General features: G+C 40.9%; 34 protein-coding genes, 1 tRNA gene and 1 riboswitch (2 of these 36 cut by a window edge). Of the genes, 30 read left to right on the top strand and 5 right to left on the bottom strand.

Annotated elements, in window-relative coordinates:
* Together DFR58_RS00825 and DFR58_RS00815 are read left to right on the top strand one after the other, a co-directional pair.
* Positions 1-4,772 carry the 3' portion of a glycoside hydrolase family 94 protein gene (locus tag DFR58_RS00825; RefSeq protein ID WP_114295912.1) on the top strand. 4,030 nt of this gene lie to the left of the window's left edge, so only the last 4,772 of its 8,802 coding nucleotides appear in the window; its start codon lies off the left edge, out of view; the stop codon is at positions 4,770-4,772.
* Between the two features lie 806 nt (positions 4,773-5,578).
* A riboswitch (cyclic di-AMP (ydaO/yuaA leader) is annotated at positions 5,579-5,714 on the top strand.
* A gap of 1 nt (position 5,715) precedes the next feature.
* Positions 5,716-6,522 carry a cell wall hydrolase gene (locus tag DFR58_RS00815; RefSeq protein WP_114295910.1) on the top strand — a complete coding sequence of 269 codons (807 nt, stop codon included), beginning with the start codon at positions 5,716-5,718 and terminating at the stop codon, positions 6,520-6,522.
* A 58-nt stretch (positions 6,523-6,580) separates the two neighbouring features.
* Here the strand turns inward: DFR58_RS00815 and DFR58_RS00810 are convergent, their stop codons facing one another.
* On the bottom strand, positions 6,581-8,641 hold the full coding sequence (locus tag DFR58_RS00810) for a methyl-accepting chemotaxis protein (protein ID WP_114295909.1): 2,061 nt from the start codon (positions 8,639-8,641) through the stop codon (positions 6,581-6,583).
* A gap of 865 nt (positions 8,642-9,506) precedes the next feature.
* On the opposite strand from DFR58_RS00810, the gene DFR58_RS00805 reads away from it, so the two are divergent.
* The 9 genes from DFR58_RS00805 to DFR58_RS00765 all read left to right on the top strand — a co-directional run bounded on the left by DFR58_RS00805 (position 9,507) and on the right by DFR58_RS00765 (position 19,383).
* Entirely contained in the window at positions 9,507-9,938 is a 432-nt protein-coding gene (locus tag DFR58_RS00805) for a YaiI/YqxD family protein (protein WP_114295908.1), read from the top strand.
* Between the two features lie 510 nt (positions 9,939-10,448).
* A complete protein-coding gene (locus DFR58_RS00800) occupies positions 10,449-11,678 on the top strand; it encodes a phenylacetate--CoA ligase family protein (protein WP_114295907.1) in 1,230 nt (409 codons plus the stop codon).
* A gap of 71 nt (positions 11,679-11,749) precedes the next feature.
* Positions 11,750-13,090 (top strand): phenylacetate--CoA ligase family protein, encoded by a 1,341-nt coding sequence (locus DFR58_RS00795; protein WP_170137978.1) that lies wholly within the window; start codon positions 11,750-11,752, stop codon positions 13,088-13,090.
* A gap of 12 nt (positions 13,091-13,102) precedes the next feature.
* On the top strand, positions 13,103-13,870 hold the full coding sequence (locus tag DFR58_RS00790) for an amidohydrolase family protein (RefSeq protein WP_114295905.1): 768 nt from the start codon (positions 13,103-13,105) through the stop codon (positions 13,868-13,870).
* Positions 13,871-13,900: 30 nt separating this feature from the next.
* Positions 13,901-14,725 carry a 2-amino-3,7-dideoxy-D-threo-hept-6-ulosonate synthase gene (locus DFR58_RS00785; RefSeq protein ID WP_114295904.1) on the top strand — a complete coding sequence of 275 codons (825 nt, stop codon included), beginning with the start codon at positions 13,901-13,903 and terminating at the stop codon, positions 14,723-14,725.
* Positions 14,726-14,815: 90 nt separating this feature from the next.
* The gene (modD, locus tag DFR58_RS00780; protein WP_114295903.1) at positions 14,816-15,661 is read left to right on the top strand and encodes a ModD protein; all 846 of its coding nucleotides are present in this window, start codon (positions 14,816-14,818) and stop codon (positions 15,659-15,661) included.
* Positions 15,662-15,996: 335 nt separating this feature from the next.
* The gene (locus DFR58_RS00775) at positions 15,997-18,351 is read left to right on the top strand and encodes a heavy metal translocating P-type ATPase (protein WP_114295902.1); all 2,355 of its coding nucleotides are present in this window, start codon (positions 15,997-15,999) and stop codon (positions 18,349-18,351) included.
* Positions 18,352-18,515: 164 nt separating this feature from the next.
* Positions 18,516-19,172 carry a 4Fe-4S binding protein gene (locus DFR58_RS00770; protein WP_114295901.1) on the top strand — a complete coding sequence of 219 codons (657 nt, stop codon included), beginning with the start codon at positions 18,516-18,518 and terminating at the stop codon, positions 19,170-19,172.
* Between the two features lie 28 nt (positions 19,173-19,200).
* The gene (locus DFR58_RS00765) at positions 19,201-19,383 is read left to right on the top strand and encodes a 4Fe-4S binding protein (RefSeq protein ID WP_114295900.1); all 183 of its coding nucleotides are present in this window, start codon (positions 19,201-19,203) and stop codon (positions 19,381-19,383) included.
* Positions 19,384-19,417: 34 nt separating this feature from the next.
* Here DFR58_RS00765 and DFR58_RS00760 read toward each other — a convergent pair whose 3' ends face one another.
* Entirely contained in the window at positions 19,418-20,425 is a 1,008-nt protein-coding gene (locus DFR58_RS00760) for a YeiH family protein (protein WP_114295899.1), read from the bottom strand.
* A gap of 122 nt (positions 20,426-20,547) precedes the next feature.
* Here DFR58_RS00760 and DFR58_RS00755 point away from each other — a divergent pair, with 122 nt between their 5' ends.
* From DFR58_RS00755 to DFR58_RS00725, 6 genes are all read left to right on the top strand, one after another.
* Positions 20,548-21,432, top strand: coding sequence for a LysR family transcriptional regulator (locus DFR58_RS00755; protein WP_114295898.1), 885 nt, complete (start codon positions 20,548-20,550; stop codon positions 21,430-21,432).
* 168 nt (positions 21,433-21,600) lie between these two features.
* Positions 21,601-21,873: an RHS repeat domain-containing protein gene (locus tag DFR58_RS00750; protein WP_147273129.1), complete on the top strand. Its 273-nt coding sequence runs from the start codon at positions 21,601-21,603 to the stop codon at positions 21,871-21,873.
* A gap of 45 nt (positions 21,874-21,918) precedes the next feature.
* Positions 21,919-23,526: a spore germination protein gene (locus DFR58_RS00745; RefSeq protein WP_114295896.1), complete on the top strand. Its 1,608-nt coding sequence runs from the start codon at positions 21,919-21,921 to the stop codon at positions 23,524-23,526.
* A gap of 12 nt (positions 23,527-23,538) precedes the next feature.
* Positions 23,539-24,726, top strand: coding sequence for a Ger(x)C family spore germination protein (locus DFR58_RS00740; protein WP_114295895.1), 1,188 nt, complete (start codon positions 23,539-23,541; stop codon positions 24,724-24,726).
* A gap of 8 nt (positions 24,727-24,734) precedes the next feature.
* A complete protein-coding gene (locus tag DFR58_RS00735) occupies positions 24,735-25,841 on the top strand; it encodes a GerAB/ArcD/ProY family transporter (RefSeq protein ID WP_114295894.1) in 1,107 nt (368 codons plus the stop codon).
* Between the two features lie 285 nt (positions 25,842-26,126).
* Positions 26,127-26,202, top strand: a tRNA-Pro gene (locus DFR58_RS00725).
* 81 nt (positions 26,203-26,283) lie between these two features.
* Here the strand turns inward: DFR58_RS00725 and DFR58_RS00720 are convergent.
* Together DFR58_RS00720 and DFR58_RS00715 are read right to left on the bottom strand one after the other, a co-directional pair.
* A complete protein-coding gene (locus tag DFR58_RS00720; protein WP_114295892.1) occupies positions 26,284-26,817 on the bottom strand; it encodes a hypothetical protein in 534 nt (177 codons plus the stop codon).
* Positions 26,818-26,819: 2 nt separating this feature from the next.
* Positions 26,820-27,398, bottom strand: a complete 579-nt coding sequence (locus DFR58_RS00715) for a ComF family protein (protein WP_114295891.1) — start codon at positions 27,396-27,398, stop codon at positions 26,820-26,822.
* A gap of 307 nt (positions 27,399-27,705) precedes the next feature.
* Between DFR58_RS00715 and DFR58_RS00710 the strand changes: the two genes are divergently transcribed.
* From DFR58_RS00710 to DFR58_RS00695, 4 genes are all read left to right on the top strand, one after another.
* Entirely contained in the window at positions 27,706-28,689 is a 984-nt protein-coding gene (locus DFR58_RS00710; RefSeq protein WP_242987346.1) for a helix-turn-helix domain-containing protein, read from the top strand.
* 155 nt (positions 28,690-28,844) lie between these two features.
* Positions 28,845-30,569: an ABC transporter ATP-binding protein gene (locus DFR58_RS00705; protein WP_114296053.1), complete on the top strand. Its 1,725-nt coding sequence runs from the start codon at positions 28,845-28,847 to the stop codon at positions 30,567-30,569.
* Positions 30,562-32,310, top strand: a complete 1,749-nt coding sequence (locus DFR58_RS00700; protein WP_114295889.1) for an ABC transporter ATP-binding protein — start codon at positions 30,562-30,564, stop codon at positions 32,308-32,310. Before DFR58_RS00705 ends, DFR58_RS00700 begins: the two co-directional genes overlap by 8 nt.
* Positions 32,311-32,650: 340 nt before the next feature.
* Positions 32,651-34,108: an aminotransferase class I/II-fold pyridoxal phosphate-dependent enzyme gene (locus DFR58_RS00695; protein ID WP_242987345.1), complete on the top strand. Its 1,458-nt coding sequence runs from the start codon at positions 32,651-32,653 to the stop codon at positions 34,106-34,108.
* 67 nt (positions 34,109-34,175) lie between these two features.
* Here DFR58_RS00695 and ytaF read toward each other — a convergent pair whose 3' ends face one another.
* The gene (gene ytaF, locus DFR58_RS00690; protein ID WP_170137977.1) at positions 34,176-34,826 is read right to left on the bottom strand and encodes a sporulation membrane protein YtaF; all 651 of its coding nucleotides are present in this window, start codon (positions 34,824-34,826) and stop codon (positions 34,176-34,178) included.
* 151 nt (positions 34,827-34,977) lie between these two features.
* On the opposite strand from ytaF, the gene DFR58_RS00685 reads away from it, so the two are divergent.
* The 9 genes from DFR58_RS00685 to DFR58_RS00645 all read left to right on the top strand — a co-directional run.
* Positions 34,978-37,689: a calcium-translocating P-type ATPase, SERCA-type gene (locus DFR58_RS00685; protein ID WP_242987344.1), complete on the top strand. Its 2,712-nt coding sequence runs from the start codon at positions 34,978-34,980 to the stop codon at positions 37,687-37,689.
* Between the two features lie 376 nt (positions 37,690-38,065).
* The gene (locus DFR58_RS00680) at positions 38,066-39,013 is read left to right on the top strand and encodes an ABC transporter ATP-binding protein (protein ID WP_114295886.1); all 948 of its coding nucleotides are present in this window, start codon (positions 38,066-38,068) and stop codon (positions 39,011-39,013) included.
* 3 nt (positions 39,014-39,016) lie between these two features.
* Positions 39,017-39,724 (top strand): ABC-2 transporter permease, encoded by a 708-nt coding sequence (locus DFR58_RS00675; protein WP_114295885.1) that lies wholly within the window; start codon positions 39,017-39,019, stop codon positions 39,722-39,724.
* A gap of 5 nt (positions 39,725-39,729) precedes the next feature.
* Positions 39,730-41,196, top strand: coding sequence for a GldG family protein (locus tag DFR58_RS00670; RefSeq protein WP_170137976.1), 1,467 nt, complete (start codon positions 39,730-39,732; stop codon positions 41,194-41,196).
* Entirely contained in the window at positions 41,196-42,587 is a 1,392-nt protein-coding gene (locus DFR58_RS00665; protein WP_114295883.1) for a DUF4340 domain-containing protein, read from the top strand. The genes DFR58_RS00670 and DFR58_RS00665 overlap by 1 nt, the downstream gene beginning before the upstream one ends.
* A 116-nt stretch (positions 42,588-42,703) precedes the next feature.
* Positions 42,704-43,789, top strand: a complete 1,086-nt coding sequence (locus DFR58_RS00660; protein ID WP_114295882.1) for a YkvI family membrane protein — start codon at positions 42,704-42,706, stop codon at positions 43,787-43,789.
* A 268-nt stretch (positions 43,790-44,057) separates the two neighbouring features.
* Entirely contained in the window at positions 44,058-45,212 is a 1,155-nt protein-coding gene (locus DFR58_RS00655) for a DUF5711 family protein (RefSeq protein ID WP_147273128.1), read from the top strand.
* Positions 45,213-45,242: 30 nt separating this feature from the next.
* Entirely contained in the window at positions 45,243-45,953 is a 711-nt protein-coding gene (locus tag DFR58_RS00650; RefSeq protein WP_114295880.1) for a CvpA family protein, read from the top strand.
* 966 nt (positions 45,954-46,919) lie between these two features.
* Positions 46,920-57,671: the 5' portion of a type I polyketide synthase gene (locus tag DFR58_RS00645; RefSeq protein WP_114295879.1), read on the top strand. Its footprint extends 3,450 nt past the window's final position; the window shows 10,752 of its 14,202 coding nt (coding positions 1-10,752); the start codon lies at positions 46,920-46,922; the stop codon falls past the right edge of the window.

Genomic DNA, 57,671 nt, shown 5'->3' with positions numbered 1-57,671 from the left:
CTGTGAAAAACTCCGAGGAGCTTATTTCTAAGTATAAAGGGCTTATTGATAAAATACAGCAAATATCGTATGCAACCAAATTTGCTCCATTGTATGTCGAGAAAAAGCAGTTGTTTTCTATAGGATATAATATAGAAGAGGGCAGGCTTACCAATTCATTTTATGATCTGCTTGCGTCCGAGGCAAGACAAACGAGCTATGTTGCCATAGCAAGGGGAGAGGTTCCCGCAAAGCACTGGTTCAGAATGGGGAGGGCGCTTACCGTAGCAGACCGCTATAAGGGTCTGGTGTCATGGACAGGTACTATGTTTGAGTACCTTATGCCGGCGCTTATAATGAGAACCTTTAAAAATACCCTTATGGATGAGACATACTCCTTTGCGGTTAGATGCCAGAAAAAATATGGAAGGCAGAGGCAGGTGCCGTGGGGTGCATCCGAATCGGCATTTTATTCCCTTGATATAAATCTGGACTATCAGTACAAGGCTGTGGGAGTGCCGTGGCTTGGCTTAAAGAGGGGGCTTATGCAGGATATAGTGGTTGCTCCGTATTCTACATTTCTGGCTCTTTCCATTGCTCCTGCATGTGCTGTGGAAAACATAAAAAGGTTAAAAAATGAGGGGATGGACGGCGCTTACGGATATTATGAGGCTATAGACTATACCCCTGAAAGAATACCCTTCGGATCAAAAAAGGGCATTGTAAAAAGCTTTATGGTGCATCATCAGGGGATGAGCTTTTTGGCTCTTGACAATTTTCTAAATAAAAATATTATGCAGAGGAGATTTCATTCCGATCCGGAAATAAAGGCTGCCGAGCTTCTTCTGCAGGAAAAGGTTCCAACTGATATTGTATTTGCAAAGGATGATAAGGAAAAGATTGAGCCTTTCAGAGATACAGTGTATAAGGAAAAGGCTTTTATAAAAAAATATACCCGTCCTGATGCTGAGCTGTGCAGGGTACACATGCTTTCCAACGGAAGCTATTCCGTAATGCTTACCGACAGGGGAACGGGCTTTAGCAGAAATAAAAGCTTTGCGGTGACGAGATGGAGAGAGGACAGAACCTTAGACAGCTATGGAATTATGTTTTATATACGCGACATAAATACAAATAAAAAGTGGTCGGCGGCCTACGCTCCTTATAACAAGCTGCCCGAAAAGTATGAGGCTGTGTTTACTCAGGATAAGGCCACATTTACAAGAAGAGACGGAAAAATTCAAACACAGACGGAAATAACTGTCGCGTCGGGAGACAACACAGAAATACGGAGGCTTTCACTTAAAAATAACGGGGAGGAGGCATGTATGCTTGAGATAACCAGCTATCTTGAGGCGGTCATTGCCCCCCATGCGGCGGATGTTGCCCATCCCTCCTTCAGCAACCTTTTTGTGAGAACGGAATTTTTGCCGTCCCTAAATACACTTGTAGCCAACAGGAGGCCGAGATCTGAAAAAGAGAAAAGCATTTGGCTTTCCAACACACTGGTTATTGAGGGGGAAAAAATAGGGGAACTACAGTATGAGACCGACAGAATGAAATTTATAGGCAGGGGAAATTATGTGTTTAGCCCTGATGTTATTGAAAATAACAAGCATCTTTCAAACAGCGAGGGGGATGTGCTTGACCCCATAATGAGCTTAAGGGCTGTTATAAAGGTTGAGGCCGGGCAGACAGCAAGAATTTCATATGCAATATCTGCAAGTGAGACCCGTGACAGGCTTTTTGAGCTGATAGAGAAATACTCTACCCCTGAAGGGGTGGAGGAGGGCTTCAGGCTGGCACTTACAAGAAGCCAGGTTGAGACTAAGTACCTGAATATGGATGCTTCCGAAATAGAGCTCTACCATGAGTTAATAGCCCATATGATTTTTATAAGCCCTTTAAAAGGATTGCATACGCATGAGTATTCCAAGGGTCAATCCTCCCTGTGGCCTTATGGCATATCGGGAGATTTGCCTGTGCTGCTGGTAATTTTAAAAAAGACTGATGAAATAGATATAGTAAACGAGGCACTAAAGGCCCATGAATATTGGAGGCTGAAAAGCCTGGCGGTTGACATGATAATACTTAATGAGGAGGAAACCAGCTATGTGCATCCTTTAAGCGCTATCCTATCGGATGTGGTGTCGTCAAGTCACGCGCATGATATTTTAAATAAGCCGGGAGGAGTATTCCTGTTAAACAGAAATAACATTCCCGATGAGGATATCGGCCTGTTTTATGCAGTTGCAAGAATAGTACTTAAGGGCAGCGGAGGGAGTTTGTCTCAGCAGGTGAAAAGCATAAACCAGACCAGGCTTCCCGAGCTTAAGGAATTTAACAATAGCGTAAAGAAATACAAGCGGCTTAGGCCGGATACGCCGGAGCTTCAATATTTCAACGGCTTAGGAGGCTTTGCCTTAAATGGGGCCGAATATATAATACGCCTTGAAAAAGAACAAAGAACGCCCTTGCCGTGGGTGAATATAATTTCCAATCCTGAGTTCGGCTTTTTGGTGTCCGAATCGGGAGGGGGCTACACATGGAGTGAAAACAGCAGAGAAAACAAGCTTACTCCATGGTCTAATGACCCTGTAAGCGACGCGGTGGGAGAAATAATATACATCCGCGACAACTATACCGGAGAGGTGTGGACAATAACTCCCCTTCCCATCAGAGAAGACGAGGACTATATAATTGCTCATGGATTTGGATATTCCTCCTTCCGGCATATAAGCCACGGAACAGATCAAAGCATGACGGTATTTGTTCCGGTGGGGCAGCCTGTAAAAATAAGCCTGATAAGTGTAAAAAACCTATCTTCGGAAGACAGAAATTTGGCATTCACTTATTATATAAGACCTGTAATGGGCGTGAGCGATCAAGCTACAGCAATGCATATAAATACATCCTCTGATGCTTCGGGGGCTTTAATAATCGAAAATCCCTATAATGAGGAGTTTGCCGGGAGGGCTTCATTTATAGACTCATCGGAAACAGAAAGGACTGTAACGGGAGACAGAAATGAATTCTTTGGCTACGGCAATGCCGCAAGCCCTGAAGCGCTTAGACGGAAGCAGCTTTCGGGAGCCTTGGGTCAAGGATATGACCCTTGCGCGGCCATACAGATAAATGCGGAGCTTAGAGCGGGAGAGGAGAGGGAATTTGTTTTTATTCTGGGGCAGGTAAAGCAGAAAGAAAATGTTGCAGAGCTTACAGCCCGGTACAGCAATGTAAATTATGCCAAGGAGGCTCTTGAGGAGGTTAAGAGCTATTGGAAGGAAAAGCTTGGTGCGGTGAAGGTGGACACCCCCGATACGTCTATGAACTATATTATAAACGGATGGCTGCTTTATCAGACGATTTCATGCAGGATATGGGCCAGATCGGGCTTCTACCAGTCGGGAGGGGCGTATGGCTTTAGGGATCAGCTTCAGGATTCCATGTCTCTGATGCATATATGGCCCGAGCTGGGCAGGAGCCAGATTTTGCTTCATGCAAGGCATCAATTCAAGGAGGGGGATGTACAGCACTGGTGGCATGAGCCTACGGGAAAGGGAACGCGCACCAGGATTTCCGACGATCTTCTATGGCTTCCCTTTGCAACTGCCGAGTATATCAGAATGTCGGGGGATGAGGGAATACTCCATGAAGCTGTGCCCTTTCTTGAGGCTGAACCCCTTAAGCCGTTTGAGGATGAAAAATATATAGTTCCGGGTGTGTCGGAGGAGACCTCTACGCTTTACGAGCACTGTATACGCGCCATAGAAAGATCTATGGAAAGGGGAGCGCATGGAATACCGCTAATGGGTTCGGGTGACTGGAATGATGGCATGAATACGGTGGGGAATAAGGGCAAGGGTGAAAGCATATGGCTTGGATGGTTTTTATATTCAGTGCTTTTGAGGTTCTCTCCCCTCTGCAGAAGCATGGGAGATGAGCAGGCGGCGGGAAAATATGAAAAAGAGGCAAAAGAAATAGCCAAGGCAATAGAAGAAAACGCATGGGATGGAAGCTGGTACAGGAGGGCATATTTTGACAACGGGGTGCCGTTAGGGTCATCTCAAAACAGGGAATGCCAGATAGATTCAATATCACAATCCTGGTCGATTATATCGGGAGGGGGCGACAAGGAAAGGGCGGCAGAGGCTATGGCCTCGGTAGACAGGCAGCTTGTCAGGAGAGAGGACGGCCTTGTAAAGCTTCTCACTCCTCCTTTTGACGGGGGAGAGCTGGAGCCGGGGTATATAAAAGGGTATCTTCCGGGAGTAAGGGAGAACGGGGGACAGTATACCCATGCGGCCGCATGGGTAATTATAGCCTTTGCCAAGCTTGGTGAGGGACATAAGGCCTGGGAGCTGTTTCAGCTTATAAATCCTATAAACCACTCAAGGACTTATATGGAATATTTAAAATACAAGGCGGAGCCTTATGTTATGCCTGCCGATGTATACGGAGTCCCGCCTCATACGGGAAGGGGGGGATGGACGTGGTATACCGGATCATCGGGGTGGATGTACAGGGCTGGACTGGAATATATACTGGGCTTTGGGAAAAACGGAAGCAGACTTATTATAGACCCGTGCATACCTCCGGGCTGGAGCGGATATTCCATAAGGTACAGGTATATGGAGACTGTATATGACATAGTTATAAAAAATCCCGATGGAGTGAGCAGGGGAGTAAAGCAAATAAGTCTGGACGGAATTTTGTCCCAAGGGAATTCAATTGAGCTGGCTAATGACGGGAAGGAGCATTTTGCGGAGGTTTTAATGGGTGCAAGCAGTTAGGCGATTGCATTTTGGAAAAATGTATCCTGAATTTATCGTACAAAATATGGGAAGAATAAAACTTTTACTGCAAAACTAGTGTAATTAAAAAAAACTTGAAAAATTAATAAAAGTATGTTGTGCTAATAAAGCATTTTATGGTAAAATTAGAAATAAATTTTTTAAATATTTGAGGGTGGAGAGATTTATATATGACAATTATTGAAAAAAAAATTAAAGCGTATAGATTCTCGATATTAATGGCTATTATCTGTGTTATTCTGTCGGGAGTTAACTATGTAATTTTTAAGGTACCTGCAGTTGGAGTGGCATTTATTATAGTAACAATTACGTGTATTATTACAATTATTTGCTATAGAATGGATAAAATTAGCAAATAATTTTATTAATAAAGGTTTGAATAACTGTTGGCAAATATGTAAGTAAGGGATGTGATTGTATCCCCTGCAATTTATAAAGTATAGTTCTTGTATAAAAAAAAGTTTACTTTTTTAAATAAAATTATATAATAGAAGTGTAATATATGATTTGCTCGTAGAGCTACGAGCAGGGTAAAATAAAAAAGGCTTACTGAGAAGATGATAGCCCCTTTTATAAAAGGGGCTAGTTTTATTTTTGCCACTGGGGGCTCAAAGAATAATGAATTACATATTTTTAACCGAACAATTCTATCTTGAATATAACGAGAAGGATTACCCTATTTCTTCATTCCAGAAATTACAACTGGAATATTTCTGGAAAGCATGTTAGAATGGTTGACATAAAATAAAGCCGAATCTCTTGGCAGCGGAAAATGCGTTTAATACAGGCTTCAAAGACTGTTGCTTAAAGAGTACGGGGGATGATAAATGTGGGGTGAATAGCTGCTTATTTAAAATGAATAGCTTAGGGTACCTCTACCCGAACCCGTCAGCTAACCTCGGAGGCTAATAAGGAGGAGCTTATGTTCAATTTAAAAAGGGCGGCAGCCCTTGCAAAAAGCAAGGCTGGAGTTGGATTGATTGCGGTTTCGCTGTCTTTATTGATTCCAGGATTTGCCCATGCGGCAAATTACAATGTGGTAAAGGGTGATTCTCTTTACACAATAGCAAGCCTTTTCGGTTCTACCACGCAAGACCTCATTAAAACAAATAATCTTTCAAGCACCGAAATACGCCCCGGACAGGTTTTGGATGTGCCCGGACAGGCATATACCGTAAAAAGCGGCGACAGCCTCTATCTTATTTCAAAAAGATATGAAATACCTTTAAGTTCTTTGAGAAAGGCAAATAATAAGTGGGATGACTATATTTATCCGGGACAAATACTGGCTGTTCCCGCAGCAGGCACAAGCAGTGCGGCTGCCCTGCAGGCCAATGAGGCAAAGACCGAAGCAGTCATGGCTTATACCTCAGAGGAGCTGGATCTCTTATCCAGACTTGCGACGGCTGAGGCAGACGGAGAGCCTTATGAGTCTAAGGTAGCGGTGGCTGCGGTTGTTCTTAACAGAGTTAAGGATAAAAACTTCCCCGACTCCATAAGAAGTGTTATATACCAAAAGGCAGCAGGGTACTGGCAGTTTACTCCTGTTGAAAACGGGTGGATTAACAAGCCTGCTTCTCAGTCCTCCATAAATGCTGCTAAAGAAGCATTGCAGGGAAGAGATCCTTCAAACGGAGCGTTATTTTACTTCGATGACAGTACCACAAATAAATGGCTGTGGTCAAAGCCTGTAAAGGCACGGATAGGCAAAATGGTATTTGTGTACTAGGATATAAAAGTAAAAAAGCTGTCCGGCAAAATGTGCCGGACAGCTTTTTTTAGGCTTGCTATATCTTAAACTTCGATATACTGTATTGAAGCTTTGAAGCTATTTGCACCAGCTCATTGGCGGATTCCTCTATCTGATTCATTATCACGGCCTGCTCCTCGCTTGCCGCTGCTACCTCCTGCGTTCCGGCTGCTGACTGCAAGGATACCTGAGCGATCTCGCCTATTGAGTCACCCGCCTGCTTTGCATTTTCACTAAGGGTGCTTGATGCTTCAGACACCGTCTCTATTCTGTTGTTTATGTGTTCAAAGGTTTGAGAAATATCGTAAAAGGCCATAACTGTTTCGTTCAAGGCCTTGGATTGCTCATTTACAACGTTCTCAACCCTGGTCATTTCCGTTACGCAATTTTCTACTCCTGAATTTACATTTTCAATAATTTGCCCTATTCTTTTTGCAGATTCCCCCGACTGCTCTGCCAGCTTCCGTATTTCTGCCGCCACTACGGCAAAGCCCCTTCCGCTGTTTCCGGCTCTTGCTGCCTCAATTGAGGCATTCAGCGACAGGAGGTTTGTTTGCTCTGCTATGCTCCTTATAACGTAAAGTATTTTGCTTATTTGAGCAGATTTTGCTGAAAGCTCTGAAATAGCCGTGTTAACATTTTGTGACATTTTAACTGTATCTTCCATTTTAGCCTCTTGGAATTTTACCAGAGCTTCTCCTCTTTGTACAGTACCCTTGGCGGCATTGGCCAAATCTCTTGAATATTCCATATCCTCGGAAATTTGAGATAGGCCCGATACAATGCCTATGATTTTGCCGTTTCCTTTTTCGGTAGAAACGGCTTGCTCACTGGCGCCCTTTGCCAGCTCTGCTATAGCATCCGCAACCTGTGCCCATGCCTTATTCACCTTGTGAGACGAGCAGGTCATTTCCTCGGAGGCCTTTGCAACTGCTTCCCCCAAGCCTGCTATATCCGCTATAAGAGCCCTCAAATCCGCTATTGTAGTTTTAAGAGATCTCAAAAGCCTGCCTATCTCGTCCTTGCGTATGTTCTTGTCATCAATGTCTATGTTCAATTTGCCGTCGGCCACCATTTCAAGTGAGTCTACGGCGATTCTTAAAGGGTTTATTACGCTTTTACCGATAAATATTGAGATTACAACCATAAATAGTATCATTATAGCCAGTACCATAACCAATATAATAGCTGTGGACTGGTTTATTGTGGAATATGCCGATTCAATAAGCTTTCCTCCAAAAATTATTCCTATTGTTTCTCCCTCGGTATTCAGCAGAGGCAAATATGAGGCAAAATAAGCCATACCCAGTATTTGAGTTTTGCCGGAAAATTTTTGGCTCTTTTTAAGCACTAAATTGGATATCTGACTGTCCAGGCGCGTACCGACTATGCGTTTTCCATCCTTTATAATAGTGGTAGCCACTCGGGTATCCCCTAAGAACACAGTTGCATCTGTTCCCTGCATTTTTTTGATTTTATCCACAACCTTATCCTGATCAAGCCTGTATCCCGTACATACTGTGCCAATAATCTTCCCCTGGCTTACAATTGCCGCACTGCCGATTGCCGAAAGCTTTATGACATCATCTGTCTCAATAGTGGAATAGGGAATACCTTGAAGAGCCATCTTTACAGTATGCTGCTCTTTTATATTATCACCCTTTTTTGAAGGAGAATAGCTTCTTAGCAGCACATTTCCCATTTCGTCCGTTATAATTGCAAAATCTATTCCTGTTCTTCTTATCTGGGACTGCAGCTCGTTTACAAGCTTGTCTGCGTTGCGTTCATCTATCGCGGCGGCTATAACCGGGTTGGAGGCAAAAAGGTTTGCGTAGCTTAGGGAATTGCTTTTGTATTCCTTTATTTGTGCGCTGAACGAGTCCACGCCCCCCGCGGACTGGAGCTGGGATTCCCTGTCCACATATTGAAAGAAAAAGTATAATGATGTGTACACTGTAGAGGCTACGATTAACAAGGTTGTGAGAAATATGAACAACAGCAGCTTTGTACGCAGGCTAATAGCCTGCGTACCATTTTTTTTGAAGATAGAAAAGATTTTGCTGGCCAGATGATTAATAGTTTTTCCTGCAAGTTTCATAGTTACATCCCCCTTTTCTATATACTGTATTTATAAAGCTATATACATTAATGGCATAAAATACTAAACCTCTGATATTATATAAACTATGAAGTCCAAAAGTACAAAGTTCCTTATGCCGCAATTATGCGCAATATCTGCGGATATGATAACAGGCTCTTTTTTTTATACATCCATAAAGGGATTTCCCCTATGGCAGCTTTAATAAAACGTAATATGGGATAATATTACTAAATACAAACGGTTTTGTCGCAGACGCATTGTGTAAAATCAGAATAAAAATTACGGGCTTTCTCATCCCATATGCCTTTTAAATCTTTTACCTTATAAAGAGCATATGTAAATACCCGCATTGTAAGAAGTTAATTGTTTATATTGCTTCATAAAAACAGAAAGTATGAAGCTTACTGAGACGTTTATGCAGTAAATAATTTTATTCCGAACAATAGCATATAAATTTAAAAAAAACATATCTCTGTATATACCATCTCCTTGCTTAAAAAAAGCTCCTTATTTATGTAATATTCTTCATAAAGCAACAAAATCCTCTATTGAAATGTAAAAAATTTAGAAAAATTTTATTTAGTGCTAAAAATACATAAAAATATACTGGCGTTTTTACCATAGCAGGTTTAGGCAATTAAGCCGTCAAAAAGCGGGAAATGCAAGAAGGTTCTCCTTGTCGAAATTTGCGTCGGCATCCGGCACAGATTATCAAAATATCAAGACATACAAGCCTCCGTACAATGTGGATCAAATACACTTATACTTTTAAGGCGGCGGAGCAGGGGGGGGGGTTACCTTGACTGCCGTGCATCTGCGGTGCTAATATGGATTTAAGGAACTAACGAGGGGGGCCGTAATTATGAGGATACTGGTAGATGCCGATGCATGTCCTGTAAAGCATATTATAGTGAGGCTGGCAAAAAAGCGCAAAGTACAGGTTGCTATGTTTATTGACACAAGCCATGAGATAAACGACGGGTATTCTGAAGTAATAGTGGTGGATAAGCAGAGGGATTCGGCCGACATTGCGCTTATTAATATGGCAAATATGCATGATATTATAGTGACACAGGACTACGGACTTGCGGCAATGGTTTTGGGAAAGGGTGCCAGGGCAATCAACCAAAACGGAATGATTTATTCATCAGGCAATATGGACAGACTTTTGTTTGAGAGGCATCTTTCACAAAAGGTGCGAAGGGGAGGCGGACGGACCACAGGTCCTAAAAAGCGCACAAAGGCGGATGATGAGAGGTTTGAAGCAGTGCTTGGAGAAATGCTTGAAGGCTGATATGAGTCACATGCTTTGTATGTTTTGACAGACATATAAAAATAAAGTGTATAATTCCAAATACTGTTGACAAAACTCGATAAAGTGTGTAAAATTATAACAAAATAACTAGCCAAATAAATAGAAAATTAAATTGATGTGACAAAAAACGCCTATACTTTTTTGGTTTGGAGGCTGGAAACGGGGATAGTTTTACTTTATTATTAAACAGGGGAATTTGAGTGCCGGGATGTATTATAAAAATGTAATTGAATTATTGAAATGTATGCGTAGGATTTTACTGTTTAGATATTGTAAAGCTTACCTTGTTGTACTGCTAAAAGACACAGGGTAAGCTTTAATGTTAAGGAATGGTGAAACTGTAATTTTAGTATTCCTTGAAAATAAAAGGTGGGAAGCCTGTAAGGCTTTAATGAAAAAAATCGGAGGTTATTTTCTGATCTTTCCTAAAAATATGTCCCATCTTAAAAAAAGCTCTGGCTAAATAAATAGTAAAAGGACAGAAAGACTATGGGAGAAAATAATATTTCGGGGATTGAATCTTTAAACAGTGTTATTTCCAGGATGAAAGCAATTCCGTTTTATAAAAGAAGAATTCCTGCTGTGTCTATAAATAGCAAAGAAGATATCGTCTGTATGCCTATAACCTTAAAATCGGATTTGCGCAAGCTGTCTGCTCTTGAAATGATAACTGTCTCAAAGGCCCTGTTATACGAGTATCATGAATCTTCCGGCACTGTTGGAGAACCTATGTCAACATGGCTTACGGAAAATGACTTCAATGCTTATGTAAATCAGTTGGAAGAAACCTGTCTGGAAATACATGAAGATGATATAGTGCTTATACGTTTTCCTTATTCAATATCTGTACCGGCTCATATTTTCACAGAATTGGTTAAGAGAAAGGGGGCATGTGTTGTTCCTGTAAGCAAGGCTACTAAAATAGCACCTTATACAAGAGTATTGAATTTACTCGGCAAGCTTGAGGTATCTATTCTATGCTGTCTCCCTTATGAGGCGTTTCTTTTGAGTGACATCGCTAAAAAGACAGGCGTTGATATCAAAAGGGAGTTTAAAAAGCTTAGGGCTATATGCTCTGCAGGAGAGATGATGAGCGAATCAAGAAAGAGGCGTTTAGAAGAGGCGTGGGGAGTGCCTGTCTATGAGTTTTATGGAACAACGGAAACGGGCAACCTTGCAGCTTCATGTAAAATGGGGAATTTACATTGTTCCGAAAAGCATTTTTGCTTTGAGGTATTGGACTTTGAGAGAAGGGAACGACTTGGCTTCAATCGAAAGGGGCTTTTACACATTACAACTCTGTCTAAAGAGAATTTTCCTCTTCTCAGATATGATGTGGGTGACATAGCGGAGCTAAGAGAAGGCTGCGGATGCGGCAATAAGTCACCCATGCTTTGTCATCATGGGAGAGGTTCAAACAAGGCTGTATACAAAGGAAAAATCATAACTCACAGGGAGATTGAGGAACAAATAATGTCTTTACCTCAGGAGCTTGCGGGGAACTTTTATAAAATTATAAGTAAAAAGGAGGAAATAGAAATCCATCTTGAAGCCGGCAAGCATGAGGATAAAAGTATTTTAAAGGAGATTGAGAGCCGAATTGGGCTTGATATTCCCTTAAAAGTAAAACTTTTTCCGAAGGAGGGCATACAGAATATATCTTCACTGATAGAGTGTGAGAGCTATGACAAACCTAGTTACTTCATAACAATCACATAAATAATGGTCGGTATTTCCTGATGTCAGGAATTTTTCGCAGAAGGCTAAATAGTTATATGGGGGCAGTTACAATGGATATTAAGGATACTTATTTTGCAGGTTCAGGCAATATACCTGAGATTATTAAAAGGCATTTTAGTGAGGACAGACTGGTTGAGTATTGGGATTCTAAGCGTATAAAGGAATACACTACAGACGCGGTAAGGGATTTACTGCAGCATGTTTATAAAAACAATGCCTTTTACCGCAAGAAAATTCAAGCCGCAGGCATTGATACAGAGAATTTTAATGACTTGAAAAAGCTCAAGCTTCTTGATTTTGTGCAAAAAGAGGATTTGCAGAATGAACCCTACCTTATTCTTTCGGTAGAAATTGATAAAATAGTTCAGTTTTTTTTGTCCACGGGGACAACGCAGAGCAAAACTATTTACATGATGTATACACTGGATGATTTGTACATCCGGGATTTGGCGCCTGATATGAGAAAGCTTGTGCCGATCGATTCCGCAGATGTAGTAATAAATGCGCTTCCATACGAGATGAGCTCCGCGGGACTATCCTTTCACCGCATTCTGCAAAATGCCAAGCGTGCGGGAGTTGTATCTGTGGGCAAGGGGGGATATTACTCAGACCCTAAAAAGACCTTAATGGCTATGAAAGAGCTTAGGGCAAATGTTATGTTCACAAGTCCTTCCTATGCAATGTACCTTGCCGAGACGGCGGAGGGGATGGGAATGGACATTAAAAAGGAATGCCGGCTTAAGATTATGTGGATTACGGGAGAAGGCTGCTCAAACGCTTTCAGAAACAGGATCGAGGAGCTTTGGGGGTGTCCTGCCTACAGTTATTACGGATCTCTTGAATGTGGGCCGCTGGGAATCGAATGTGAGGAAAAGGATGGGTATCATATCACCGAAGGACATGTATATGTTGAAATAGTGGACAGAAATACCGGGAAAACGCTTGAACCGGGAGAAATTGGAGAGATTGTAGTGACAACTCTTCTGCGCGAGGGGGCTCCTCTTATAAGATATGCTACTCAGGACATGGGGTATATTGAGGATGTTCCGTGTGAATGCGGCGTAAAATTTAAAAAAATACATCTTAGGGGAAGAAGTATAGATCAGATCTCAATTGACGGTAAGCAATATTCTCCATATTATGTGGAAGAGTTTCTTATGCGCAATGAGGAAGTGGGAAATAACTATAGGCTTATTGTATATGACGACCATCTCCTGATAGAGACAAACTGCAGCAGCAGGTACAAGGATGTAAAAGGGCTTGAAGAGAAAATTGCAAACAAGGTTGAATATGGCTGCGGCATTCCCACAAGGGTTAAATTTGTAGAGCCAATACCATACTTGGGAGGTAAGGTTATACGTGTTATCAATAAGCAGACAAAAAATAAATGAGGAGGGTTTTCTATGATAATTGATGCCCATGCTCATGTTTGTGATCTGGATTATGGAAGTGGAGACGCACTGGTTTCACAATATGAGAAAGCAGGTATTGATAAAGGAGTCATTGTTCCTGGGGGAATGATTGATGTAAGGAAAATGACCAGATATATCTCCGGGGAAGAAAAAAGTGAGAGTATTTACCCCCCAAATTATATTATAGAGGAAGCAATGAAAAAATATCCGGGACGGTTTTTCGGACTTTTTTGTGTGAATCCTCATCTTGGAGACGAAGGCATAAGAGAGTTTGAAACGGCTGTAAGGGAAAAAAATTTTTCAGGGCTCAAGCTGGCTCCGGTTGTGCATCAGTTTTCTCTGACCTCCGAAACGGTCTTACAGCTTGCGGAATTGTGTGGGGAGCTGGGAGTTCCGTTTTATTCCCATGTGGTTTTTTCTCCTGCGGCATCCACAAAAAAGTTTGCGCATCTTGTGAAGGAATTTCCTAAAACTACGTTTATTTTAGGACATATGGGCTTCGGGCCTGCCGATACGGAGGCGATAGAATACGGAAGGAAATATCAAAACATATATTTTGAGACATCGGATGCAAGCTTTTTAATTATAAAGGAAGCGTTAAAAACACTTGGCTCTGAGCGCATTATTTTCGGAACTGAATTTCCAATGTATCATGCATGTTCGGCTATCCAGAATATTTATGCCCTTGACTGCAAGCCCGATGAGCTTGAAAACATATTTTTCCGTAATATATCCCGCATTCTTACAAAAACGGCATGAGCATCAGCTTTTAAAAAGGGGAAAACGGCTATGAATAATTCAATAGGGAAATACATACGCTTAAAGCGTATTTTTAACGAGGCAAGCGGGAATGTGGTGTTAGTGCCTCTGGATCATGGAGTAACATCAGGCCCTATAGAGGGATTAAAAAATATGCGGGACACAGTTAAGCATTTTTCCGGAGGCGAGGTAGACGGGCTTATTTTACATAAAGGAATTGTAGCTAAAACGTTCTATTCTTTGGAAAGAAATACAAGCCTTTTTGTGCACTTAAGCGCTTCTACTGAGATTTCGCCCGACACTAATCTCAAGACGCTTGTGTGTACCGTTGAAGAGGGGCTTCAGCTTGGTGCTGACGGGGTTTCGATACATGTAAACCTGGGCTCGGACAATGAAGCCAAAATGCTGAGTGATTTTGGTGCAATCAGCAAAAAATGCTCTGATTGGGGTGTGCCTCTTTTGGCAATGATGTATGCAAGAGGCAAAAATATACGAAGTGACAATGTAACAAATATCAGGCTGGCGGCCAGAGTTGCCTGCGAATTAGGGGCTGATTTGGTAAAGGTAAGCTTTACGGGGAGCGTCGATTCCTTCAGAAGCGTTGTTGAGGGATGCTCTATTCCTGTAATTGTTGCCGGAGGAGAAAAGGCAAGCAATACAGAAGCTATTTTAAGAAATATAAGCATGGCGCTGGAAGCGGGAGCAAGGGGTGTTGCGTGCGGACGAAACACCTTTCAGCATATAAATCCCTCCGGGTTTTGCAAAGCAATTTCTGCTATTGTGCATAATTCAGCTTCGGTTGAAGAGGCACTGGAAATAGTAAAGGCTGATGTATCTCTGGAGCAGGCAGTATAAAAATGGACAAGCTCAATAAACAGCATGTTCTTTTATTGACATATGCTTTCAATAAATATAGAATACTGTCAGTAGGAGGCGATTTTAAGAATGTTTTACATTGCTGAGGAAACTATTGAGAGATTTATAAAGGAAGATATTCCGTATATTGACTTGACCACGCTTGTGCTTGACATTGGCAGAGAAAAGGGTGAAATGAGCTTTGTTTCGAGAGACAGCGCGGTGATCTGCGGCACTGAAGAAGTAGTAAGAATATTCAGCAGGCTTGGTATCGTACCTCTTAAGGTGACTCCCTCGGGAGAGAGCGTAGTCCCCGGAGAAACATTTATAAGGGCCAAGGGACCTGCCCATAGCCTGCATATGGCATGGAAGGTGTCTATGAATATTCTGGAATATTACTCGGCTATTGCGACAAGGACAAAAAGGCTTGTTGACAGAGCAAAAGCCGTTAATCCCAAAGTTGAGGTAGTTGCCACAAGAAAGATGTGCCCGGGTACAAAGGAGTTTGCCGTAAAAGCTGTTGTTGTGGGCGGAGGGCTTCCACATCGGCTTGGGCTTTCCGAAACGGTATTGCTTTTTAAGCAGCATGTAAATTTTATGGGGGGGCTAAGCGGGCTGTTAAATAAAATTCAAGCGATTAAGGACAGAGCCTGTGAAAAGAAGGTTGTTGTTGAGGTTGATTGCCGGGAAGACGCAATACAGCTTGCGAGTGCGGGAGTGGGCGGAATTCAATTTGACAAGCTCAGTACCTCATCACTTAAAAGCATTGTAGAGGAAATCAGGGAAATAAACCCTCTAATTACTCTTATAGCAACGGGGGGAATAAACGAGGGGAATGTTCAGGAATACGCAGCCACAGGAGTTGATTCTATTTCCACCTCGTCAATTTATTTCGGGAAGCCTGTGGATATAGGAGTAACTATAAACGGAATATAAGGATAAGATGCTACATATTATTCTACCGCGGCCGGTTTTGCAGAAAAACCGGCAAAGTCGGCCGCGTCACAAACGAAAAGCAGCTAGAGCATGCTGCATAGCACATAAACAAGAGAAGCTTTCATATTATTACTTTCCTAATAAAAATATATTCTAAATTACTTTTTAGTTGACATATTTATATGCCGTGCATATAATAATAGTATAACATATGAACAAGTATTCAATAGTTCATATATGGACATGATGCAGATGCCTGTTCACCCTCGACTTTAGGGGGAAAGAGCAGGGAATAAGTATTGTCAAGTAGTGGCTTTAAAAGGAGGGGGGGCAATATGGAGGCTGTAATAAAAAAGGAACTGATACTGGAAGGACTCTGCTGCGGGAACTGTGCTGCTAAAATTGAGCAGGATGTAAATAAATTGGAGGGAGTAGAGGCTGCTTCCATAGATTTTATTTCAAAAACGCTTTCAATGAAAATAGCGGATAATGCTGACTTAAACAGTATTATGACGCAAACGGGACATATTATAAAAAACCGTGAGCCTGATATAAATGTAAAGGAAAAGGCAATTGCGGTACCGGGAAGGAAGGTGCTGTACTTCTCAGGGCTGGATTGTGCTGACTGTGCCGCTAAAATAGAAAGAGAGGTTGCCGGGATTGAGGGTGTTAAGGAGGCTGTTTTGGACTTTGTATCTCAGAAGCTCACCATAGATGTTATAAACAGCCGTGATTTAGCTGCTATCGCCCGGCAGGCCGTAGAGGCAGCCGCGCGTATAGAGCCGGGCATTGAAATATCGGGTACGCCTAAGGCGTTAAAGCAGAGCTCTGATGACGGCAGGAAGGAGCTTATAAAAAGAATCGCCTTTGCCGCGGGAGCTTTAATTTTCATTATAGCCTTTTCGTTTGAATTTTCTTTCCCGCTGGAATTAGGGCTGTTTCTGACAAGCTACCTGCTTGTGGGAGGGGAGGTTGTTTTTAGAGCTGCTAAAAACATTTCGAGGGGTCAGGTGTTTGACGAAAACTTTTTAATGAGCATAGCCACTATAGGAGCCTTCGCAATAGGTGAATTTCCCGAGGGAGTTGCTGTCATGCTGTTTTACCAGATAGGTGAATTTTTTCAAGGCATGGCTGTAAACCGCTCAAGGAAGTCTATTATGGCGCTGATGGACATACGTCCTGATTTTGCCAGCTTAAAGATTGGAAATGAGGTAAGAAGGGTTTCGCCCGAAGAGGTGGGAATAGGAGATATTATCATAATTAAACCCGGAGAGAAAATACCTCTCGACGGAAAGGTTATTGACGGCAAATCTACTCTGGATACTTCCGCTTTAACGGGGGAGTCGGCGCCTAGAGATGTGGAGGAAGGAAGCGAGGTGCTTTCAGGTTCAATTAACAAGAGTGGAGTGCTTACTGTTGAGGTGTCGAAGGAGTTTGGGGAATCCACTGTTTCCAAAATTCTTGAAATGGTTCAGAAGGCCAGCAGCAAGAAGGCTCCGACCGAAAACTTTATAACAAAGTTTGCCAGGTATTACACCCCCTTTGTTGTGTTTGCCGCTGTTGCTCTGGCAGTTATTCCTCCGCTTGTTATCCCCGGAGCTGTTTTTTCCGAATGGATAAACAGAGCGCTTGTTTTTCTGGTGGTATCCTGTCCGTGTGCGCTTGTAGTATCTATACCCTTAAGCTTTTTCGGAGGCATAGGGGGAGCCTCAAGAAATGGAATACTTATAAAGGGAAGCAGCTATTTGGAAGCGCTGAATAATGTAGATACTGTTGTATTTGACAAGACGGGAACCCTTACAAAGGGTATTTTCAAGGTCACACAGGTTATCCCGTCGGAAGGAATGGACGAAAAGAGGCTTGTTGAATACGCCGCATATGCCGAAAGCTATTCCAATCATCCTATTGCCCTTTCAATTCAGAAGGCATATGAAAAGGAAATAGATAAGAGTCTTGTTTCGGAATATCAAGAAATTTCAGGGCGTGGCATAAAGGTAAAGGTAAGGGATAAGTCAGTTCTTGCAGGAAATGCTCGTCTTATGAGGGACAATGGCATTATATGCCGTGAATTTGACGACATAGGCACCGCGGTGCATGTAGCGGTAAATGGCAGTTATTCGGGGGTTATAATAATATCTGATGAAATAAAGCCGGACAGCAGCAAGGCTGTCTCACAGCTAAGAAGCTCAGGAGTAAAAAACTTGATCATGCTTACAGGTGACAGTAAGGCTGTCGGGGAACGAGTCGGAAAGGAAATAGGCTTAGATGAGGTATATTCCGAGCTCCTTCCGCACCAAAAGGTTGAGAAGCTTGAATTGATTGAGGGCAGGAAGCAGCCCGGTAAAAAGCTTGCTTTTGTCGGAGATGGAATTAATGACGCTCCTGTGCTGGCTCGTGCCGACATAGGAATCGCTATGGGAGGATTGGGCTCCGATGCGGCTATTGAGGCCGCGGATATAGTGCTTATGACGGATGAGCCGTCCAAGATCGCGTCAGCCATAAAAATTGCCCGGCATACGCGCAGTATTGTATGGCAAAACATTATTTTTGCACTGGGAGTCAAAGGAATTATACTTGTCTTAGGAGCCATGGGCATAGCTACAATGTGGGAGGCTGTGTTCGGAGATGTGGGGGTGGCGGTTATAGCCATTTTAAATGCAATGAGAGTAATGAGGATACAGCGCAGCTGATATAAACGGTGCCATTCTTATATTAAATAAGAATAGGCACCATTTATTTTTTTAAAATATATCGTAATATTTGAATATTAAGATTGACAAATATAAGTATGCCGCATATAATGTTTATATATTAATAAGAATATGTAAATATATGGTTTGGGGGATTGTTTGTAATGAAAGGGTTTAAGAAATTTATTCACCAATGGGCGTGGCTGTTGCTTTTGGCATACTGCATAATAGGCTTGATATATCCCTTTATAGGTATTGCCGCACTGATATGTATGCTGGCGCCTGTAGCATTGGCATTTTTTAAGGGAAGAATGTGGTGTGGAAATTTTTGCCCCAGAGGGAGCTTCAATGATGTTATATTATCCCGGTTGAGCCTGAAAAACCGTATGCCGAATTTTTTAAAGACAGCATGGTTCAGGAATTTATTTCTGGTGGTGCTTATGAGTGCATTTGCAATACAGCTTGCTGTTGCATGGGGAAATGCTTTGGCCGTAAGTCAGGTTTTTATACGAATGATAATAATAACCACAGCTCTTGCCGTTGTGCTTGGTGTGGCATATAACCATAGAGCGTGGTGCATGATTTGCCCTATGGGTACCATGGCTCATTATGCAGCCCGGACGGAGAGGGTGAAATCAGCAATAAGGCATGTATCGTTTAACAAGGGAAAATGTGTGGGCTGCAAAATGTGCAATAAAAAGTGTCCCGTGGGTATTGATGTGCTTTGCTATAAGGAAAAAGAAAGGGTTACGAATGCCGACTGCTTAAAATGCGGAGTATGCGTGGAGGCGTGCCCTAAGAGGGCTTTGAATATTGATTAAAACCTATAAATAATAAGGAGGATTTTTTATGCAGATAATTGTAGAGAAAAAAAGATGCCCCGAAAATCATGTATGTCCATCCATAAGGGTATGCCCGGCGGGAGCCATTATTCAAAAGGGCTTTGCTGCTCCCACTATAGATGAAGACAAATGCATAAAGTGCAAAAAGTGCGTGAGGTATTGTCCTATGGGTGCGATACAGGCTGTATAGCGGGTGCTCAGGAAGCGGGGGCTCCCCTCACATATTATATTTTTCCTGTAATAAATTGTATAGCTATACTTGCAAATGCCACCGTAAGCCATGTAATCAGACCTAAGAGCAAAGGCTTAACGCCGCTTTTAAGCATTTTTTTAATATCTGCGCTCAGCCCGACAGCCGTCAATGCCATTACAATAAGAAATTTGCCCAGCTCAGATAAATATGATGCGGTATTTGCACTTATTATATTCAGCGTATTCATAAGTGATGCCGCGAGAAAACCGAGAATAAACCACGGAAAGATTTTTGTCAGACTGTAATTGACGCTGCCGCCCTCTGACGTATGCTTTTTTCTTTTGACGGACATGACAGTGGCGAAAATCAGGGATATGGGTATTATCATTGTTGTTCTTGCAAGCTTTACAATGGTTGCGTAATCTCCTGCGGCTGTGCTGAAGGCGTAGCCTGCCGCTACTACCGATGAGGTATCATTTATGGCGGTTCCCGCCCATAAGCCGAACGCCTTCTCGGAAAAGCCCAGAAGATGTCCCAATGGTGGAAATACAAGCACTGCAATGATATTAAACAAAAAAATTACTGATATTGAATACGCGATATCTGACTCTTCCGCTTCAATTATGGGGGAAACAGCAGCAATGGCTGAGCCGCCGCATATAGCAGTACCTGTTCCTATAAGCCATGTAAGCTTGTACGGCACCTTCATGATTTTTCCGCAGATGAATGCTGAAACAAAGGCCAAAAGCAGAGTAAACAGCATTACGGGAAGGGATTCAAGCCCGGTTTCCCACACCTGAAACAGGCTGAGTCCAGCACCCAGAAAAATAATTGCCAATTGAAGGATTCTCTTTGAAGTAAATTTAATCCCTTGCGGGAACCATGCAGGCATTCTAAGGGTATTGTTTATTATAATGCCTATGATAATGCCGAATACAGGCCCTCCTATCAGAGGCAACTCTTTTCCCAGCCAGGCTGATGCCAGTGCTGCCGCAAAGCATATAAAAATACCCGGAATGTTTGTTTTAAGCCATATCATATAAACGCCCCCAGAAGAAATTATAAAAATAACATAATTATTTTAATATGCACATACCATAAAATCAAATTATGATTTATTATTAAAGCATAAGAAAAATTTATAGATATAAGAGGGACAACATGATAGATTCAAAGCTTATTACATTTATAAATGTGGCAAGGCTGGGGAGCTTCACAAGGGCGGCAGAAATGCTGAATCTTACACAGCCTGCCGTTACACAGCACATAAAGCAGATAGAGGAATTTTATCGGGTAAAGCTTATAAGAAAAAAGGGAAAGCAGCTTTCATTGACGGAGGAGGGAGAGCTTTTGCTGCAATACGCAAAGAATTCCAATGCCAATGCAATGCTGCTGGAGAGAAGGCTAAAAAATAAGGGTTCTATGATAAAACGCTATAATATAGGAGCCACACTTACTATTGGGGAATTTGTGCTTCCGCATTTGTTGGGGAAGCACAAAAGGCTTTACAATAATATAGACATTATTATGCAGGTTAACAATTCCGAGGACATTGTCAACAAATTAATAAGTGGAGAAATTGATTTAGGGATTGTCGAAGGGCCGTTTGACAAGAGCAGGTTTAATCATATCAAGCTGAAGGACGACGAGCTTGTGCTTGTTGCCGCACCGCTAAGCAGCTTTGTAAAAAGACCCGGAGTTGAAATGCACGACATAATTCACAGCGGAAAGCTTATTTTGAGGGAAAAGGGCTCGGGAACACGAGTAATATTTGAAAATAAGCTGGTTGAAATGGGATACAAGCCTTCAGATGTCAAAACATATATGGAGGTTGGAAGCATTGGTGCCATAAAATCTCTTGTAGAGGCAAACTTAGGATACACTATAATCTCCAAAGAGGCCGTAAGTAAGGAGGTAGAGGCGGAGACTCTTGTAATTATTCCCATACATCATGTGCGTATTATGAGAGAGTTTAACTTTATTTATTTGCACCATGCCCCAATGGATTTTATTAAGGGCTTTATAGATTTTATTATGGGTGATTGAGGTTAACGTGCTGAAAAATTCTTTTGCGGAGCAGTGATCGATATGGAGGACGATTTGCTGGAGGAGTTGGAAGATCAAATATATGTAAAAAAGCATTTTACCGTTGAAAACCATAGTGTTAAATTTTTTGGGCGCTGTGAAAAGTGCAGGGAGTAAAAAGCACTGGTTTTGATGGTTCAAGCAGCCGCAAGGGGGGTATTTACAATGCTTTCCCTTGCGGCTCTTTTATATTCTTACGGAAATACCACAGCCTATAAATATAACGGTAACGGAAGGCTTGCTAAGGCTACCGACCCGGATGTAAGCACCAGACGATACACATATGATTTCCGGGGAAATTTAGCGTCCAAAGCCGACGGAAGGGGAATGACGACATACTACTACTGTGACAGCATGAAGCAACAGGTATTTACTTTGCTTGTATATCGTATATCAATGTAGTCAATACTTCGAATAAGTAAAAAAATCCATTAGAGAAGGTGAGTTATGTTCAATTATCTATCAAAAATTATTCGCTATAATAAAGCAAAAAAAACAAACATCAAGGAGCATAATATCACTGCTAAAAGAGATATTACGCTTTTGTCGCCGGATCTTAAGGTGAATCTTGAAGCTTTACGAAATATTTTAGGCACAGGCGAAGACATTATTATGCGGACGTTCAGCTTCGGAGGCAATAAGCAAGCAAAAGGGGCGCTGATATTTGTTGATGGCATGGTGGATAAGGATGTCATCAGCAGCAGTGTTATGAAGCCCTTAATGTATGATACATACATATTTGCAAAAAAGAACGCTTCTGATACATGCAATATCGATATTGTTTATGAAGAACTGCTTTCGGTAAGTGATGTACAAAAAATCTCAACTTTGGATGATTTATTAGATTACCTTTTATCTGGAAGCACAATTCTTTTAGTGGATGGTTCAAAAGAGGCTTTGGTTATTAACGCTAAAAAATGGGAAAGACGCAGCGTGGAGAAGCCGGAAACGGAAAATGTTGTACGGGGTCCCCGTGAGGGCTTCACCGAAAATTTGCGCACTAACACTACGTTGCTGAGGCGTAAAATTAGAAACCCGGATTTGCGCTTTGAGACTTTTACAATCGGAGAAAAAACGAGAACTGATGTTTCTATAGCCTATATAAAGGATATAGTCAATCCAAAGCTTATACACGAAATAAAAAAAAGACTAAGCAATATCCAAATTGATGCAGTGCTTGAGTCGGGTTATATTGAAGCGTTTATTGAGGACGCACCCTATTCCATATTTTCAACCGTTGGTAACAGCGAGAAACCTGATACTGTGGCAGCAAAAATACTTGAAGGGCGTGCGGCTATCTTAGTAGAAGGAACACCATTTGTTCTTACAGTGCCGATGCTTTTTATTGAAAGCTTTCAAAGTGCTGAGGACTATTATTCCAGGCCGTTTTTTGCAAGCGTTATAAGAATTATAAGATTTTTAGCCTATTTTATTACCATTCTGGCTCCGGCAGCCTATGTAGCCTTATCGACGTTCCATCAGGAGCTGATACCCACCCTCCTGCTGTTTACCATGACAGCGGGGAATGAAGGAGTGCCTTTTCCTTCAGTTGTTGAAGCGACAATTATGATAATAATATTTGAGATTCTGCGGGAAGCCGGAGTGCGTTTGCCAAGACCTATAGGCTCTGCGGTAAGCATTGTGGGTGCGCTTGTAATCGGTGAATCGGCTGTTTCCGCGGGCCTTATTGGTAATTTCATGGTTATCATTGTAGCTCTGACCGCTATTTCAAGCTTTGCGATACCTGCACAGACAGACTCCGGTTCAATATTACGGTACTTTTTGCTTATACTTGCGGGAGTTATGGGTGGATTTGGTATTATTATGGGGCTGCTGGTGGCTTTTATACACATGGTATCCTTAAGGTCTTTCGGAACACCTTATCTCTCACCTATAGCCCCATTTGCTCCGCGGGATATGAAAGATACTTTCATAAGGATGCCTCTCTGGACGATGACAATCCGTCCGAGGATGATAGGCCGGAATAACAGCAGACGCCAGAATTCAAACCCGCCGTCTGCTCCGAATAATGAAGAAAATGACAGTCAAAATTAGGGTGGGGTTGGTATGAAAAAAGAAGTTGAGCATTTGATTTTTAAGACAGCAATATGCATTATGCTGGTGTTGGCTCTGTCGGGCTGCTGGAATGCAAGAGAGTTAAAAGATTTATCAATCGTAGCCGGAATTGGAATTGATAAAGCCGAAACACCCGATAATATTTCGCTTACTGCCCAGATTGTGAAACCCGCTGAAATTAAAAAGCCCTCAAACGGGACCGCAGGAGGAGAAGATACAGCCTTCTGGAACATCAAGAGCACAGGACAGACGGTTTTTGACGCTGTGAGGGAAGTCACGCATAAAACAAGCAATAGACTGTATATTGCCCATACTCAGGCGATTATATTTGGGAAGGATATCTCGGCAGAGGGAGTTCAACAATATCTTGACTTTTTTATGCGCTCTCATGAGACACGTCCCACCGCCATGATACTGGTATCCGACACCACCGCCGGTGAGGTTCTGGATGTAAAGCCTGAAATAGAGAAGCTGCCTGCAATGAATTTGGCAAAATTGGCAAAGATGCAGGAAATATTAACCGCTCATGCAATGGCGGTGAATCTTCAGGATTTTACCGCTCGCTTGATCAGCAAGACTACATCTCCTATTGCTCCTATAGTAACAATTCATAACGATGATAGGAAAGAAGTACTTTATGTTGAAGGTATGGCTGTTTTTAAAGGGGATAAGCTGACGGGCACATTGGATCCTGCTGAAACACGAGGGCTTCTGTGGGTTCTCGGAAAAGTAAAAAGCGGAAACATTAACGTGAGCTTTCCTGACGGAAAAGCCACATTGGAAATTATAAAAGCAGAAAGTGAAGTAACGCCAAAAATCAAGGATGGTAAGCCATCTATCCATATCAGGATTAAGGCGGATGCAAACCTTGTAAATCAGACAACCCCCAAAAACCTTGCAACACTTTCGGGGTTTTCCTCACTGGGAAAACAGCAGGACAATACCATCCGGGATGAAATAGAAGCAGCCTTAAAAAAAGCAAAGGAGCTGAATACAGATGTTTTTGGCTTTGGTGATAAATTTCATAAAAAATATCGCCGTGAATGGAAGCTAATGGAGGATAACTGGGATGAAATTTTCCCTGACCTTGAGGTTGAAATAGAAGTAAAAAGCAGTGTAAAGGAAGCCGGGCTCATTATAAAGCCAGCTGTTCCGGAAGTGGTCTCAGAGGAGGAGTAAATTAGAATATGAATATTGAAAAAGGAAAGATATCTGACTTTGAACTTATGTTTTTAATATTATGCTTTATTTTAGGCTCTATCACATTTATATCCTTTGCGGACACTATTACAAAGCATGATACATGGATTGTAATCATATCGGCTTATGCGGCGAGCATACCGTTTATATTGTCATATATATTGCTGGTAAAGAAGTTTCCGGGGAAGAACCTGATACAAATAAATGATATTATTTACGGACGCTATCTGGGTAAGCTTATTTCCATATTGTATATCTGGTTTATACTGACACTGCTTTCCTTAAACCTCAAAGGTCTGGCTGACTTCTATACCGGCTTCATTATGCCCGAGACCCCAAGCTTATTATTTTTGGCAGTTTGTGCTCTTGTTTGCGCCTATGCTGTACAAAATGGCTTGGAAAGTATGGGCAGAATCAGTGCCGTAATATTTTTCATTATAACTTTAAATATTATTGTTTCATCTCTGCTGGGGATGGGGGATATGGATTTTTCCAACTTCCTGCCTGTTTTTGAAATGCCTTTAAAGACATATTTCCAAAGCATACATATTATTTTAACAATACAGATGTGTGAAATTATAGTTTTTTTAATGGTAATGCCTAACCTGAATAATTTTAAGCATACAGGAAAATATACATTACTTGGTTTGACTATATCCACCTTGCTGCTGATGTCGGTTTCTATCCGAAATACGGCAGTACTTGGCGTTACGTCGTCAATATACTTCTCGGACTCATATCAGGCCTTACGGCTTATTGACATAGGAGATGTTCTTACCAAAATGGATATACTTTTTGCAATCGGCTTGACTCTTGTACTGTTTATAAAAAATTGCGTACTGTATTATGCAACTGTAGCAGGTATGTCCCAGATGCTGAATTTACGCTCTTATAAGCCTTTAATACTGCCTGTTGGGAGCATTGCGGTATGCCTGGCCATTATATTATTTGATTCAGTAATAGAACACAATCTTCATGCCAGAAGCTACCATGCCATACTTGTCACGCCATTTGAACTGATCCTTCCGCCCTTATCGCTGCTTATTGCCAAAATACGCGGGCTACCCAAAAAACAAGGTGGTGAATGCAAATAATGATTATATTGTTATTCCTGAGTTATGCAGCTATTGCACTTTTTCAAATTCCCAGCCTGGTAAGAAAAAAATTATGGCGCGAGCTTGTGGCATTCTGCTGTTTTTTGTTATTTGCATTTATATTCAGCTTACTGATAGGCTTAGGTGTAAAAATACCAAGTCCGCTGATGCTGATTCAGAATAAAATACAGGATCCGTTAAATTTACATTATTAAAAAACACAACTTTAAAAAAATTTCTTGCTTCTAAGAGCATTTGCTGATAGAATATAATGTGTTCTAATTACGGGGTGTAGCGCAGATGGTAGCGCGCTTGGTTCGGGACCAAGAGGCCGTGGGTTCGAATCCCGCCACTCCGACCAGAAAAACAGCGGTTTTCATTTTATGAAAACCGCTGTTTTTTGCCTCAAAATAGGCTTTTGTCACTGGTTTTGTACTAAAGCCTAATGAACACTTAACTTTAATTGGGAATCTTTATACAATAAATCTATAAATAATTCCTGAGTTTCTTTACTACATCTACCGATGAACTCTTTCAAGCCATTTAATGTTTTAATAACATAAAACTGTTCCTCAGGACTATAATAAAGAATGGTTTTTTTACCCATATCTAATAAATTTATTATATTGTTCAAAGTTCCTTTACTTATACCATTCCAAATCATCAGTCCATAATCAGCATCCCTAGCCATCTCATAATCTTTAGCTGCATAAAAGTCGAATCCTTTTAAGTTCTTCGGAACATCAACATTATGCACATACCAGTTACCAATATTATTCCTTGTTTTTCCTTTTGTTGCATAAACCTTAACATTTCTATAATTATGTTCATTACAAAAATGCTGAACTGCTTTATCAACACCATTAGCATCGCCAACTAAAATATTGAAATTATCTTCTATAATCTCCTTGATTTTACGAATAACTGATTCATTAAGTTTACTAATAGCTCTTGGCCCTGCAATAAATATATTCATTATTAACTCCTTCTCGCCTTTGTTAAAGCCAACACATAAACATTAGCAACATTTCTATCTTCGCTTAAGACTCTAACTGCTTCATTCATAGATGCTCCTGATTTATACAAGTCATCTATTAAAAGGACGTTTACCTTCTTAGTAAAATGCTTGTTCCTTGTCATGGAATGTGATATTACATTCTTATCATCTAAATTCTTAGATTGAACATCTGAATTTTTAATTAAAAAATTATTACAGTAGTATAAATTTAATTTACTTGCTAATGCTTCTGCTATAATATCTACAGGCTGATATTCTCTGCTTTTGTTAGATGGTGGAATAGGTATTATCACATTAATATTCAACTTTTTTGTCCATGTGCTTACAAAAGGATTTATCATCTTTATTATATCATCAATTATCTCTTTATTATGCCTATATTTTAATTTGTATAACAATTCACCTATTTCACTTCTTTTTGTGTCAAAGATAGGATGTCCATATTCATTGTCTCCTAAATAATTACTTGATATAGTATGCAAATCAATCGCATATCCCTCTTCCCAATTTCCCCAAATTCTAATTGGATCTCTTGTCACTATACCCCACCCCCAAAATTTATCTGATTTAGCTTGGGTTTGCAGCCAGATTCCTATTATATACATTTCATACATATAATAAGACTATTCTAAATCAATAATATCAATAATTTCCAATGTGGTCAAATATATAAAAGTTGAATTAATTTTAATATAGAGTTTGTCAGTCCTAAGTTTAAGTCATGCATTAGCTTAAATTTTTGATTCTCAAAGCAATAAGCATATGTTACAATATAGTTAGACATAGCTAACTTTTTACTCGGACTTTTTGATGCAAGGAACAAACAAAGGTAGGGAGGCTTCAATTGTGGTATTTGAGGAACAGGAAATGGGCAGAAATGTCAACGTGCTCTGCACCAATGATAATTGCTCCGTTATGCAGGTCCGCGACAAAAGCGGAGAAGGGGTTATGACCGCTTACGATGTTTTCGCGGGCGTTTACGTTATTTTCAACGATTTTCATATGCAGCACTGCGTCTCGGAGTTTAATCCTAATCAGGAGATGCTGTGCATTGATCATTGCCGTGAGGGACGCATTGAATGGGAGCTTGACAATTATAAATACATTTACTTTGAGTCAGGGGATATGCAGATTAACACCCGTACCTGCCATAAATATGATTTCTCCTTTCCCATGAGACACTATCATGGCATTACAATAGGCTTTTTAATGGACGAGGCGGAGCAATCCCTGAAAAATGTAATGGAAGGCATTTCTGTTGACTTGCATAAGCTTAAGAAAAAATTTTGTCCCGAGAACCGGCCGTTTATTATGAGAGCCGGCAAGAGAATTCATCACGTGTTTTCAGAGCTGTATGAAGTGCCCAAACATTTGGATCATATAAAAATGAGCTATTTCAGAATTAAGGTTTTGGAGCTTTTGCTTTTCCTAGAATCCATTGAGACCCCCAATGTATGCGAGGAACGGCGCTATTTCTATAAATCGCAGGTGAGGAAGATCAAGGAGATTGCGGAGCTGATTACCGACAATCTTGAAAGTCATTATACACTGGAAGAGCTGTCAAGACGCTTTAATTTTCCTCTAACTTCTATGAAGCTTTGCTTTAAGGGCGTGTACGGAACATCTATTTACGCATTCATAAAGGACTACCGAATGAACAAAGCAGCGGTATTGCTAAAGCAAAGCAGTAAAACCGTTGCTGAAATAGCCGGGGCCGTAGGATATGAAAACCCCGGAAAGTTTGCCTCGGCCTTCCATTCGGTGATTGGGATGACACCCTCGGAGTTCAGAAAATACGGCGTCCGAATGGATTACCTGGCACATTCTTAGAGCGGACACAAATCGATAAGCCCCTTATAATAAAAGGAGAAGATGATTCTCCCTTTATTTTTTTTGGAGGTGGTTTTGTGGATTATACAAAGGGAAACAAGCAAAGGGGAACCTTTTCCTCTGTCCTATTTTTCGCAAGGGAATGCAAGGTGAAAATGATATTATCGATTATTTTTGCGCTTTTAAGTGTCACAGGGGGATTGGTACCATTTTGGGGAGGCTATCAATTAATAACTCTGTTTTTTAACGGAAACGCAAAAACCGAAGCTATTCTCTTCTGGGGTGTGATAAGTGCGTCAGGCTATGTTTTAAAGCTGCTCTTTTATGGAATATCAACGTCCTTCTCGCATATTTCTGCGTATAAAATTCTTGAGAGTATTCGCCTCGCGCTTTGTGACAAGCTAATGAAAGCCCCGCTGGGAGAGGTGCTTTCGAGAACATCGGGAAGCCTGAAAAGTATTGTTGTAGACAGGGTGGAAACCATAGAGCTTCCACTCGCGCACATGATACCTGAGGGAATATCAAATATCTTTCTTCCGCTTTCGGTTTTTGTCTATATGTTTTTTATCGACTGGCGAATTGCCTTGGCGTCACTTGCAAGCGTGCCCTTCGGGGTGCTTGTTTATGCTGTTATGATGCGAAACTACAGCTCGCAGTATGCAAGGTTTATGGCGGCTGAAAAGCATGTGAACAGCTCGATTGTGGAATATGTGGAGGGCATACAGGTAATTAAGGCGTTTAACCGCTCTTCAGGTTCTTATGAGAAGTTTGCCCATGCTGTGCGCGACTTTCGGGACTTTACGCTGGACTGGTTTCGCTCAACGTGGGGACTTATGAATCTGGGCAACTCAATACTGCCCACAACGCTGCTTGGAATATTGCCTGTGAGTGTGCTTTTGTATGCCGGCGGGGTGCTTGCTCCTCCTCAGATTGCCTTATCAATAATACTGTCTATGAGCATAATAGCGCCTGCAAGCTGGTTTACAATTGCTGTGAATGATTTTAAATCTATTCAGTATGCAATCTGTGATGTTAACACAATTCTTGAATTGCCGGAGCTTTCGGAACGGAAAGAGAAGGTCGTTGTTTCGGATTATGACATTGCTCTGAATAATGTCTCTTTTGCCTATAATGAAGCGGGGGGCAATGTTTTGCATAATGTAAGCCTTTCCATACCCAAGGGAAGCTTTACCGCCATTGTGGGGCCGTCAGGCGGAGGAAAATCGACCATAGCCAGATTAATTGCACGCTTTTGGGATGTAAGCAGCGGGCAAATAACCATTGGGGGCACGGATATCCGTGAGATCCCATTGTCACAGCTTGCCAGACAGGTCAGCTTTGTTACTCAGGATAATTTCCTGTTTAACTGCTCACTGCTTGAAAATATCCGTCTGGGTAAGCCAAGCGCAAGTGACGAGGAGGTTTTTGAGGCGGCTAGGGCGGCGCAGTGTGAGGAGTTTATCGGGAGGCTTGAAAATGGCTGGCAAACTGCGGCGGGAGATGCGGGAGGCAAGCTTTCGGGAGGAGAGAGGCAAAGAATAGCCATTGCAAGAGCCATTCTGAAAAATGCGCCTATTGTCATCCTTGACGAAGCGACGGCCTTTACCGATCCTGAAAACGAGGCCCAGCTTCAAAAATCCATAGGTGAGCTGGCAAAAGGGAAAACGCTGGTTGTAATAGCTCACAGGCTTTCTACTATCAGGAATGCCGATAAGATTGTTGTTGTAAAGGACGGTGCAATATCCCGGTACGGTACGCATGAGAAGCTGCTCAAAAGCAGCAGGCTATACGCCGATATGTGGAGCGCCCATATAGGAGCAAAGGGCTGGGCAGCGACAAGTGAACCGGCATCACAAAAGGAGGCAATGCAAAATGCTTAAAACAATCCGGAAAATCATCAACTGGACAGGTGACAGGAAAAGCCGCCTTTATTGGGGCTTTCTATGGTCATTTCTGCACTCTATGTTCACTGCGATGCCCATTATGGGGGCTGCCTATATTCTGGAACTGATGATAAAGGATTTTAACGGTGAAAAAGCACTGGACCCCATCTGGGCCTTGCGGGCGGTTATGTTTATGATTGCCATGGTTTTGGGAAGGTTCCTGTTTGCTTATTTAAGGGCGACCTTTCAAGAGAGCATAGCATATGAAAAAACCGCAGAAGTGCGAATGCGGGTCGGCGATATATTAAAACGGGTTTCACTTGGCTTCTTTGATAAAAACAATGCAGGGGAGATTCTTGGCGCCGTCACAACGGATTTGAGCGTGCTTGAAATGTATTCCATGAAGATGACGGATGTTTACGTTGGCGGTTATATCAGTGCATTTACCATGGTTTTATGCATTTCCTTTTTCAGATGGGAGATTGCACTGATTGCAATAGTAGGAATTATTGGCTCGGCGGTATTTTTGCATATCCTCAACAGACGAAGCTGTAGAAATGCAAAGGTTCATCAAGCTGCGCAGAATAACCTTATTGCCTCCGTACTTGAATATATTCGGGGAATTTCGGTTGTAAAGGCGTATGGGCAGGAGGGCGTTTCGGCCGACAGGATAACAAACGCGTTTAATGCTCACCGCAAAATCAATGTAAAGATCGAGCTTGATTATGTTACGGCAAATTGTCTGCATCAGCTTTGCTTAAAGCTTTCCTCTGTGGGAATTGCGGTTGCCGCTGCGCTTATGGCAGTTAATAACGTCATTTCGGTGTCATTATTCCTTATGTTTTGCATATTTTCATTTGTAATCTTTGCTCAGGTGGAGCAAATTAATAATGCCGCACATACTCTTGAATTGATTGAGGCTACTTATGAGAAGCTGGATCGAATCGAGAGGGTTGATTTTATTGATGAAGCCTCCAGGGACAAAAAGCTTCATGCATTCGATGTGCATTTCGAGAATGTGTGCTTCGGCTATGACAGAAGAAGAGTCCTTGACAATATTTCCTTTACAATTCCGCAGGGGACTACAACGGCAATTGTGGGTCCGTCGGGAAGCGGAAAGACAACGGTATGCAATTTGCTCGCCAGATTTTATGATGTGAACAAGGGCAGAATTTCTATCGGACGCACCGACATCAGAGAACTGAAATGCGACAGTCTTCTGTCCAACATCAGCATGGTCTTTCAAAATGTTTATCTATTCAATGATTCCGTTATCAACAATATCCGCTTCGGCAAGCCTGACGCTACGGAGGAGGAAGTTATAGACGCAGCCAAAAAGGCATGCTGCCACAGCTTTATTGCAAAGCTGCCGCAAGGGTACCAAACTGTCATAGGCGAGGGAGGGTCCTCCCTTTCGGGCGGAGAGAAGCAGAGAATATCCCTTGCCCGTGCCATTTTAAAGGATGCGCCCATTATAATACTTGATGAGGCGACGGCAAGCGTTGACCCTGAAAACGAGTACGAAATCCAGAAAGCCATTTCTGCACTGGCAAAGGGTAAAACCATGCTTGTAATCGCACACCGTCTTGCAACGATTGAAAATGCCGATCAGATTGTGGTGCTTGACGAAGGCAAAATTGTTCAGAAGGGCACGCATGAGCAGCTTATGAACAAGGAGGGGTTGTACAACAGGTTTGTGGCGATAAGGCAAAAAGCGGAAAGCTGGAGCATTGCTTAAAGCGCCTGAGCGTTTCAGTGCCGCTCACATGTCTCTTGAAAAAATTGCTCTGACTGACGTATAGAATATATGGTTTATTCGGATTAATAAAAACCCGCCTTCTAAGTGTACTGACGCTAGGCGGGTTTTTATTGCAAAGATCCGCTCCTCCGCCAAAAACATTTGACTTTTGCTCCGCTTTTCTCTATAATTCTTTTGTTTGCTATTTTTATAGCAGTTTTAAACCGCTTAACATATATTGTTTATTAGGCTTATGAAACTTATTTTTATAAGGCGGGCTGCAGATAATATATTAATAACTGTATTTTATGAATTGGCCTTTGGAGGGGAGGACTCGGAGTTGACAAGATTAGATCAAAAGAGGACACCGCTGTTTGATGCCGTAAAAAAGTACGTAGACGATAAGGTGATCCAGTTTCATGTCCCCGGACACAAGCAGGGGAGAGGAATAAGGGAGCTAAGTGACTATGTGGGGGAACGTGTGCTTCAGATGGACGCAAACGGTATGGAGGATTTGGACTATGCCAATAACCCCACAGGTGTGATTCTGGAGGCTGAAAGGCTTATGGCCAACGCGTTTGGAGCACAAAATGCATATTTTCTTGTGAACGGTACATCCGCCGGCGTTCAGGCAATGATTATGAGTGCCTGTGAGCCCGGAGATAAGATAATAATTCCAAGGAATGCCCATAAGTCTACAATAGGGGGAATAATACTGAGCGGCGCAATGCCTGTGTATATTCAGCCTGAGATTAATGAGAGGCTTGGGATAGCGATGGGCATAACGGAGGAAAGCTTTAAGAAAATCATAAAGGAGCATCCTCATTCTAAGGCTGTGTTTTTGATAAACCCTACCTATTATGGTGCTGTATCGGATTTAAAGGCAATAGTGAGAATAGCTCACAGGCATGATATGGCTGTGCTTGTTGATGAGGCTCATGGGGCGCACATGTCCTTCCACGATGACTTTCCGTTGACGGCCATGGAGGTTGGGGCCGACATGAGCGCGGCAAGTATGCACAAAACGGCCGGTTCAATGACGCAGAGCTCGGTGCTTCTTTTGAGGAGCGACATGATTTCTCCTCAAAAGGTAAAGCAGGTGCTTAACCTTACTTATACCTCAAGCGCCTCATATTTGTTGATGTGTTCTCTGGATATAGCAAGAAAGCAGCTTGCCACAAGCGGAAGCGATATGCTGGAGAACACCTTGGAGATGGCAAGGTGGGCAAGACGGGAAATTAATTCCATAAAGGGCTTATACGCCTTCGGAGAAGAGCTTAAGGGTACTCCAGGATGCCATGATTTTGATGAAACCAAGCTTGGAATTAATGTAAGGGGCTTAGGGTACACGGGATACCAGATGGAGGCAAAGCTCAGGAAGGAATATAATATTCAGATCGAGCTGTCGGATCTGTGCAACATCCTTGCGATAGTCAGCATAGGTGATAGAAGGGAAGACCTTCAGGCTCTTATAAATGCTCTTTCCGACATTTCATCAAAGGTTGGGGATGTGGAGTATAAAAATACCGTAATAATACCTCAAAATCCCAAAATGATAGTATCTCCCAGAGACGCCTTCTACAGTCCCAAAAAAATGATTCCTCTCGAGGAATCAATAGGTGAGATTGCGGGGGAAATGGTTATGGCGTATCCCCCCGGGATACCGGTCATATGCATGGGAGAGCGCATCACAAAGGATATTGTGGAATACATAGGTGTTCTAAAGCAGGAAAAGTGTGAGCTTCAGGGCACTTCCGATCCGTATGTAAACTATATAAGTGTTTTGGGAGCGGAATAACCCATTCTTTAACTAACTCACCCCCCGCCCCCTCTTTTGGAAAGAGAGGGGGCGGGGGGTGAGTTAATTACAGCCTCATTAATGCAAGAAGGATTAATAATATGCCGGGAAGCAGCTCCAGCACTTTTTTGTTTATACCGCTGTTTAGAGAGAACCTCCTGCCCAGCAGTGTTCCTATATATATAAACACCATCTGAGAGAAGCCCACTGCACAGGGAATCAGAATGGAATCAAAGCCCGACAATGCGCTTCCTATGCCCACACCTATGGCATCAACAGAGAGTGCAAGCCCAAGGAGAAAGGACTCCTTCATATCTATAGTACCCGAATTGTCTATGTCGCCTTCTGCGGGATTTTTAATTATCTGAATGGTAATTCCAAGGGATTTAATTCCGATTTTCAGAAGTGTTTTTTCAGTGTCTATGCTGCGGCTAATAGTGGACTCAGTGCGATCCTTTTTAAATAATGCCTGAATTATTAGCCATATGCCCATGGCTCCAAGTATTAATATGCCTGTGAGCTTTGAGGCGACGGGCGGCAGTATGCAGGATATTGATTTTCCTACAATGAGCGCGAACCCTGAATACAAAATAGAAAGCAGGCATATAAAAAGCTTAGAGGGAAGAGGTATCAAAATCTTTCTCAAGCCGTATACCATTCCAACCCCCATTGCATCTAAACTGAGGGACACAGCCAGTATTAAAACAGCAAGCATCATTTCCCAAATCATCTCCCGGCTTCATGTATTGTTCAAGGCATGATTTTATTATATGAAGACACCAAGGAATTTGTTAAAGCACTTGACGTTATAATTTTAAGGGTATCCGAATAGAAATATGAAATGGGAAGAAAAAAAGGAGAGATGCACTTTGAGGGTTTCTGAAGCAAAAGCAGAAAATACAACGGGCAGTAAAAAAGGCCATACCGGCTTAAGCCAAAAAGAGGCAAGCCGAAAACATGAGAAATATGGGCCTAACACAATTGTTCAAAAGAAGAAGGTTTCGCCCATTAAAATTTTGCTGGATCAATTCAGCGATTTCATGGTGATTATTTTGCTTGCCTGCACAGTTATCTCAACATTTATGGGGGAGATAACCGAATCGGTTACCATTATAGCTATTATAGCTGTAAACGCTGTCTTGGGCTTTGTGCAGGAATATAAAACAGAAAGAACCATGGAGGCATTAAAAAGTCTTGCCGCACCTGCCGCAAGGGTAATAAGAGACGGTATTTTATGCAGTATACCCGCAGAACAGCTTGTTCCGGGAGATTTAACCGTTTTGGAGGCCGGTGACAGGGTACCCGCGGATGCCATTCTTATAGAGGCTAATAACCTTCAGGTGGATGAATCGCTCTTGACGGGAGAATCTCATCCTGTTGAAAAAAGCCTGCAGGAGTATGGCAAGGAGGGTGGAAGCACAGATAAAAAATTAAACAAGGTATTCATGGGGACTATAGTGATAAATGGAAGGGCAAGGGCGGTAGTTCATTCCACCGGAATGCTCACCGAGATGGGAAGAATAGCCGACATGATACAGGGCATTGAGGATGAACAGACCCCGCTTCAAAAAAGGCTGGATCACCTGGGAAGGTATATTGTGTACGGCTGCCTTATAATATGCTTTATTGTATCGGTTGCGGGAATATTAAGGGGAGAGGCATTATTCACCATGCTTCTGGCAGGGATAAGCCTTGCCGTTGCTGCAGTGCCTGAAGGGCTTCCCGCTATTGTTACAATTGCGCTTGCTCTGGGAGTGCAGAGGATGCTTAAAAGGAATGCGCTGATAAGAAAGCTGCCTGCCGTAGAAACCTTAGGGTGTGCAAGCGTAATATGCTCGGATAAGACGGGAACGCTGACCGAGAATAAGATGACTGTGCGTAAGATATACGCCGGAGAGAGCATCCTCAATGTAACGGGCGACGGTCACAGCTTTGAAGGGGGCTTTGCCATAGGAAATAAGGAGGTACGGCTCCAAAAGCTTTATCCCGCAAAGCTTGCGCTTGAGATAGGAGGAATATGCAATAATGCAAAAATAAGTCCGGCAAGCGATCAGGATAAAGGCGCATTGGGAAAAATAAAGTCTGTGCTTACAAAGCATCAGAGATGGGAGGGCAGCGGTGATCCCACAGAGACAGCTATCGCCATTGCCGCGGGAAAAGCGGGCTTAAGCCCCGAGGTACTTGACAGGTTGTACACTAGAATTGACGAGCTGCCCTTTGACTCCGAGCGCAAATGTATGACGGTTGTATGCACAAGAGGCGTGAGAGAGGTTTTTGCATTCACAAAGGGAGCGCCCGACGTAATAATTGAAAAGTGCAATAAAATACATACAGCCAACGGAATAATAGAACTTAACAGGGTAATTAAGAAAAGCATAATGAAAATAAACGACAATATGGCGGGAGAAGCCCTAAGAGTATTAGGAGTGGCATACAGACAGCTTGACTCTAAGAGCTGTGAAAAAAGACAGCTTGAGCAGGACTTGATATTTGTGGGACTCATAGGTATGATAGATCCCCCTAGAAGGGAAGCGGTGGAGGCAGTACGAAAGTGCAGGATGGCAGGAATAAAGCCTGTAATGATAACTGGGGATCATAAAGTCACGGCGACGGCAATTGCAAAGGAGATAGACATATATTCAGAGGGAGACAGGGTTATTACAGGAGATGAGCTTGACAGAATGGATGATGAAATGCTTGCAAGGGTGGCGGATGATACGGCGGTATATGCAAGGGTTTCTCCAAAGCACAAGCTTATGATAGTAAGGGTTTTAAAAAAGCTGGGACATATTGTGGCAATGACGGGTGACGGAGTAAACGATGCTCCTGCTGTCAAGGAGGCCGATATAGGCGTGGCAATGGGTGTGACGGGAACCGATGTAACAAAGGAGGCTTCCTCGATAATTCTGATGGATGATAATTTTGCCACAATAGTTGCGGCAATTGAAGAGGGAAGGGTTATATATAACAATATAAGGAAATTTATAAGATATATGCTTGCATGCAACATTGGAGAGGTGCTGACAATGTTTTTAGGTATGCTCATGGGCCTTCCCCTTCCCCTTCTGCCTATACAGATACTGTGGGTAAACCTTGTAACTGACGGACTGCCGGCAATCGCACTGGGGCTTGATCCGCCGGAAAGAGATATTATGATGCGGCCGCCGAGAGGCTCTAAGGAGAATATATTCGCGCATGGACTGTTGAGCCTCATATTATTCAGGGGCATATTGATAGGCTTATCGACTCTTGCCGTTTTTACAAGCGTAATGCATTTTAAGGCTGATGTGGATACCGCCAGAACAGCAGCTTTTCTGACGCTTGTTATAACGCAGCTCATACATGTGTTTGAGTGTAAATCTGAGAAAAAGACGATATTTGAAATACCTGTCTTTAATAATATCCCCCTTGTTATTTCGGTAGTTATTTCTCTGGCTATGATACTGGGAGTAATTTATATACCCGCTTTGCAGGGAATATTTAATACGGTGCCTCTTGAGGCAGGCGAATGGCTGATGGTGGCAGGGTTTTCACTGCTTGCCCCTATAGCCTCGGGCTTTTTCAGCATAAATGGCAAATAAGCAGGCTTAGGCCTCATCTCCGGCTCCGGCTCTTCTCTTCTATCAGATGAAGGCAGCCGGGGCGGAATATGAGGTATAAGGGTTTATTTTTTTTTGTCTCTGTGATATTATAAAAATCGCACTGTTTGCAAAGAAAGAATATATTTAAAAAAAGAAGCAACAATAAAATGTATACTTATTTTACGGGCCTTAAGGCCTCATACATAGTATAATTTAATCATGCTTGAAATACATGGTAAAAACCTATATAATAAGGTAGGGTTTTACATGAATTTCTATATAATGAGCTATTGTTACAAATTGTTCACAATTTATTAAAATCTATTAATCATAATTAAATGAGTAATAGGTTAAAAGAAAAGCAGGGGGGAATAGAATGATAGAGATACAGAATTTGACCAAAAGCTACGGTCAAATAAAGGCTGTCGACGACATAAGCTTTAAAGTCGAAAAAGGCGAAATTCTCGGTTTCCTTGGACCTAACGGGGCAGGGAAGTCTACCACCATGAACATTATAACCGGCTTTATATCCTCAACAGCAGGAACGGTTAAGGTGGATGGCTACGACATTATGGAAAATCCCAGAGAAGTAAAAAAGCGCATAGGCTATTTACCTGAGCAGCCTCCTCTTTATATGGACATGACAGTCTTAGAGTATTTGAATTTTGTGTATGAGCTTAAGCTTGTGGACAAGAAGCAGCGGAGAACCCAGATAAGTGATATTATGGAGCTCACAAAGATAGCTCATGTTAAGGACAGGCTTATAAAGAACCTTTCAAAGGGCTATAAGCAAAGGGTGGGTCTGGCGCAGTCGCTTGTAGGAAGCCCGGATGTGCTCATACTGGACGAGCCTACGGTAGGACTTGACCCCAAGCAGATTATTGAAATAAGAAAGCTTATTAAGGCTTTAGGCAAGGAACACACCATAATACTCAGCTCGCATATACTCCCCGAGGTAAGTGCCGTATGTGAAAAGGTAATTATTATAAACAAAGGAAAGATAGCTGCTATTGACACCCCCGAAAACCTTTCAAAGGGCTTTGACTCGGCTTCAAAGCTTTCGGCTACAATTGCCGGACCCACAAACTCTGTGCAGAGCCATATACAGGAAATATACGGAGTGAAATATGTAGACGTCATCTCTGAAAAGGAAAAGGATCTTGCAAGCTATGTAATTGAGGCCGACAAGAGCTTAGACATAAGACGTCCATTGTTTTTTGCGATGGCAAAGGCGGGATATCCTATAATAGAGCTGAAGCCTATGGATATGACGCTGGAGGATATATTCCTTCAAATCACTACTGAGGAAAAGGAGGCTGAATAATATATGTTTGCTGTATTTAAAAGAGAAGTGCAGTCTTATTTTTATTCTCCCATAGCATATGTATTGACAGGGCTTTTTGTGCTTGTAGTTTCAATTTTCTTCTTTTTATCGAATATAGGCAGCCAATCGGCTGACTTTAATCCTACATTATCAACCATAAGCTTCATTTTAATTTTTATTGTGCCCATACTTACAATGCGCATTATAGCCGAAGACAGGAAGAACGGCACGGAGGTGCTGCTGATAACGTCTCCTTCTACCTTAAGCGGGATAGTTGTGGGAAAATATCTGGCAATGCTTTTTGTATTTCTGGTGATGACCTGTCTGACGTTTGTATACCCCATAATATTATTTATTTTTGGAAATCCACCCCTTGCTCCTCTGATAGGGAGCTATGTGGGGCTTATTCTATTTGCGGCTGCGCTTATTTCCATAGGGGTATTTGCGTCATCTCTCACTGAAAATCAGGTTATTTCGGTATTTATCAGCTTTGTAATAATGCTTATTATCTGGATTATCGAGCCAATAGGCAATGCCGTGGGAGGATGGGCGGCAGTTGTGCTGAACTGGTTCTCTCTTTCCTCCAGATACAATGATTTTACTACAGGCATTTTAAATGTTGGAAGTATAATTTATTTTATAAGCTTTATTGCGGTATTTTTGTTCCTTACAATTAGGGTAATAGAAAAAAGACGCTGGAGTCAGGGGTGATGAAAATGGGTAAAATAGGAAATATTATGCGGTCTATAAATAAAAGAAGCCTGAAATACGGTTCTCTTTCAATCGTTTTGATAGCTGCGGCAGTGGCTGTGGCAATAATAGTAAACCTCTTGGTTACTGCTATACAGGACAGGGGCATAATTAACATGAAGTTTGATTTAACCTCTTCGAGGCTTTATTCAATAGGTGACACAACAAAAGAAATTTTGCAGCAGCTTGATAAGGATGTGGAGATATACGGGCTGTTTGACATAGGAGAAATCAACTCCAATTTGAGCTTAAAGCAGATAAAGGAAGTACTTAGCCAGTATGAAAAGTATGGGCATGTGCAGGTAAAGTATCTCGACCCCGACAAGGAGCCGGGGCTTATCAACGAGATTGATCCCACGGGATTAAAGGATATCCGAAAGGGCGATTTTGTTGTCAAATCCGGCAGCAAGGTGAGAAAGCTTCTGGCTAATGAGATATACAGAACGGAATACGATTACCAGACAGGTCAGGCTACAGGGGCTTCATTTATAGGAGAGCAGGGCTTTACCGGAGCAATAAAATACGTTGCATCTGATAAGACACCTGTTGTATATTTTACACAGGGACATGAGGAGGGGCAGGTTGAGAGCAACTATACTCTTTTGAAGACTCAGCTTGAATCCAATAATTATGAGGTTAAGAGCATAAATTTGATGATTGAGGAAAAGGTTCCCGAGGATGCGGAGATTTTAATTGTAGCATCTCCAAAGATAGACATTTCCGTTCAGGAAAAGAACAAGCTTAAGGATTACCTTAAAAACGGCGGTAAGGCGGTATTGCTGTTCGATTCGCTGGAGAGCAACCCTAAATTCCCCCAGTTTGAGGACCTGCTTGCGGAATACAATATAGGCTTAAACTATGACAAGGTTAAGGAAACCGACCCACAAAGGTATTATCCTGGAGACCCAAGTGCGGTTGTGCTGGATGTGCCCGCCAGCAACGTTATTCAAAGGGAATATCAACTGCTGCTTGCAGGCTCCAGAAGTATAAAGGTACTTAAAAACCAAAAGGACTATATTACTGTCACATCTCTTATGAAAACAAGCGCAAAGGCTGTGGGAGAGCAGATAGACAAATCTGTTGGGCCGGACAATCAGGGGCCTCTGGATTTGGGTGTTGCGGTTGAGCATAACGGAGGGACAAAGCAGTCAAAGCTTCTTGTAATGGGTAACGGGCTTTTCATAAGCGATGCAGCGAGACAGCAGTACGGGCAGTACTTCGACTATGGAAACAACTTCTTTACAATGTCGTTGAGCTGGATGATGGATAAGAAGAATGAAGTAGTTATTGAGGCAAAGAGCCTTGATACCGAGAGGCTTAATATGACTAGTGCCGCTCAGGCTAATACGGTGGCGCTTCTGACTGTTATTGTATTCCCTCTGCTTATTTTGGGCTTCGGTATCTTTGTATGGATTAGGAGGAGGCATTTATAATGAAATTCTACAGGAATGCTATTATCCTTATAGCTGTATTGGCCCTGTTGGTGGCGGCTTATTTTCTGGTCATAAATAAAAGCGATGATAAAGATTCGGAACAGCCCGGAGCAGATATCGGGACTATAAGGGTTTCCGACTATAAAGCTGAAGATGTTAAGAAAATAATTATAGAAAACCGGGATGAGAAGCTTGAGTTTGAAAAGAAGGATGAAAAGTGGGGGCTTTCCTCCCCCGCGGATTTGAAGGTCAACCCCGATTCCGTCACGGGAATGGCTATGGAGGTAACAGGCCTGATAGCAAGCAAGATTGTAGATGAAGATGCTTCGGATGTTGGGAAATACGGACTGGATGCCCCCGGGCTTTTAATTACCGTAATTCTAGGCGACGATACCTCCAGAGTTATAGAGCTGGGGAACCAGACTCCTCTGGGAGACGGATACTATGTACGGGAAAAGGATAAAACCAAGGTATATGTAATAAGCAAATATGTTGGAGAAAAGCTGTTAAATGCCAAAAATAATTTGAGAGATAAAACAATTTTCCCGGGCAATGCCGAGGATATAGTTTCCATATCAATGGAAAGAGGGGGAACCCTTGTATATTCTGCCAAAAAGCAGGACGCGAGTACTTGGAGTCTCACAGCGCCAATAGAAGGCAGTGTAAATGTGGACAGCTTAGGAAGGATGGTTGAGGCTGTGGCAAATGTCATAGTAGCTGATTTTGTTGAGGAAAAGCCCTCGGATTTAGCGAAATACGGACTTGAAAGCCCTGCCTACAGCTTGGAGTATGAGTCGGCAAAGGATGGGAAGATAAAGCTGATGCTTGGAACTTTAAATAAAGACACCTATAGGTTTTATGCAAAGCTCGAGAGCTCAGAGGAGGTATTTGAAATTGACTCAACTGCCTTTGACTTTCTGGACAAGCCGCTTAAAGAAATTGTGGATGTTTTTGTGTATATAGTAAATATAAGTGATGTTTCAAGGATTGTTGTAGATATGGATGGAAAGACTACAACCTGCGACATAGAAACAGACAAGGATAATGACAATGACAAGGATAAATTTACTGTTGACGGCAAGAATGCCACAATGAAGGATGAGAATGGCAATCAGCCGTTCAGAAAGTTCTATCAGGCGCTTATAGGGATTACTCTGAATGATATTGAGATAGGACCGGAACCGAAGGGAGATGCCGAAATAACCTTAACATATTATTTGAGAAAGGCTCCCAATAAGATGACGGTAGAGTTTGTTTCTAAGGATGATAACTACTATTACGTGGTGAAAAATGGGAAATACAGCAATATAATTGTAAGAAAAGACAAATTTAATGAGACTGAGGGTGTGAAAGAAACCTATAATAAGCTAATGGAAGCTCTTAATAAATAATAGAACCAATAACAGGCTGGAAGTTTGGACTGCCGGGTTATTAATGTTCTCTGCTAACCTTCTCCCGCATAGAATTGTATTGTGATTTAATTCTATGCGGGAGTTGTTTTTCTTTTATGAATGATAAAATAAGCATTGTGAAGGTTGCAAGCATATATATGGCTACCATAGTGGGAGCAGGATTTGCCTCGGGACAGGAGATAGTCCAGTTTTTTTCCTCATATTATGAAGGAGGCTTTTTTGGCATAATTACTGCGGGAATTCTTTTTTCGGTCATAGGATATGTGGTTCTGGATAAAGTATACACCGAAAGAATACGAAATTATGAGGAGCTTCTTTTCCCTTCGGTGGGATGGTTTATGGGCTGGGTCATAGAGATTGCCGTTTCACTTTTTATGCTGTCAGTATTTTGCGTTATGATCACAGGTGCCGGCAGCATATTTTTTGATAAACTAGAAATACCCTTTAAATATGGCATAATTCTAATGACCGTTATTTGCATGGTGCTTATATTTACCGGCATAAAAGGAATCATTGCCATAAGCACCGCCGTAACTCCTGTACTTATAGCGGGAATCCTGCTTGTAGCGCTTTATGTCATAATATTCAACGATACCTCTGCATTAAGCATATATGGATGCTTTGCGGGAATTACAAATAATTGGTTCTTTTCGGCTCTCTTATATGTGGGATACAACAGCATAGTATCGGTAGTTGTTATGTGCAGCCTGCTGCCTCATTTAAAATCCAGAAAAATAGCCGCCTTATCAGGAATACTTGGGGGAATGCTGCTTTGTTTTATAGCATTAATCATAAATACCGTAATATATGTCTTCAATCCCGATATGCTGCTAAAGGAGCTGCCGCTGCTCAGCATAACGGAAAAATACGGCGGCATATTAAATACTGTCTATGCTCTGGTGCTGTGGCTTTCAATGCTTATATCGGCAGTTACCTCGGGTTACGGCTTTGTTGAAAGAGTAGCGGGAAAGATAAATATTAATAAAAAGATTATAACGGTAATAATATGTCTTCTGGTTATTCCAATGTCACGCTTTGGATTCTCCGGCCTGATTTCAACCGTATACCCGCTTTTCGGATATGTAGGGCTCTTCCTCATTACGGTAATTTTAACTCAGGATATAAACCTTAAATGGAGCCGCTTTTTTAAAAAAGCCTCTGTTGAAAGAAGAAATAAATAGATGTATTGTTTTTTTTTATATGTTAAAATAAAAAAAGCACATATTAGGATTCGATAAAGATTTTACAAACATAGAGGATACAAATGCCTGCAGAAATTTTTAATAGCAACGAAAAAGTGCCTTGCGGGGAAAAGTCTCTTGGGTTTGTCACTCGGCATTTTCCTTAGAGGTATTCCTTATGGGTCAAATAAAAATTTCTTCCGGCAAGTTATATCCTCTATGTAAAATCTTTATCGCTACATATATAATTGATTACAGGAGGAACATTGTGGAGCTGCAGGAGAAAAAGCGCGGGTCGGGAATATGGAGTTTTCTTGCGTTTGTACTGCTTGTTGTTGTGGTTATGGGCATTGCTTTACTTGTATATCTTAAAAATCAAAACGTTGATATAAGAAGCTTAAATGTAGGGGAGCTTATCTCTGAGGTGTTTTATAAGGACAAGGGTAAAGAGGCCGAAAGAATTATTGCCGATATAAAATATGACTCTAAGGAGCGTCCCGTTTTTAAGGTATACAGAGACTATATTATAAAATGCACCACAGACAGGATAATATGCCTCAGCAAGGAAGGCAAGGAGCAGTGGACAAGGTCGGTTTCGGCTGCAAACCCTATAATAAGGACAGCGGGCCAGTATCTGCTGGTGGCTGATCTGGGAGGGCGAAACATATATATGCTGAACGGCAGCGACATAAAGTGGAGCGAGAGAACCGACGGAAACATAATAAACGCAGATATAAATGAAAAGGGCTATGTCTCGGTTGTCAGGGACATGAAGGGGTATAAAAGCGCTGTGCAGATTTTTGATCCCCATGGAAACTGGATATTTATAAGGCCAAGCTCTGAAAACTTTATACTGTCTGCAAGGGTTCTACCCCGAGGCAACGGAGTTGTAATAAATGAGATTGACAGCTCGGCGGTAGCGGCAAACTCCAATATAGTATTTGCCGACATGAAGGGAAACCAGCTTGCCGCTATAAAATATGACAATTTGATATTTCCCAATGTCTGGTGCTTTAATGACGGCTCCGCTTTGGCGGTGAGTGACTCCGGAATATTTTTCTCGGACGGTGAAAATAACAAGAAATGGACACTTGAATATGAAAGGGTGTACAGCTCAAATGTAATTTCGGGAAAGAGTGCCGTTGTGGCGGTACGGGAAGCCGGAGGGAGCTCGGTAAAGATCCTTGATTCTGAAGGGCAAATGACGGCCGAATATAAGCTGGAGAGTGATGCTGTAAACCTTGAAACCTTTGGAAGCATTATTTCTGTGAATACAGGGCGTGAGGTATTGTTTATAAATACAAAGGGAGAGCTGGCCGGAAAATACAAGTCTGCGTCCGATATCAGGTATGTATGCTTTTTCAATAAGCAGGAGGCTGCTGTAATAACAAAGGACGGCGTGATAGTTACTGAGATTAACTGACAATGTTAAAATTTAATTTGGGGGTTTATTATGAACTGGATTGATTTGGTCTTTATATGTATTATGGTGGTTTTTGGAATAATAGGTCTGACTAACGGCTTCATTTTTTCGGTATTTAGGCTGGCATCGTTTTTTATATCTGCGTTGGTATCCATAAAGCTATACCCTGTTGTGGCAAAAATTTTAATTGAGACACCCCTGTACGACAACATAAAGGGGGGAATATTTAAGAGGCTGATGCTTCAGCAGCAGACACAGGCTCCGGCAGTGGACGGAGAGATAAAAAAGGCTGCTGCCGACACCGTAATAGGGGGACTGCACCTGCCTGATTTTCTAAAGGACTCTTTGATAAGCAATATGCCCGATCCCACAAAGCTTATTGATATGAGCGCAATAATGGACACAATCAGCGGTAAGCTGGCAGGAGTAGTTATTGACATTATAAGCCTTATTGCTTTGTACATAGCCATAAGAGTGGGGCTGCTTTTTTTAAGGTTTATTTTGCAGGGAATCGCAAAGCTGCCGTTGTTCAAGCAGGTTGACAAGCTTGGGGGATTTGCTTTTGGAGCTGTTGAGGGGCTGCTGACGATATATATAATTTGTACCGTGATAATGCTGTTCAGTACTTCTCCCAGCTTTAACGGAGTCTTTGACGCAATAGACAATTCTGTGGTGGCAAGGTTCTTTTATGAAAATAATATTATAGTGGATATTATGTTTCCGCAGGATACACTTGTATAGGACGTAATGAGGATCTTACAAACATAGAAGCTATAGATGCGGTATTTTCATCGGCTTTTTATTTGAAATTTACTGCAATGCTAATATGGGGAATGAAAATTTATTGTATACATTCAGCTTTTTAATTAACAAGGGATGCCGTCGGCATCCCTTTCTACGCTTATCTTTTGTGTATTATGTCCTTATCTATAATAAGATAATTAAGTTATTTACATTCACTTTTTATTTGAAATTTATTCAACTGTAAAAGCACCGACAAATGACTATGGACAAAAATCGACAAATACCAACAAATTGTAAAATAAAAAATAATTGACAGAAAGTTTATGCTTATTTATAATTAAATAAGTATAAAAATGTTGGATATAAAAGAAAGAATATAAAGAATTTTGGCAGAATATTAGAATAAAGTATACTCTTAGGAGTTTTTATTGTTTGTTGAATTGCTAGGCGAATATATATAGTGTGGATTATTATTTGATATCAATTTAAGTTAATTCGATGCTTGTAGGGAAATCACGAAATCATTAAGGTTCACAATTTACAAGTGGCGAATACATCAATCTCATGAAGAAATACGGCATTAAGATATCAATAAATGGAAAAGGCCGTATCAGTCCTTGGATTATTAAGATAATTTACGAATATTACTGTGTGGGCAATGAGTTACTTCCAGAAGCAGTATAAGACCCTGAGGCTTTGCCTCAATCTCCATTCTCGTCGGATGGCAGGTGGTCTGGGATAACATACTGTGAAACAATAGGATAAATGCGTAATGGCTATCAAGGGTCTTCGAATTTACCTGCGATGAATGAGCAAAAAGTAATAGCCCTTGACATCCCCAACTTCAGTGCATTAATTGTAAATCATATGAAAATTTTAGGAAGGGAGAACCTAACTTAAGAAAACTAAAAAATTTATGTTGACAATTGGGGGCGTTATACTATTGATAATGGAGGTAATAAATTGGAAACTTATAAAACTTTAATTGATGCTTTAAAAGCCAAATGTGATAGTTTTAGCAATGATAATGGTATTTTATTTATAAATGGGTCAAAAGATGAAAAGTTTTTATCATATGAAAGATTATATAAAAATGCTTGTGATTTATCAAAAAAATTAAGGAGCCTGGGGTTAAAGCAAAAAGATGAGCTTGTATTTCAGATGTCTGATAATGAGACTTTTTTAACTGTGCTATGGGCTTGTTTTGTTGCAGGGATTATACCTGTTCCTGTTGCAATTGGGACAAACATTGAGACTCGGCAGAAAGTATTTAATATTTGGGAGTACTTGAACAACCCATATTTAATAATAGACGGTAATGTTTTATCAAAGCTTAAAATAAATTTTGATTATCAGATAGATAGGATTCAAGAAAGAATTTTAATAACTAAGGATGTTTTAAGTTTATCAAATTTCCAAGATACAGATATAGAACATGAACATGAAGCTCCAAATTCAGACGATATTGCTTTTATCCAGTTTTCATCAGGCTCAACTGGAGAGCCTAAAGGTGTTATCCTAACTCATAAAAATTTATTGACGAATATTAGATCTATTATTAAACGTTCTAATATAACAAAAGATGACTCAACCTTAAGCTGGATGCCATTAACTCATGACATGGGCATGATTGGCAGTCATTTAACTTCTCTTACAATGGGTATTAACCTTTATTTAATGCCAACGGAACTTTTTATAAAACATCCATTATTATGGCTTGAGAAGGCATCGGAATATGGAGCTACACTTTTGTCATCACCTAATTTTGGATATAAGTATTACTTGAAATCTATAATGAGAAATAAGCCTGAAAACTTGGATTTATCCTGTGTACGCTTGATATTTAATGGTGCAGAGCCTATCTCAAAAGCATTATGTGATGAGTTTATACAGGAAATGTCTAAGTACAAACTAAAGAGGACATCCATGTTTACCGTCTACGGGTTGGCTGAAGCGAGCTTAGCAGTGACCTTTCCGCATCCGGAGGAGGAAATGGTATCTGTTATTGTAGACAGAAATTCATTGAGTATTGATAAAAAGGTTGAATATTGTAGTCAAAGTGAATATTTCAGTACAGTGTTGTTGATGCTTGGTTCTCCCGTAGAGAATACAAAGGTCAGAATTGTCGATATTAAAGGTGATGAATTGCCTCAAGGATATGTTGGACATATAGAGATATGTGGAAATAATGTTACTTCGGGTTACTATAATAATAAAGCAGCTACAGATGAATTGATATCAGAGGGAGGATGGCTTAATACAGGGGATATTGGATTTTTGAAAGGTGGATGCCTTGCAGTAACAGGAAGAGCTAAAGACATAATATTCATGAATGGACAGAATTTCTATTCCCATGACTTGGAGAGAATAGGTGAGGAAATCGAAGGTGTAGAGCTCGGGAAAATAGCTGCCATAGGCTCACATAATGATAAAACGGGTGAAGATGACATAGTTTTATTTGTTGTCTATAAAACTAAAGATTTAAATAGATTTCTTAATATCAGCCTGCAGCTTAAAGAAAAGATTTCGTCAAGGGTGGGACTAAAAGTAAGCCATGTAATTCCTGTTAAAAATATGCCCAAGACTACAAGCGGCAAAATACAGCGATATAAGCTTGAAGATAACTATAAGAAGAGCATTTATGACAACATTATTAAGGAATTGGAGAAGGTTGCTGCTGAAACCTATTCTCAAAGATACTCATCAATGCAGTATAAAACCCAAATAAAAGAAACCATTTCAAGAGATATTATAATTAATTTAATTCAGGATCAAATAGAAAAAGTACTTGGTTTTAGAATAATCGATCCGAATAAGAGCCTAATGGAGGCAGGAATTGATTCAATCAAAGTCCCGCAATTGCAAATCTTATTGGAAGATATATTTAGATTGAGTTTACCCGTTACACTTGCTTTTGACTATCCTACCCTAAACAAAATGGCAGATTACATTTATAGAGTAGTTAAAAAAGAGAATGAAAAAGCCGGTACAAAAAATCATACAGCTATTAATGGAGGTTATGAAGGTTTCGATAGGAGAATAGCCATTGTAGGTATGGGATGCCGTTTCCCTGGTGGGGCTGTAAATCCCGAAAGCTTCTGGGAGATGCTTGAAAATGGGAAGGATGCTATAGACATAATACCGCCTGAACGATGGAAGGTTGAAGAATTTTATAATCCATCAAGTGGCATACCGGGGAAAATGTACACAAAATCAGGTGGGTTTCTGGATCAAGTTGATAAATTCGATGCAGCTTTTTTTGGAATTGCGCCAATAGAAGCAGAAAAGATTGATCCCCAACAACGATTGCTTCTGGAAGTCAGCTATGAAGCGTTAGAAAATGCAGGTCAAAATATTGATGAACTTGAGGGAAGCAAAACAGGAGTATTTATTGGGATATCTTCAAGTGATTATAGCGAACAAACTATAAGTGATAATCTGTCAGAGATAGAAGGGTACTCTCTTACTGGCTCAATGTTAAATGTTGCTTCAGGAAGGATATCATATGCCTTTGGTTTCAATGGTCCATCCATGTCAATTGACACAGCATGTTCTTCTTCCTTAGTGGCTATTAAGCAAGCTTTAACGAGCTTATATACCGGAGAATGTGACATGGCTCTGGCTGGAGGAGTAAATTTGATGTTATCTCCCAAGAGTCATATAGGATTGTCAAGACTAAAAGCACTTTCTCCTGATGGAAGATGTAAAACCTTTGATGATAGCGCAGATGGATATGGGAGGAGCGAAGGATGCGGGATAATCGTTCTTAAAAGATTAAATGATGCTCTAAGGGATAGAGATAATATTCTAGGAGTAATTTTGGGAGGGACTGTTAACCATGATGGAAGAAGTAGCGGACTCACTGTTCCAAATGGATTAGCTCAAGAGAGTGTAATTAAGGATGCTATTACAAAGGCAGGTATACATACAAGTGATGTTGACTATATAGAGGCACATGGTACAGGTACTAAGTTGGGTGACCCTCAAGAAGTAAATGCTTTGGCTAATGTCTTTAGTCATGGCAGACCTGAAGATAGAAAACTTCTAATAGGATCAGTAAAAACAAACATAGGCCACCTGGAGAGTGCAGCAGGTATAGCAGGTGTGATAAAAGTAGTTCTTGCATTAAATCACGAGGTTATACCCAAGCATATTCATTTCAATAAACCAAATAGGTTAATTAAATGGGAAGAGCTACCTATAAAGGTTACCGACCATAATGTGGGCTGGAAAAGGGGTGACAAGCCAAGGATTGCAGGGGTTAGTTCTTTTGGGCTTAGTGGTACCAACTCCCACATAATTATCCAAGAGGCTCCGTTAATTGAAAGCAAAAAACAAGAAGAGATGCCTTTGAGCAATTATGTTCTTACCTTCTCTGCTAAAAAGGAAGACGCGATAAAAGAATATGCCAAAAGGTTTAAGGAATATCTGATGTCATCCTCAGAAAGTATTGAAGATATATGTTATACATCAAATATCTGTAAAACCTCCTGTAATGTAAGATTTGCTGCTGTAGGGAAGTCAAAGGAGGATTTCGTAAAAAAGATAGATTCATTTATTAGCGGGGGAATTTTGAACTCATATAACAGCAAGCCTGTAAATAAAGTTGCATTTATGTTTACAGGACAAGGTTCACAATATATTGGAGTGGGACAAGAACTTTATAAAACGCAACATACATTTAGAGAAACTATGGATACATGTTGTAGGTTATTCAACAAATACCTGGATAAGTCTATTATAGATATATTGTATTTTCCCAATGATACAGACGAAATACTCGAAATGACGGAATATTCACAGCCGATAATTTTCTCTGTAGAATATTCGTTGTTAAAACTATGGGAGTCCTGTAATGTAAAGCCTTCACTGGTAGTAGGCCATAGCATAGGTAAATATACGGCAGCCTGTGCAGCGGGAATTCTTTCAATGGAGGATACGGTAAAACTCGTAGCTTCCAGAGGAAAGCTGATGCAGGTATTACATGATAATGTATGCCACTCAAATTTAAGGAGGCTAATAATTAAAGAATTTGAAGAAACGGCAAGTGGTATTAGCTGCAATCCGCCTAAAATACCAATAATAGCAGATGCAACTGGCAAATTAGTATCTGCAAACGAACTTTCTGTTCCAGAGTATTGGACAAACCATATTCTGGACACAGTGCATTTCCATGATGTACTCAATACTATTGAAGAGCAAGGGTGTGAAGTGCTTTTGGAGATGGGAAGCATCTCCACACTGTCTGGGATAGATGGTGAATGTATCAAGAATGATAAAACAGTTGTTTTACCCTCTATGAGCTATAACAGGAACGATTTGGAGCAAATGCTTGAAACAACATCCAAGCTATATATGGCTGGAATAAATATAGACTGGAAGCAATTTAGCAAGGGGTATGAAAGAAAGAAAGTTATACTTCCGAATTATCCATTCCAGAGGAAACGCTATTGGAAGGTTGTTAATAATATTGTTCTCCATGGCAAGCAGTTGGCAGGACATGATAATGTGGAAAATTCTGAGGTACACTGCCTGTTTTCAGAGAATGTGGGGGTTAAAATGATAGAGGATATACAGCTTAAAATTAAAGAGATAATAAAATCCGTTTCAGGCATAGAGGTATCAGATATTGATGAAAATGCCAACTTGTTTTCTTTGGGACTAGACTCATTGATGCTTATACAGATAAAAAAGCAACTGGACAATGAGTACAAGACAGATATATCCGTTGATAAATTTCTGGAAGATTTAGATACTGTTCAAAAGATATCTGCGTATATAAGTGCAAATGGTAGCTTTAAAAGTACTTTGTGTTCTATGGAAGAAGTATCTTTTACAGATTCAGTCGAAGTTTTACCGGTAGAAATTGGTAAGTCAGCCGTTCCTCACAGTCAGTATAAGCATTCAACAGTGACAAACGTTCAAGATGTTTTATACAAGCATAAAGAGGAGGTTGCGTCAGAGATCAAACCACTGAAATCTGCAAACATGGTAGAAAATATAATGAGCATGCAGATGCATACTTTGTCACAGTCTATTTCTGATCTTGCAGCCAAGCAGTTACAAATGTTAAGAGGAATTCAGACAATAAGTTTCGATAATATTGAAGAAGAGACAAATGTAAATCCCATTATCAAGAAAGAAGACTCCTCAGATAAAAAAGAAAGTGTACACAAAACAAGGCCGGAACATCTGAAACCGAATATACGATCAATAAAGCTGGAAGAGGATGTTTTGTCATTGCATCAGGAAAGGTTTGTTAAGGATCTGATTTACCGTTATAACAAGCGCACTCAAAAATCGAAGAAATATGAGGAAAAGAGTCGATATTCATTTTCACACTGGTTGACTTCACTAAATTTCCGCATGACTTTGAAAGAGTTGATTTATCCTCTGATAGCCAAGTCGGCCAAAGGAGCATATTTTTGGGACATCGATGGTAATAAGTATATTGACCTTGCTATAGGATATGGGGTGCATTTCTTTGGACATAAGCCCGAATTCGTAACAACGGCAATTGAGAACCAAATTAAAGAGGGCTTTGTATTAAGCCCGCATCCTGATATGATTGGAGAAGTTGCTGATCTGGTGCGGGAAATTACAGGCGTAGAAAGAGTCAACTTCTGCAATACAGGTTCTGAGGCAGTTATGGCTGCGTTGAGAATTGCTCGGACTGTAACAAAGCGCAGTAAGGTGGTGCGCTTCGCAGGATCATATCATGGTATATATGATGGCATATTGGCTGAAGCCGATGACTATGGTACATTCCCTCAATCATCTGGTATTATGCAGGGAGCGGTAGACGATATTGTTGTGCTTGGATATGGTTCTCCGGAATCATTAAAAACAATTCGAGAGATGGGTAGCGAATTGGCGGCTGTGTTAGTCGAACCTGTTCAAAGCCGCAGACCTGGGCTTCAGCCTAAAGAGTTTCTGCAGGAATTAAGAGAAATTACCGAACAAACCGGTACTGTTCTAATATTTGATGAGATGATTACAGGGTTTAGAATATGCGCTGAGGGGGCTCAGAAACATTTTGGAACAAAAGCTGATATTGTTACATATGGGAAAATAGTGGGTGGAGGTATGCCTATAGGTGTTGTTGCAGGAAAGAAAGAGTATCTTGATGCTGTTGATGGTGGACAGTGGAATTTTAGAGATAAATCCGCTCCGGATAAAGAAGTAACCTTTATAGCGGGTACTTTTGCAAACCATCCGCTTACATTAGCGGCATCACGTGCTGTTTTAGAGCATATGAAAAAGTATGGGTCATCATTATACGATAGGCTTAATGAGAAAACCACGTGGTTTGCAGATACACTCAACAGGTTCTTTGAAGCAGAGAATATACCGATACGTATACGACATTTTGGCTCATTATTTAGATTTGAGTCTTTTGGAAGATATGATCTTGCGTTAATGCCTATTGAAATGGATCTATTCTTCTATCTGCTAATGGAGAAAGGTATTTATACGTGGGAAAGAAGAGTATGCTTCTTCTCGACAGCTCACACTGACGAAGACTTTGATTACATCATTAAGTCTGTTAAGGATAGTTTAAGGGAATTGAGAGCCGGTGGATTTCCTTTTGAAGCTCCGAAAGCTAAAACTGGAATAAATGGTGCGGCCGTAAGTCATGGAAATAATGACTTTCCTCTGTCTACGGCACAAAAGAGATATTTTGTATTGAGCAAAATCAGTAAGGATGAAAATGCGGCGCATCTGCCATATCCGATTATAATTAATGGTCCACTTGACATAAGCAAAGTTGAGGAAGCCTTTAAGGCATTGGTTAAACGTCATGAGGGTTTAAGGACAAGTTTTGGGATCAAAGATAGCGAAATGGTACAGTACATTCATGAGAATCTAGACTTCAAGATTCAATTTAAAAAAGGCTATAACAACAGCACTGTTGACGAAATATTAAAAGGGTTAATGAAGCCTTTTGATATAGAAAAGGCTCCGCTAATAAACGTGAGCATTACAGAAATAGCTCCAATGAGATATTTACTGTTCATGGATTTTCATCATATTATAGCGGATGGATTTTCTGCAAATATTGTAGCCCGCGACTTTGTAAAGCTTTATAACGGTGTTGCTTTAAGCCCAATTAAGATGCAGTATAGGGATTATGTATACTGGATGAAGAATTACACTTTATCGCGAACTTTTGAGAATCAAGAGAAATACTGGCTGGAGAAGTTTTCTGGGGAATTACCTGTGCTCGATTTACCTATTGACCATATGCGTCCTGCTGTCAGAACAATAGGAGGAAACACATTTAGTTTTATACTTGATAAGCAAAAAACAGAAGCTTTAAAGAATCTGGCAAAAAGTACTGATACCTCGTTATATATGGTGCTTATAGCTGCGTATAATATTCTTTTGTCAAAGTTAAGCGGACAAAATGACATTATTATCGGAACCCCTGTGGCAGTAAGATGGCAGGGCGAATTTGATGATACCGTCGGAATGTTTACAAATACACTTGTGTTGCGTAATAATCCCGAACCAAATAAGACTTTTACCCGGTTTTTAGCAGAAGTAAAGGAAAACTCCTTACAGGCCTATGCAAACTCGGAATACCCTTTTGAGGAACTGGCACAAAAGATAAATGTAAATACTGAACAGAACAGAAATCCATTGTTTGATGCCATGTTCATTTATGAAAATGCTAACGACAGGGTAGTAAAAATAGATAACTTAACATTTAATGCATATGATTTTGATTTTAAAGTATCATTATTTGATTTTACTTTCGAAGCTCTTGAAGCAGAAGGTGAAATCCAAGTCAATTGGTACTATAATACGGATTTATTTGAAAGCGAAACTATAAATAAATGGAAGACTTATTTTGATATTTTATTTGCTCAGCTCATAGATAATAAAGAAGCAGATATTTCAAGCTTTTTAAAACATCAGGAAGAAGAGTTGAAGCTGGCTGCTGAAAATTCCCGTAATAAGTTCAAAACTGACAATCAGGGTATTGCACATTTTACAGAATCGGTTGAGGAATATATCAAAAGCGAAGCTGACAATAAGTATCAGGTATACCTTTCTGAAAAGGAAAAAAAGATTGTAGAAATTTTTAAAGATGTACTGAATGTAAATATAGTAGGAGTGAACGCCAACTTTTTTGAAATGGGAGGACGTTCACTGACAGCGGTAACACTTATTGAAAAGATGCAAAAAGACTTCAATGTAAACATAATGGATCTTTTTAAATATCCCACTATATCACAGCTTGCAAAGAATATATTATATAAAAATGATATCTTTAATATTTCGGAACAGTGTAGCGGGAGCAGCTTTACCCAGACAGAGAAGGAAGCAGGTAGGTCAAGCGCAAACATTTCAAATCAAGCCGATAATTCAAGGAAAATAAATGATATTGCTGTTATAGGTATCTCTGCAAAGCTCCCAGGTGCCAAAGATATAAATGAATTCTGGAATAATTTAAAGAAAGGAAAGGAAACTATATCCTTCTTCACTGATGAAGAGTTATTAGAGGATGGGATTGACCCCAAATTATTAAAGAATCCAAACTATATCAAGGCAAAGGGTGTTCTTGATGACTTGGAATATTTTGATGCTTCATTTTTTGACTATTCACCCAAAGAAGCAGAATTGATGGAACCACAAATAAGAGTATTCCATGAATGCGCATGGAAGGCTCTTGAGGATGCGGGGTATAACCCTGAAACATATGATGGGCCGATAGGGGTTTATGCTGGCAGCGCACATAATTTTAGCTGGGTACTAAGGGTATTCAATTCCAATAACAGTGCCGCCGAACAGATAGAGAAAGTGACATTGAACGATAAAGACTTTTTAAGCACCAGAATATCCTATAAGTTTAATCTCAGGGGACCGAGTTTTACTGTACAGACTGCATGTTCTTCTTCGCTTGTTGCGGTTCACCTTGCTTGCCAGGCACTGTTAAATGGGGAATGCAGCATGGCTTTAGCAGGTGGCGTATCCGTAATGCTTCCCAAAAAGAGTGGTTATTTATATAATGAGGGTATGATTTCATCGCCTGATGGACATTGCAGGCCATTTGATGCCGAAGCAGAAGGTACGATTTTCTCAGATGGAGTTGGCATTGTAGTTTTAAAGCCCTTGGAGGATGCTATCGCTGATGGAGATAATATATATGCTGTAATCAAGGGAACAGCAATCAACAATGATGGGATAAGGAAGGTTGGCTATACAGCTCCGAGTATACAAGGACAGTCAGAGGTTGTAAAAGCCGCTCAAAGAGCAGCAGGGGTTGATCCTGAAACAATAACCTATATTGAAACACATGGAACGGGAACCAATATAGGAGACCCTATTGAAATTGAAGCTTTAATGAATGCATTTAATTCCGAAAAGAAGGGTTTTTGTGCAATAGGTTCAGTCAAGTCCAATGTCGGACATTTGGATGCAGCAGCTGGAGTTGTCGGACTTATTAAAACAGTGATTGCACTTAAGAAAAAGCTGATACCTCCAACTTTACATTTTAAAATGCCAAACCCCAAAATTGGCTTCGAGAGCAGTCCCTTCTATGTAAACTCTGAACTTAAGGAATGGCAGGGATCTCCTTTAAGGGCTGGTGTCAGTTCATTTGGATTTGGTGGGACGAATGCTCATGTCGTACTTGAAGAAGCACCTATGGATATCAGGGGGCAGACAAAAGAAAGTAATGATGACCCAAAACTTCTTGTGTTATCCGCAAAGACAAAGTCCTCACTAGAGAGAGCAACTGAAAATTTAGCTAAGTATCTTAACCAAAATAAATTTTTAAATTTGAATGATGTTGCGTATACTCTTCAGGTAGGCAGAAAGCCTTTTAAACATAGAAGAATGCTCGTGTGTTCAAATATTGATGAAGCTGTTGAAATATTATCATCTGCCAATGACATGCAATCACAAGTATCCCAAAAGGTGTACACGTACTTTGCAAAGGATGAAGTTGCACAGACAATATTCATGTTTACAGGACAAGGTTCCCAGTATGTAAATATGGGATTGGATTTGTATGAAAAAATCCCGGATTTCCGCAAAGAAATGGATAGGTGTCTGAATTTAATAAAGGAAATAACAAATTATGATGTTAGGTCTATTTTGTACCCTGAAGAAGTAACCGCAAAGAAAAAAGAAATAATTAACCAGACTTATATAACACAATTGGTGATTTTCTCATTTGAATATTCTCTTGCAAGCCTGCTTATCAAATGGGGGATTCGCCCGAATGCCATGATAGGACATAGTATTGGTGAGTATGTAGCAGCATGTATTTCCGGAGCCATTTCTCTTAAAGATTCTTTAACTCTTGTAGCTAAGAGGGGGAGGCTTATGCAGGAAATGTACACAGGATCAATGCTGAGTGTGGTTATTACTGAAGAGGAGCTAAAGCTTCTAATAAATGACAATATTTCTGTTGCAGCTGTAAATGGGCCTTCAAACTGTGTTGTATCAGGAGAACATGAGGTTATTGACGGGTTTGAAAAGCTGCTGGAGCAAAAAGGACATAAGTTCAGAAGGCTGAAGACATCGCATGCATTCCATTCCAGGATGATGGAAGCAGCTCTGCAAAGGCTTGAGGACGAAGTAAGAAAACTTAAGTTCTCACAGCCGCTTATACCGTATGTCTCAAACATTAATGGCAAATGGGCGGAGTATGAAGAGATATCCAAACCAGAGTACTGGTCAAGGCATTTAAGAGATACTGTT

Source organism: Anaerobacterium chartisolvens (assembly GCF_003337415.1).
Lineage (GTDB): Bacteria > Bacillota > Clostridia > Acetivibrionales > DSM-27016 > Anaerobacterium > Anaerobacterium chartisolvens.
The sequence above is the reverse complement of the archived record's forward strand: the minus strand, read 5'-3'. Positions and strand labels throughout refer to the sequence as shown.

What these genes read in the sequence shown, in the direction of transcription:
- DFR58_RS00815 (WP_114295910.1), top strand. Translation starts at nt 5,716, where the DNA reads ATGTTCAATTTAAAAAGGGCGGCAGCCCTTGCAAAAAGCAAGGCTGGA.
- DFR58_RS00810 (WP_114295909.1), bottom strand. Translation starts at nt 8,641, where the DNA reads ATGAAACTTGCAGGAAAAACTATTAATCATCTGGCCAGCAAAATCTTT.
- DFR58_RS00805 (WP_114295908.1), top strand. Translation starts at nt 9,507, where the DNA reads ATGAGGATACTGGTAGATGCCGATGCATGTCCTGTAAAGCATATTATA.
- DFR58_RS00800 (WP_114295907.1), top strand. Translation starts at nt 10,449, where the DNA reads ATGGGAGAAAATAATATTTCGGGGATTGAATCTTTAAACAGTGTTATT.
- DFR58_RS00795 (WP_170137978.1), top strand. Translation starts at nt 11,750, where the DNA reads ATGGATATTAAGGATACTTATTTTGCAGGTTCAGGCAATATACCTGAG.
- DFR58_RS00790 (WP_114295905.1), top strand. Translation starts at nt 13,103, where the DNA reads ATGATAATTGATGCCCATGCTCATGTTTGTGATCTGGATTATGGAAGT.
- DFR58_RS00785 (WP_114295904.1), top strand. Translation starts at nt 13,901, where the DNA reads ATGAATAATTCAATAGGGAAATACATACGCTTAAAGCGTATTTTTAAC.
- modD (WP_114295903.1), top strand. Translation starts at nt 14,816, where the DNA reads ATGTTTTACATTGCTGAGGAAACTATTGAGAGATTTATAAAGGAAGAT.
- DFR58_RS00775 (WP_114295902.1), top strand. Translation starts at nt 15,997, where the DNA reads ATGGAGGCTGTAATAAAAAAGGAACTGATACTGGAAGGACTCTGCTGC.
- DFR58_RS00770 (WP_114295901.1), top strand. Translation starts at nt 18,516, where the DNA reads ATGAAAGGGTTTAAGAAATTTATTCACCAATGGGCGTGGCTGTTGCTT.
- DFR58_RS00765 (WP_114295900.1), top strand. Translation starts at nt 19,201, where the DNA reads ATGCAGATAATTGTAGAGAAAAAAAGATGCCCCGAAAATCATGTATGT.
- DFR58_RS00760 (WP_114295899.1), bottom strand. Translation starts at nt 20,425, where the DNA reads ATGATATGGCTTAAAACAAACATTCCGGGTATTTTTATATGCTTTGCG.
- DFR58_RS00755 (WP_114295898.1), top strand. Translation starts at nt 20,548, where the DNA reads ATGATAGATTCAAAGCTTATTACATTTATAAATGTGGCAAGGCTGGGG.
- DFR58_RS00745 (WP_114295896.1), top strand. Translation starts at nt 21,919, where the DNA reads ATGTTCAATTATCTATCAAAAATTATTCGCTATAATAAAGCAAAAAAA.
- DFR58_RS00740 (WP_114295895.1), top strand. Translation starts at nt 23,539, where the DNA reads ATGAAAAAAGAAGTTGAGCATTTGATTTTTAAGACAGCAATATGCATT.
- DFR58_RS00735 (WP_114295894.1), top strand. Translation starts at nt 24,735, where the DNA reads ATGAATATTGAAAAAGGAAAGATATCTGACTTTGAACTTATGTTTTTA.
- DFR58_RS00720 (WP_114295892.1), bottom strand. Translation starts at nt 26,817, where the DNA reads ATGAATATATTTATTGCAGGGCCAAGAGCTATTAGTAAACTTAATGAA.
- DFR58_RS00705 (WP_114296053.1), top strand. Translation starts at nt 28,845, where the DNA reads ATGATATTATCGATTATTTTTGCGCTTTTAAGTGTCACAGGGGGATTG.
- DFR58_RS00700 (WP_114295889.1), top strand. Translation starts at nt 30,562, where the DNA reads ATGCTTAAAACAATCCGGAAAATCATCAACTGGACAGGTGACAGGAAA.
- ytaF (WP_170137977.1), bottom strand. Translation starts at nt 34,826, where the DNA reads ATGATGCTTGCTGTTTTAATACTGGCTGTGTCCCTCAGTTTAGATGCA.
- DFR58_RS00680 (WP_114295886.1), top strand. Translation starts at nt 38,066, where the DNA reads ATGATAGAGATACAGAATTTGACCAAAAGCTACGGTCAAATAAAGGCT.
- DFR58_RS00675 (WP_114295885.1), top strand. Translation starts at nt 39,017, where the DNA reads ATGTTTGCTGTATTTAAAAGAGAAGTGCAGTCTTATTTTTATTCTCCC.
- DFR58_RS00670 (WP_170137976.1), top strand. Translation starts at nt 39,730, where the DNA reads ATGGGTAAAATAGGAAATATTATGCGGTCTATAAATAAAAGAAGCCTG.
- DFR58_RS00665 (WP_114295883.1), top strand. Translation starts at nt 41,196, where the DNA reads ATGAAATTCTACAGGAATGCTATTATCCTTATAGCTGTATTGGCCCTG.
- DFR58_RS00660 (WP_114295882.1), top strand. Translation starts at nt 42,704, where the DNA reads ATGAATGATAAAATAAGCATTGTGAAGGTTGCAAGCATATATATGGCT.
- DFR58_RS00650 (WP_114295880.1), top strand. Translation starts at nt 45,243, where the DNA reads ATGAACTGGATTGATTTGGTCTTTATATGTATTATGGTGGTTTTTGGA.